The sequence below is a fragment of the Anabaena sp. UHCC 0399 genome (assembly GCF_034931465.1).
Classification (GTDB): domain Bacteria; phylum Cyanobacteriota; class Cyanobacteriia; order Cyanobacteriales; family Nostocaceae; genus Trichormus; species Trichormus minutissimus.
In genome coordinates, this window is the sequence record NZ_JAYGGZ010000003.1 from 24,431 (window position 1) to 82,101 (window position 57,671).

The 57,671-nt window shown below is 42.1% G+C and carries 52 protein-coding genes; 30 read left to right on the plus strand and 22 right to left on the minus strand.

From position 1 onward, the window contains the following. A partial coding sequence (locus tag VB693_RS01990) for a WD40 repeat domain-containing protein (protein WP_416233364.1) occupies positions 1-477 on the plus strand: 477 nt, incomplete at its 5' end. Between the two features lie 334 nt (positions 478-811). Here VB693_RS01990 and VB693_RS01995 read toward each other — a convergent pair. Further along, positions 812-1,189 (minus strand): type II toxin-antitoxin system RelE/ParE family toxin, encoded by a 378-nt coding sequence (locus tag VB693_RS01995; protein ID WP_323264836.1) that lies wholly within the window; start codon positions 1,187-1,189, stop codon positions 812-814. Beyond that, positions 1,179-1,406 carry a hypothetical protein gene (locus VB693_RS02000; protein WP_323264837.1) on the minus strand — a complete coding sequence of 76 codons (228 nt, stop codon included), beginning with the start codon at positions 1,404-1,406 and terminating at the stop codon, positions 1,179-1,181. Before VB693_RS02000 ends, VB693_RS01995 begins: the two co-directional genes overlap by 11 nt. A gap of 292 nt (positions 1,407-1,698) precedes the next feature. Between VB693_RS02000 and VB693_RS02005 the strand changes: the two genes are divergently transcribed. Beyond that, a complete protein-coding gene (locus VB693_RS02005) occupies positions 1,699-2,301 on the plus strand; it encodes an MBL fold metallo-hydrolase (RefSeq protein ID WP_237988324.1) in 603 nt (200 codons plus the stop codon). 69 nt (positions 2,302-2,370) lie between these two features. After that, the gene (locus VB693_RS02010) at positions 2,371-2,685 is read left to right on the plus strand and encodes a DUF433 domain-containing protein (RefSeq protein ID WP_323264838.1); all 315 of its coding nucleotides are present in this window, start codon (positions 2,371-2,373) and stop codon (positions 2,683-2,685) included. 94 nt (positions 2,686-2,779) lie between these two features. Here the strand turns inward: VB693_RS02010 and VB693_RS02015 are convergent, their stop codons facing one another. From VB693_RS02015 to VB693_RS02035, 5 genes are all read right to left on the minus strand, one after another. Further along, positions 2,780-3,514 carry a chromophore lyase CpcT/CpeT gene (locus tag VB693_RS02015; RefSeq protein WP_323264839.1) on the minus strand — a complete coding sequence of 245 codons (735 nt, stop codon included), beginning with the start codon at positions 3,512-3,514 and terminating at the stop codon, positions 2,780-2,782. Between the two features lie 106 nt (positions 3,515-3,620). Continuing rightward, positions 3,621-5,681 (minus strand): ribonuclease R family protein, encoded by a 2,061-nt coding sequence (locus tag VB693_RS02020; RefSeq protein ID WP_323264840.1) that lies wholly within the window; start codon positions 5,679-5,681, stop codon positions 3,621-3,623. Positions 5,682-5,901: 220 nt separating this feature from the next. Beyond that, positions 5,902-6,117, minus strand: coding sequence for a 30S ribosomal protein S18 (gene rpsR, locus VB693_RS02025; RefSeq protein ID WP_190700641.1), 216 nt, complete (start codon positions 6,115-6,117; stop codon positions 5,902-5,904). A 2-nt stretch (positions 6,118-6,119) separates the two neighbouring features. Continuing rightward, on the minus strand, positions 6,120-6,314 hold the full coding sequence (gene rpmG / locus VB693_RS02030) for a 50S ribosomal protein L33 (protein ID WP_190700638.1): 195 nt from the start codon (positions 6,312-6,314) through the stop codon (positions 6,120-6,122). Between the two features lie 43 nt (positions 6,315-6,357). Next, positions 6,358-6,915 (minus strand): RDD family protein, encoded by a 558-nt coding sequence (locus VB693_RS02035; protein WP_190700636.1) that lies wholly within the window; start codon positions 6,913-6,915, stop codon positions 6,358-6,360. Between the two features lie 344 nt (positions 6,916-7,259). Here VB693_RS02035 and glp point away from each other — a divergent pair, with 344 nt between their 5' ends. Further along, positions 7,260-8,492, plus strand: coding sequence for a gephyrin-like molybdotransferase Glp (glp, locus tag VB693_RS02040; protein WP_323264841.1), 1,233 nt, complete (start codon positions 7,260-7,262; stop codon positions 8,490-8,492). Between the two features lie 73 nt (positions 8,493-8,565). Here the strand turns inward: glp and VB693_RS02045 are convergent, their stop codons facing one another. Continuing rightward, positions 8,566-10,083 (minus strand): phenylacetate--CoA ligase family protein, encoded by a 1,518-nt coding sequence (locus tag VB693_RS02045; RefSeq protein WP_323264842.1) that lies wholly within the window; start codon positions 10,081-10,083, stop codon positions 8,566-8,568. A 116-nt stretch (positions 10,084-10,199) separates the two neighbouring features. Here VB693_RS02045 and VB693_RS02050 point away from each other — a divergent pair, with 116 nt between their 5' ends. Together VB693_RS02050 and VB693_RS02055 are read left to right on the plus strand one after the other, a co-directional pair. Further along, entirely contained in the window at positions 10,200-11,900 is a 1,701-nt protein-coding gene (locus tag VB693_RS02050; protein WP_323264843.1) for a serine/threonine-protein kinase, read from the plus strand. A gap of 51 nt (positions 11,901-11,951) precedes the next feature. Continuing rightward, entirely contained in the window at positions 11,952-13,952 is a 2,001-nt protein-coding gene (locus VB693_RS02055; RefSeq protein WP_323264844.1) for a protein kinase domain-containing protein, read from the plus strand. Positions 13,953-13,976: 24 nt separating this feature from the next. Here the strand turns inward: VB693_RS02055 and rppB are convergent, their stop codons facing one another. Further along, on the minus strand, positions 13,977-15,317 hold the full coding sequence (rppB, locus tag VB693_RS02060; protein WP_323264845.1) for a two-component system sensor histidine kinase RppB: 1,341 nt from the start codon (positions 15,315-15,317) through the stop codon (positions 13,977-13,979). Then, a complete protein-coding gene (gene rppA / locus VB693_RS02065; RefSeq protein WP_323264846.1) occupies positions 15,304-16,008 on the minus strand; it encodes a two-component system response regulator RppA in 705 nt (234 codons plus the stop codon). The genes rppB and rppA overlap by 14 nt, the downstream gene beginning before the upstream one ends. Positions 16,009-16,182: 174 nt before the next feature. Between rppA and VB693_RS02070 the strand changes: the two genes are divergently transcribed. The 3 genes from VB693_RS02070 to VB693_RS02080 are packed head-to-tail and all read left to right on the plus strand — an operon-like array spanning position 16,183 to position 21,524. Next, the gene (locus VB693_RS02070) at positions 16,183-17,817 is read left to right on the plus strand and encodes an efflux RND transporter periplasmic adaptor subunit (protein WP_323264847.1); all 1,635 of its coding nucleotides are present in this window, start codon (positions 16,183-16,185) and stop codon (positions 17,815-17,817) included. A gap of 26 nt (positions 17,818-17,843) precedes the next feature. Further along, positions 17,844-20,966, plus strand: a complete 3,123-nt coding sequence (locus tag VB693_RS02075) for an efflux RND transporter permease subunit (protein WP_323264848.1) — start codon at positions 17,844-17,846, stop codon at positions 20,964-20,966. A gap of 27 nt (positions 20,967-20,993) precedes the next feature. Then, on the plus strand, positions 20,994-21,524 hold the full coding sequence (locus VB693_RS02080; protein WP_323264849.1) for a DUF411 domain-containing protein: 531 nt from the start codon (positions 20,994-20,996) through the stop codon (positions 21,522-21,524). Between the two features lie 112 nt (positions 21,525-21,636). On the opposite strand, the gene VB693_RS02085 is transcribed toward VB693_RS02080, so the two are convergent. Next, entirely contained in the window at positions 21,637-22,422 is a 786-nt protein-coding gene (locus VB693_RS02085) for a hypothetical protein (protein WP_323264850.1), read from the minus strand. 176 nt (positions 22,423-22,598) lie between these two features. Next, positions 22,599-23,867, minus strand: a complete 1,269-nt coding sequence (locus tag VB693_RS02090; protein ID WP_323264851.1) for a hypothetical protein — start codon at positions 23,865-23,867, stop codon at positions 22,599-22,601. A 326-nt stretch (positions 23,868-24,193) separates the two neighbouring features. On the opposite strand from VB693_RS02090, the gene VB693_RS02095 reads away from it, so the two are divergent. The 3 genes from VB693_RS02095 to VB693_RS02105 all read left to right on the plus strand — a co-directional run bounded on the left by VB693_RS02095 (position 24,194) and on the right by VB693_RS02105 (position 27,356). Further along, a complete protein-coding gene (locus VB693_RS02095) occupies positions 24,194-25,624 on the plus strand; it encodes a HAMP domain-containing sensor histidine kinase (RefSeq protein ID WP_323264852.1) in 1,431 nt (476 codons plus the stop codon). 150 nt (positions 25,625-25,774) lie between these two features. Continuing rightward, positions 25,775-26,254, plus strand: coding sequence for a DUF2267 domain-containing protein (locus tag VB693_RS02100; protein WP_323264853.1), 480 nt, complete (start codon positions 25,775-25,777; stop codon positions 26,252-26,254). 298 nt (positions 26,255-26,552) lie between these two features. Beyond that, entirely contained in the window at positions 26,553-27,356 is an 804-nt protein-coding gene (locus VB693_RS02105; protein WP_323264854.1) for a hypothetical protein, read from the plus strand. Here VB693_RS02105 and VB693_RS02110 read toward each other — a convergent pair whose 3' ends face one another. Both VB693_RS02110 and VB693_RS02115 read right to left on the minus strand, forming a co-directional pair. Then, positions 27,357-28,460 (minus strand): tetratricopeptide repeat protein, encoded by a 1,104-nt coding sequence (locus tag VB693_RS02110; RefSeq protein ID WP_323264855.1) that lies wholly within the window; start codon positions 28,458-28,460, stop codon positions 27,357-27,359. A 94-nt stretch (positions 28,461-28,554) separates the two neighbouring features. Continuing rightward, a complete protein-coding gene (locus VB693_RS02115; RefSeq protein WP_190700595.1) occupies positions 28,555-29,184 on the minus strand; it encodes a sigma-70 family RNA polymerase sigma factor in 630 nt (209 codons plus the stop codon). A gap of 195 nt (positions 29,185-29,379) precedes the next feature. On the opposite strand from VB693_RS02115, the gene VB693_RS02120 reads away from it, so the two are divergent. From VB693_RS02120 to bioU, 3 genes are all read left to right on the plus strand, one after another. Next, positions 29,380-29,976, plus strand: a complete 597-nt coding sequence (locus tag VB693_RS02120; RefSeq protein ID WP_190700593.1) for a glyoxalase-like domain protein — start codon at positions 29,380-29,382, stop codon at positions 29,974-29,976. 537 nt (positions 29,977-30,513) lie between these two features. Next, positions 30,514-31,089, plus strand: a complete 576-nt coding sequence (locus tag VB693_RS02125) for a Uma2 family endonuclease (protein ID WP_323264856.1) — start codon at positions 30,514-30,516, stop codon at positions 31,087-31,089. A gap of 250 nt (positions 31,090-31,339) precedes the next feature. Then, the gene (bioU, locus tag VB693_RS02130) at positions 31,340-32,344 is read left to right on the plus strand and encodes a (S)-8-amino-7-oxononanoate synthase BioU (RefSeq protein ID WP_237992318.1); all 1,005 of its coding nucleotides are present in this window, start codon (positions 31,340-31,342) and stop codon (positions 32,342-32,344) included. A gap of 57 nt (positions 32,345-32,401) precedes the next feature. On the opposite strand, the gene VB693_RS02135 is transcribed toward bioU, so the two are convergent. From VB693_RS02135 to VB693_RS02145, 3 genes are read right to left on the minus strand one after another with little or no spacing between them, the layout of a single operon-like run. Beyond that, positions 32,402-32,938: a GNAT family N-acetyltransferase gene (locus VB693_RS02135; protein ID WP_323264980.1), complete on the minus strand. Its 537-nt coding sequence runs from the start codon at positions 32,936-32,938 to the stop codon at positions 32,402-32,404. A 13-nt stretch (positions 32,939-32,951) separates the two neighbouring features. After that, a complete protein-coding gene (locus VB693_RS02140) occupies positions 32,952-33,254 on the minus strand; it encodes a TMEM165/GDT1 family protein (RefSeq protein WP_190700584.1) in 303 nt (100 codons plus the stop codon). Positions 33,255-33,295: 41 nt separating this feature from the next. Further along, positions 33,296-33,727 (minus strand): TMEM165/GDT1 family protein, encoded by a 432-nt coding sequence (locus tag VB693_RS02145; protein WP_323264857.1) that lies wholly within the window; start codon positions 33,725-33,727, stop codon positions 33,296-33,298. 152 nt (positions 33,728-33,879) lie between these two features. Here VB693_RS02145 and VB693_RS02150 point away from each other — a divergent pair, with 152 nt between their 5' ends. The 4 genes from VB693_RS02150 to VB693_RS02165 all read left to right on the plus strand — a co-directional run bounded on the left by VB693_RS02150 (position 33,880) and on the right by VB693_RS02165 (position 36,468). Next, entirely contained in the window at positions 33,880-34,134 is a 255-nt protein-coding gene (locus VB693_RS02150; protein ID WP_323264858.1) for a YlcI/YnfO family protein, read from the plus strand. After that, positions 34,127-34,558: a type II toxin-antitoxin system VapC family toxin gene (locus VB693_RS02155; protein WP_323264859.1), complete on the plus strand. Its 432-nt coding sequence runs from the start codon at positions 34,127-34,129 to the stop codon at positions 34,556-34,558. Before VB693_RS02150 ends, VB693_RS02155 begins: the two co-directional genes overlap by 8 nt. A 140-nt stretch (positions 34,559-34,698) precedes the next feature. Then, on the plus strand, positions 34,699-35,907 hold the full coding sequence (locus VB693_RS02160; protein WP_323264860.1) for an ImmA/IrrE family metallo-endopeptidase: 1,209 nt from the start codon (positions 34,699-34,701) through the stop codon (positions 35,905-35,907). A 9-nt stretch (positions 35,908-35,916) separates the two neighbouring features. Beyond that, positions 35,917-36,468: a hypothetical protein gene (locus VB693_RS02165; RefSeq protein WP_323264861.1), complete on the plus strand. Its 552-nt coding sequence runs from the start codon at positions 35,917-35,919 to the stop codon at positions 36,466-36,468. 31 nt (positions 36,469-36,499) lie between these two features. Here VB693_RS02165 and VB693_RS02170 read toward each other — a convergent pair whose 3' ends face one another. Next, positions 36,500-36,850: a YkgJ family cysteine cluster protein gene (locus VB693_RS02170; protein WP_190700577.1), complete on the minus strand. Its 351-nt coding sequence runs from the start codon at positions 36,848-36,850 to the stop codon at positions 36,500-36,502. A 126-nt stretch (positions 36,851-36,976) separates the two neighbouring features. On the opposite strand from VB693_RS02170, the gene psb30 reads away from it, so the two are divergent. Then, on the plus strand, positions 36,977-37,099 hold the full coding sequence (gene psb30, locus VB693_RS02175) for a photosystem II reaction center protein Ycf12/Psb30 (protein WP_190700574.1): 123 nt from the start codon (positions 36,977-36,979) through the stop codon (positions 37,097-37,099). A gap of 64 nt (positions 37,100-37,163) precedes the next feature. On the opposite strand, the gene recJ is transcribed toward psb30, so the two are convergent. Next, positions 37,164-39,284, minus strand: a complete 2,121-nt coding sequence (gene recJ, locus VB693_RS02180) for a single-stranded-DNA-specific exonuclease RecJ (RefSeq protein WP_323264862.1) — start codon at positions 39,282-39,284, stop codon at positions 37,164-37,166. Positions 39,285-39,387: 103 nt separating this feature from the next. Next, the gene (locus VB693_RS02185) at positions 39,388-39,687 is read right to left on the minus strand and encodes an antibiotic biosynthesis monooxygenase (RefSeq protein ID WP_323264863.1); all 300 of its coding nucleotides are present in this window, start codon (positions 39,685-39,687) and stop codon (positions 39,388-39,390) included. A gap of 518 nt (positions 39,688-40,205) precedes the next feature. Here VB693_RS02185 and gshA point away from each other — a divergent pair. From gshA to VB693_RS02200, 3 genes are all read left to right on the plus strand, one after another. Continuing rightward, entirely contained in the window at positions 40,206-41,345 is a 1,140-nt protein-coding gene (gene gshA, locus VB693_RS02190) for a glutamate--cysteine ligase (RefSeq protein ID WP_323264864.1), read from the plus strand. 300 nt (positions 41,346-41,645) lie between these two features. Then, on the plus strand, positions 41,646-42,107 hold the full coding sequence (trmL, locus tag VB693_RS02195; RefSeq protein WP_190700562.1) for a tRNA (uridine(34)/cytosine(34)/5-carboxymethylaminomethyluridine(34)-2'-O)-methyltransferase TrmL: 462 nt from the start codon (positions 41,646-41,648) through the stop codon (positions 42,105-42,107). 866 nt (positions 42,108-42,973) lie between these two features. Further along, complete coding sequence (locus VB693_RS02200) at positions 42,974-45,190, plus strand: peptidoglycan DD-metalloendopeptidase family protein (protein ID WP_323264865.1); 2,217 nt, start codon at positions 42,974-42,976, stop codon at positions 45,188-45,190. Positions 45,191-45,309: 119 nt separating this feature from the next. On the opposite strand, the gene rsmH is transcribed toward VB693_RS02200, so the two are convergent. Then, on the minus strand, positions 45,310-46,215 hold the full coding sequence (gene rsmH, locus VB693_RS02205; RefSeq protein WP_323264866.1) for a 16S rRNA (cytosine(1402)-N(4))-methyltransferase RsmH: 906 nt from the start codon (positions 46,213-46,215) through the stop codon (positions 45,310-45,312). A 710-nt stretch (positions 46,216-46,925) separates the two neighbouring features. On the opposite strand from rsmH, the gene VB693_RS02210 reads away from it, so the two are divergent. The 4 genes from VB693_RS02210 (at position 46,926) to VB693_RS02225 (ending at position 51,616) form a co-directional block, all read left to right on the plus strand. Beyond that, positions 46,926-48,110, plus strand: a complete 1,185-nt coding sequence (locus tag VB693_RS02210; RefSeq protein WP_323264867.1) for an NAD(P)H-quinone oxidoreductase subunit H — start codon at positions 46,926-46,928, stop codon at positions 48,108-48,110. Positions 48,111-48,525: 415 nt separating this feature from the next. Next, positions 48,526-49,065 (plus strand): GAF domain-containing protein, encoded by a 540-nt coding sequence (locus VB693_RS02215; RefSeq protein WP_323264868.1) that lies wholly within the window; start codon positions 48,526-48,528, stop codon positions 49,063-49,065. A gap of 86 nt (positions 49,066-49,151) precedes the next feature. After that, positions 49,152-50,336 carry a class I SAM-dependent methyltransferase gene (locus VB693_RS02220; protein ID WP_323264869.1) on the plus strand — a complete coding sequence of 395 codons (1,185 nt, stop codon included), beginning with the start codon at positions 49,152-49,154 and terminating at the stop codon, positions 50,334-50,336. Positions 50,337-50,737: 401 nt separating this feature from the next. Next, complete coding sequence (locus VB693_RS02225) at positions 50,738-51,616, plus strand: NAD(P)-dependent oxidoreductase (RefSeq protein ID WP_323264870.1); 879 nt, start codon at positions 50,738-50,740, stop codon at positions 51,614-51,616. Between the two features lie 83 nt (positions 51,617-51,699). On the opposite strand, the gene VB693_RS02230 is transcribed toward VB693_RS02225, so the two are convergent. Beyond that, positions 51,700-53,058 (minus strand): sensor histidine kinase, encoded by a 1,359-nt coding sequence (locus VB693_RS02230; protein ID WP_323264871.1) that lies wholly within the window; start codon positions 53,056-53,058, stop codon positions 51,700-51,702. Positions 53,059-53,868: 810 nt separating this feature from the next. On the opposite strand from VB693_RS02230, the gene VB693_RS02235 reads away from it, so the two are divergent. The 3 genes from VB693_RS02235 to VB693_RS02245 all read left to right on the plus strand — a co-directional run bounded on the left by VB693_RS02235 (position 53,869) and on the right by VB693_RS02245 (position 57,396). Beyond that, complete coding sequence (locus VB693_RS02235) at positions 53,869-54,924, plus strand: permease (protein ID WP_323264872.1); 1,056 nt, start codon at positions 53,869-53,871, stop codon at positions 54,922-54,924. Positions 54,925-54,989: 65 nt separating this feature from the next. Next, complete coding sequence (locus VB693_RS02240; protein WP_323264873.1) at positions 54,990-55,754, plus strand: TIGR03943 family putative permease subunit; 765 nt, start codon at positions 54,990-54,992, stop codon at positions 55,752-55,754. A gap of 151 nt (positions 55,755-55,905) precedes the next feature. Then, positions 55,906-57,396, plus strand: coding sequence for a hypothetical protein (locus VB693_RS02245; RefSeq protein WP_323264874.1), 1,491 nt, complete (start codon positions 55,906-55,908; stop codon positions 57,394-57,396). Positions 57,397-57,671: the final 275 nt, after the last annotated feature.

Consider the following 57,671-nt stretch of genomic DNA (forward strand, 5'->3'; position numbering starts at 1 on the left):
AATTGGGTCTATTCCGTCGCTATGAGCAGGGATGGGCAGACGATTGTCAGTGGAGGTGTTGACGGCACTGTGCGCTTGTGGAATCTCCAAGGTCTGCCCTTGGCTGAACCCTTCCGTGGTCATCAGGGTTCGGTCAAATCCGTCGCCATGAGCAGGGATGGGCAGACAATTGTCAGTGGAGGTAATGACGGCACTGTGCGCTTGTGGAATCTCCAAGGTCTGCCCTTGGCTGAACTCTTCCGTAGTCATCAGGGTTGGGTCAATTCCGTCGCCATCAGCAGCGATGGACAGACGATTGTCAGTGGAGGTGATGACGGCACTGTGCGGTTGTGGCCTGGTGGCGTGCGTGCGTGGTTGCAAGTCTGTTGTGATAAGTTGCGTGATCATCCCATCTTCACAAATCCGCAAACTGAGGAGGCAAAAGCCGCTTGCGAAGTCTGCCGTAAATATGTTTGGAGTAAAGAAGGTGATAGATGAGAGTGCGTAGCTGTGCTAATCAGAAGCTTTGTAGATAAAAACAGGAAGTTTCTTGTTTAAAACTAGAACTGTCTAGCTTTAAACAACAACTGTCGAGGTTAAAACTAAAACTTTTCAGTTTGAAACTCAAAATGTCGAGTTCAGAACACGAAACTTCAAGCTAAAAACAGAAAACTCCGAGTTCAGAACTAGAACGTTCCTGTTTGAAACGAAAAACGTCGAGTTCAGAACATGAAGCTTCATACTTAGGACGCAAAACTTCAACCTCAGAACTCCAACATCCGAGATTTGAACTGCAATGATGGTGTGTGAAAAGCGATCGCCCAGTGTAGCGTTAGTCCGGGTTATCTTCTATTTGAATTTCTTGTTCATATTTTGCGATCGCTTCTTCAATGATGTCATTACTAACATCAGAAATATCAGATTTAGAATAAATTGTAGTGAGGATGATTCCTTGAGCAGTTTTCAGATAATAAATTACTCGATAGCCACCACTTTTTCCTTTTTGAACATCGCTATTTTTGAGACGAACTTTGAAAACTTGATATTTAACTCCAGCAATTCTATCTCCAGGAATTTCACCTGCTTGAAGTTCCTCAATTAATGGTTGTATATCACTACGAATTGAACGATAACGTTTAGCAAGTTCTCGTAAATCTTTTTTAAAACGAGGAGTAAGAGCGATTTGAATTGCTGGTGGTTCACTCTGCATCAATACCTTCCCACATTTCCGAGAGGGGTATAGTTTGTCCACTCAATGCCTCTCGTATGCCTTGGTGAATGCCTTCAATTACTATTTCAGTGGGTGTTTCCTCAGCAGATAACTCTTCCTTTAAGCCTAGACAAAAATAGTGAATTACGTCGTAAATTTCAGCTAATTTATCTTCGGGGATGTCTTGCAGTTCTTGGACAATTTTCTGGATCAGCATAAGTCAAACCTTTGATATTGGGTGGTTAATTGGGTTTACGCTTCGTTTATTATGGCTCATCTTGAGAATACGGCAGAAAAGCACTTTGCTATAAAAACAGGAAGTTTTGAGCTTAAAACGACTGGATCAACAATAATGGTGATTAAAGAGCGATCGCTGCCATAATGACTAACCTAGCTAAGATGCGATCGCCTGTATATCCCTGATTCGATATACCAAAACAGCTTTGAATGGTAGATTATTGATGCTGACCTATGAATAAATCTATCAAAGCTATAGAGCCAGAACTATTATGAAATTTCTACACCGTCCTGATCTATATGGCTGGTCTCATTTCAACCCGGCGAGAAATATTGATTTCAATGGGATTGCCTGGATTCGTCCCGGTGGTAACATCTTGATTGATCCTGTGGCTCTATCTAATCACGATTGGAATCACTTAGAATCCTTGGGTGGTGTGGATTGGATTATCATCACCAACTCAGACCATATTCGGTCAGCCAAGGAAATCGCTGATCAAACCTATGCGAAGATAGCTGCGCCTATGGGAGAAAAAGAGTCTTTTCCCTTAATGTGCGATCGCTGGTTAGCTGATGGTGATGAGTTTGTTCCCGGACTAAAGGTGCTGGAAATGCAAGGTTCTAAAACTCCGGGAGAGTTGGTACTCTTACTAGAAGAAACTACCTTGATTACCGGGGATTTGGTGCGAGCCTACAAAGCTGGTAGCTTAGGTATATTACCCTATGACAAGCTGCTGAATAAAGCCGAGGCTGTGGCTTCAGTTCGCAGATTAGCAGCCTTAGAGAAGGTGGAAACTGTATTAGTCGGTGATGGTTGGTCAGTTTTTCGAGATGGGCGCGATCGCTTAAAGGAACTAGTGGCGACTTTGGGATAAATTGGAGGCTAGCCTGATTCTGATCAGCTCTGTGATAGATTGAGATTTTAGATAGCTGAAAAGACTGCAATGACCTCTAAAATAACTTACCCTCACATAGAAAAGCCAGAGAGTCAGCCTGCTTACTTACAAAGACTTCCTCGTATCCGAGTCGCTCAAATTGTCATGGATTATTTAGCGTATGGCTGGTCAGTTGAGGAGATATGCCGTCAACATCCTTATTTACACCCGGCTGAAGCCTACGCAGCAATGGGGTATTATTTTGACCATCAAGAGGAAATTGACAGCGAAATTAGTGCTGAATGGGAACAAGCACAGCAATCTAAAGTTCAGGCTACAGCCTCTCCTTTTGTTGTGCGAATGAAAGCTAAGGGACTTTTATAGTGACAATTCAGCTATACATGGATGTTCACGTTGTCAGCTTGATATAATATCGCCCACATCCTAAATCTGATTTTGATCTGTGGACGAAGTAAAATTACATAGAATTCTTCTTGGATTTGTGTTTAAATTTACTAGAATTAGCTTGTTTTGCTCCCCAAAGACCAACCGCCAGTATTCCTAACATCAATGAGGGTTCAGGAATGGGATAAACTCGACGAAACTCAATAGGTGTATTAACTACTAAATCACCTTGAGCGTTGAAAATCTGATCTAAAGAATCGATCCGATCCGCCCAGACAGTAACATTAGAAACCACTCTCAACCCAAAACCTGCTGGACAGCCATTAGGTTCGTTACTACCTTTGTAATAGTCAGTCTCTTGCCAAATAAGGTTCAAGTCACAACTGGTTATTGGCAAATTACTAGTTGGTATTTTTCGCGTAGACTGAGGTGCGTTACATAAACCTCGCACAAAAGTATTGTCTAAAAAGCTACGAATACTCAAGTTTACTCCAGTATTGCCTTGACTGAAGGAGTAAAGGCGTAAACGTTCAAAAGAGGAACTTTCTTGTTCAAAATAAATATTCTTGACATCAGCTAGAGAATTTGAACTGTCTAATTGGACACTACAGCTAGTAATGCTAATAAGTGGTACAGTAGCCTGTCCCATCACCTGTTGAGAATTATCAAACATACCAGTAAACCAATTTGCTACTTGGTTTAACTGTTGAGCAAGTGGTGGCGCAGTAGCAACAGCACGAGTTGCATGAGTGACTGTCAGCACTGATAGTAAAAATGACAGTGTATATACTTTGAGTTGATTCATCATTTACTACAATATCTTCAACTCAAAGTATGCTAGAAAATGATTACTTCTAACCGCTATTGCTTGATTTAGATTCATAAATCTCAAAAAGCAATTATTCAGGTAAAACTCAATTTGTTGCTATCTGAGCTTCTTGATAAATTATCTCTTGGAATTGAATCACATCTTTTTGCGGGTCAGAGATGCTAACTTTTACACATACCTGTTCTCCCAGGTTGACTGAACGTTTGAAGACCATTGGTAACTGTAAACCCAAGTCTTCTATCAGGATGAGTGCTAAGTTACTGTCTTCCCGTAGCCACATTAAGACTGTGACTGGCCAAATCTGCTCTGGATGACGGCGTAAATACTCTAATGCCCAGTATCTATTTGTTTGCCGTTCTACCATTGTCACCTCTTGGGTGGTGCTGGTGACGGTCATCATCACTTCTTTGAGTTGTTCGGCACTAAAGGGCAGAACTTCCCCCCGCAGGTGGGCTTTAAGTTGAAAGTGGGTGAGCAAATCACTATAACGACGAATGGGAGAAGTTGCTTGAGTATAAGTATTCAAGCCTAAGCCAGCATGACGCACAGGAGTAATACTCATTTCACTCTTGGGCATACAACGCCGCATTGCACAGGAGCGGACAAATCCTGCCGGTAGCAAGAGTAATTCTTCGTCTGGGGGTAACTCTGGCTGTGGCTGACCGCGAAAGGGTAAGGGAATGTTGTGTTCTTGACCGTAACGGGCTGCAACTTCTCCAGCCAGAATCATCATTTCTGCTACTAAATGCCGCGATAGGGAATCATCTAAGATGTCGATACTAATATCGTCATCTTTAACTTTAATCATCGCCTCTGGCATATTAATGCTGATTGCACCTTGATTGTAACGCCAAACTTTCCGCTTCTTTGCCCAAGTGGCGATCGCCGCAATTTCTGGTTCTGCTTGTACTCCTAATTGCAACATCTCATCTACATCTTCGTAGGTGAGGCGGTAGGTAGGTTTAATCAAACTGGGATGAATGGTGTAATCTTCTACTCCACCATTGGCATCTAAAATAATCCCAAAGCTCAAAGCACAACAGACTTTTCCCTGTACCAAACTCATTGGCCCAGTTGCCAATACCTCTGGAAACATTGGAACCATGCCAGTAGGTAAATATACGGTACTACCCCGCTTTCTCGCTTCTAGGTCTAAGTCATCTTCTGGTGCTAACCAACGGGTGGGGTCGGCAATATGCACCCACAGTCTTTCTCTGCCATCTGATACTTGTTCCCAACTCAGCCCATCGTCAATCTCAGTGGTGCTTTCGTCATCTATTGTGTAGACTTTCAGATGGGTCAAATCAAGGCGATTTGTATCTGAGTCTGTTGGCAGATCATCCAAACGCTGTTGCGCCACTTCTAATACCTTGCTAGGAAACTGGACGGGAATCGCAGAACGACGCAGGAATAAATTCTCAGTCGCACTCCACCACCCCAAATCTACCAATAATTGAAATGCTCCTTGGGGGGTTGCAGGTCGCCCCAGCATATTCATTGTTTCTAAAACTGGGGCTGGTGGGGGATAGGCACGCGCTAGAGAGTCATAGTTGACTCCCACCCTGACAATATCCGCCAACAGTGCTGCGTACTTTTCTAAAGCTTCTAGACGTTGGCGGTCATGTCGTTGCCACTCGACGGCTTCACCTTGCAGTGCCTGTTCTACTCGGACTAAAAATTCCTGCTGTCCCCTAGCTTTGAGAGCTTCTACTTCTATTTGGTGTTTACGTTCTGCTACTTGTGCCGTCGTTCTCGGCTCGTAAGCATCACCTTTTTGCTTGAAATAGAGTTTGTCATCTGACAATAGGCAATGGGCAGCGTAACAAGGGGCTGATTCTGATTCGGAAAACAGCAGATTAGCCATTTGGGATGGTGTGACTGTTTCCCCATCTTCTACCAACAATTCCCAAGCCACTTCCAAGCTAGAGGGGTCTAAATAAGGCTTGACCTCTTCTAAAAAGGCTGGAATTTCCGATGACTTGTAAGTTTTACCGTTAACTGTATATGTAATTTGTCTAGGCGCGAGGCTGTGGGATTGACCGCGTTCATCTACCACAAACCAACGGGTCTTTCCGTCTGGACGGTCTATCACGCCCAAACGGCGATCGCCTTGAACCCTAAATTCAACTAGCGTCCCCTTCTCCACAACTCTCGCTATTATTATTGGTTAACAAATAAGTTTTAGATTTTGGAGTTGAATAATTGCTACTTAACCCAAAATCTCATGATTTTAACTGTAGAACAAGATTTTATCACTGACTGAGATTTTAGATTGTGGACTCAGACAATCTAAAGCTACATATCACCATTTATGTAGCTTTTCCCGCTCATCCAAAATCTAAAATTCTCGCCACTGACTCAAAAAATTAGGCTTCCGCATTAATAAATGGCAATAATGCCACAATCCGCGCCCTTTTAATCGCTAATGTCAATTCTCGCTGCTGTTGACAAGTCAATCCCGTGATCCGACGTGGCAATATCTTACCGCGCTCAGTTACAAACTTCCGCAATAAGTCAACATCTTTGTAATCAATTGGTTCTCCAGGCTTAATTGGAGACAAACGCCGACGATAATAACTCATCTTTACTTGATTTCCTTGTGAACGGTATGTTTATTGCAGTGGGTGCAGAACTTAGCAAGTTCTAAGCGGTTGGTAGTGTTACGACGGTTCTTAGTTGTTGTATACCGTGAAACACCAGGGGATCTTTTGTCTGGATTTGTCCGACACTCAGTGCATTCTAGTGTCACTATGATGCGGACACCTTTACTTTTAGCCATAATCTTACAAACAATAAAGCCTGAAGAGAATTAACACAAATAACTATCTTCTCACATTTCGGCGCAAAGTTCCAACTAATCGTTTAATTTTTAAGTCTAACGAGTAGCCCCGACGCGACGAAACAATGAAAGTTCCAGCATAACGGTCGTGCAAAGCTTGGCGCATCTGGGTATCAGATAACGCTGCACTACAGTCAATTGCTAGGGGAATCACTAGCAGTATAGCAGTGGGATTGGCACTAATATTGCCCAAGGCAACAGATACCAAAATTGCCCCAAAGCAAATTATAGCTTCTCTTTTAAATAGTGCTAGCAATTGGGGAATTCTGCCGACAACTTGTCCGTCTTCTACTTCTAGCACTTTTAAGTCAAACGCCCACCGCCCTAAACTTTGCCCTTTGTTGTTGAATACCACTAGTACCCGCAAAATCAGCCAACCGAAGATAAACACTAAAATTTGGATGAATTGAATACTACCTTGATTACTTCCCAATAGAGAACTGACTAGCCAGACAACGAGAAAATCCAATCCCAAGGCCATACCGCGCCGATTAATCTCAGCTTTGGGATAGTGTTTTTGAGGAACTCGTTCGATAGTCATAGAGATTGGGGATTGGGTATTAGAGGGTAATTTTAAAGTTTGTAGTAAGAACTTTAGTTCTTATTCTGCGCTGTTTTAAAGCACCCTAGGATTTAATGTTTACTTGATAAATCATAAGCAAAAAAATTGTAGGTTGGGTTAAGCGCAGCGCAACCCAACATTGATCTCGGATAACCAATATGGATCTTGGTGTTGGGTTTCCTTCCGTCAAACGCCACTCGCCCCAAGCCGGGAGACCCGTCCAAGGCGGTGGCTTCCCAACCTACATATAATGCACAAAATTAGGCGTGTTAATCCATTTACGATTGAATGTTGACTAAAATCAATAATTTGAGGCGATCGCTATGTTATCAGTCAGGGATGCAGCAGATATTATTTTTAATTTAGTTCAACCACTAGATAGCCAACAAGATACAGAGGTTGTAGATTTATTTGCCGCCAATGGACGAATTTTAGCAACGCCTGTCACCAGTCCCCTAGATTTTCCCCATTGGGATAATTCGGCGATGGATGGCTACGCGGTACGTTATGAAGATGTCCAAAATGCTAACGCCGAACAACCAGTAAAGTTAGAAATTATTGCAGAAATTCCCGCAGGCCATCAACCAAAGTCTACTCTACAACCGGGACAAGCCGCGCGAATTTTTACCGGGGCAGTGATGCCCAAGGGTGCGGATACTGTAGTTATGCAAGAGAAGACGCGCCGGGAAGATAACTGTGTTTTGGTTCTCACTGCATCCCAACCAGGGGAATTTGTTAGACGCAAAGCTGCTTATTACGAATCAGGTACACAATTATTACCAGCCGGGATTAGGTTAAATGCGGCGGAAATTGCCGTGTTAGCAGCAGCCCAGTGTCCGCAAGTCAGGATTTACCGTCGTCCTCGTGTGGCAATTTTTTCTACAGGGGATGAATTGGTGACAGTTAATCAACCTTTACAACCAGGACAAATTGTTGATTCTAATCAGTATGCTTTAGCTGCTTTAGTGCGACAAATGGGGGCAGAACCGATATTATTAGGCATTGTTAAGGATAACCCAGCAGCTTTAGAAGCAACAATTCGGCAAGCTATCGCTAACGCCGATATAGTGATTTCTTCTGGTGGTGTTTCTGTGGGAGATTATGACTACATTGACAAAATTCTGGATTCATTGGGTGCGATAATTCATATCCGTTCTGTAGCCATGCGCCCAGGAAAACCCCTCACAGTCGCCACTTTCTCCCAGTCCTCTATATATTTTGGTTTACCAGGAAATCCGGCGGCGGTGTTGGTGACTTTCTGGCGATTTGTGCAACCAGTCATCAAGAAACTGGGGGGACTGACTGGGCGTTGGGAAGCAGAATTAGTTAAAGTGCGATCGCATGATGAATTGCGATCGGACGGGAAGCGGGAAACTTATATTTGGGGACGGTTGCGTTTAATTAATGGAGTTTATGAATTTCACAAAGCTGGTGGTAGTCATAGTTCTGGGAATTTAATTAATTTAGCTCAAACTAATGCTTTGGCTATGCTGCCGGTAGGTCAAACATTAATTCCACCGGGGGAAGAAGTGCGAGTTTTACAAATATTCGGATGATTCACGCAGTAGACGCTTTGCGGCTTCCCGCAGGGTGGCGCAGAGGCGCAGAGAGAGAAAAGAGAGTTTTGGATTATTGGCGTGTGTAACGATGTTTGACTCCGATGGGGAAGTATTCGCGATCGCCCATTGGTGCTAATGTGATTTGGGGTGTTTGGTATTCTTTGGGGACGTAGTTGGCAAATTCGCCGTTAAGTCGCAACAATTGGGTGAGAATTGAGGTTGCTATGGTTTGGCGTTTGTCTTCAGAACTTTCAACATCTGTTGCTAATTCTACAACTACAGATAAAAAGCGGTTTTTGTCGGTGTCTTCTTTTACCTGCAAGACGAATTTACCTGTCACCCACTCTTTAATGACTGGTTGTTCTAATCCTACTGTCACATTTTCGGGGTAGATATTTGCACCAAAATAGGAGACTGTAAAGTTAGATCGTCCAAAAACGTAGACGAATGGTAGTTGATGAATACCTCTAGGTGGTTGCTGGGTGTGGGGAGTAAGATTTTCCAGTGGATTGAATCCCCAATCTGCTAAGAACTGGAGCATGGCATCATAACTAATGATTCCGCCAGTGTCTAAGATGTTGTACCGTATTAGGGGAATACCGTTATTTCCAGAAAACAATAATTGCCCGTTCTGGACTTCAAAAAAGCGGCTAACCGGGTCATACTGCACTAGTGTAGGTAAACGTGATTCCCCAAATAAAGCTTTTGCAGCTTCGGGATTTTGTGCTAAAAAGCGGCGAATGCAAATACTTAATGGTGTCTCATTGCCCAACACCCCTGCATCAGCTGTACCGTAAAGTGATGCTGAATCGTAGCAGGGATTTTGAGAACCCACCCTTTCACCTACTAAACTTCGCCATTCTTCGCTGAATACTTCACCCGCCATCACAAATTTAATCTGGTAGCGTTGCCACTCTACACCACGGGCAATGCCTGTATCAATTACATCTTTTAGAAATGGTGGATATCCTAATAAAACTACCTGTGCAAAATTACCACCGAGTTCCTCTACTACGCGCAAGATTTCTTCTTTATTGTTACCGGGGGTAATAACGGTGATGGGGTAGCCTTTGCTAGCAAGATAACGACAGCAATTTGTAGTGAACATCCCACCAACCCAAGTACCAAGGGTAAAGCAAATGACTGCGAGGGTGGTTTTAGTATCGGCGGCGAAACTGTCGTGAAAAATTTGCTCAAAGCGTGTAACGATTTGTAATTCATCGGTGAAGAACCTCGGCCAGAATGTGGGTTTCCCGGTAGAACCAGAGGAAGCGGCTATCATATCGCAACCCTCTAGTTGTCCATCGCGGCATAAATCAGCGAGAGGATAACGTGAGATATAATTTTCTTTAGCGATCGCTGGAATTTTCTGAAAATCACCCCAACTTTCAATCGTATCTGGCTGAATTTCCCTTTCTGCTAAAAAAGCCTGATACGCCGGGACATTAGCAGCCACATCATGAAACAAATCCAAGACAGCCGATTCCCCAGAAGAGTTGATATGCTGCTGTAACAAATCCTCTAGAGGGGTAGACACAAAATCTTCCCATACCTTGATTACTTGCTGTCCTCTTGATTTGTGTTTCATAATTAGTCACCTATCACCTGTCACCTGTCACCTATCACCTTCTTAAAAGAATATTCGTAAATTGAAGCATATTAGTTGTAGTAATTTAAAAAACCCCTCATCTATCCTTCAGCACCATGCAAGTCTATTGCAGTAAAAAACACGCTAATAATAGCAGTAATCATTTTTGCATTCATTGCGGTGAACCTTTGTCTATTGCTGTTGGACAAGTTATAGACAATCGTTATCGGCTGGTTCGTCAAATAGGACAGGGTGGTTTTGGACGTACTTATCTAGCTGAGGATAAAAAGAAATCTAATCAAACCTGTGTTTTGAAGGAATTTGCACCCCAAGTCACAGAAAAACAGGATTTACAAAAGGCTAAGGAGTTGTTTGAGCGAGAAGCAAACGTCCTCAAAAAACTTCATCATCCCCAGATTCCCATGTTTCACGCTTCACTACAAGTAAAAATGGGGAGTCAGGATTTTTTCTTTTTGGTGCAAGACTATGTAGAAGGCGATAATTTTGACCAAATATTAGAACAACGCCAAAGTCAAGGTAAAACTTTTACAGAAGCAGAAGTTATCACTTTATTACAACAACTTTTACCTGTTTTATCCTATATTCACTCTTTAGATGTAGTTCACCGCGATATTTCTCCTGATAATTTAATTTGGCGGCGTTCTGATAATTTACCTGTACTGATTGACTTTGGTGGTGTGAAGCAATTACCAGCTTCTCAGGGTTTTTGGTTTACTAAGTTGGCTGTCAATCATACTCTGTTGGGTAAAAAAGGCTACGCGCCAGAAGAACAATTACGACAAGGGAAGGTATATTTCAACAGTGATTTATATTCTTTGGCGGTGACAGCGTTAGTTTTATTGACAGGGAAAGAACCGCAAAAACTATACGACAGCTATCAAGGAATTTGGCGTTGGGGTAGGGAAATTAATGTCAGCTTTAAGCTAGAAGCTGTGTTAAAAAAGATGTTGGCGTATAAACCAAGCGATCGCTATCAAAATGCTGATCTAATTCTCAAAGATTTACCATCACCAGATGTGACTAAACCACCTGTGACTCATCTTACCAAGATTAAGACAATGATAGTTGCCCCTGGACGTAAAGCAGGGGTAATCGTTAGTAAATTCCATAACAAAACTCAAGCCGTAGCCCAAAAGTTACCTCTCCCTGGTTGGCTACGTCCTTTTGCAGTCAGTTTTGGGGGAACAGCTTTAGTTATATTGACTGGCGCAGGGACTTTTGCGGTAGTAAACTCACTGATTCGAGGTGTCTCTTCAATCACTCCACCACAAATTTCTTTACCCCAAATACCATCGTTATCTAGTCCTACTAGTCAACCAGTTAGTGACAAAAATAAAATTACCCTGAGTCAAGTTTTAAGTCGTCGCCAACAGCTAGAAGTTCCTGAACCCTTTTTTATTAAGACAGTAGACGGCTTATTCTATGCCCAAAAACCGGAGTTAAACGGACGTAGCCTCACTTCTAACCCAGAAGACGCAGGTTTGCGAGATGAATGGTCTGCTGTCGCTAGCGATTTATTGAATAAAATAGAACAGGCTAAACTCAGTACAGCAACTCGCCGTCAACTGGGAAGCTATACAGAGAGAGATTATCAAACTTGGAGACGACAAGCCCGTTCTGGACAACTGGGAAATTACACAGTCAATGATCTGAATAAGGATACTAATCAAAAATTTGATCAGTTGTTTCCAGGTCAAGACCGTGGGAAACTGAATCAACGGACTTTAGGTCAAGTTTGGTATGCGATCGCAGATGAACAAGTGAAAAATAGGGGACAGATGAGAGGTGACAGGTGACAGTGAAGAAGATAAGGGAGAATTGAATTTTGCCTCAATGACTAATGAGTAATGAATAATATTCAACCAGGGCTAACTTTAGGCGATCGCTATGTGATTGTACGTCAAATCGGTCAGGGAGGATTTGGACGGACTTATTTAGCTGAAGATATTAACCGTTTTCGCGAACTTTGTGTTTTAAAAGAATTTTGTCCTCAAGTTCAAACAGACTACGTTTTACAAAAAGCAGAAGAACTGTTTCAGCGTGAAGCTAGTGTTCTCTATAAGTTACAACATCCCCAAATTCCTCGCTTTCGGGAACAGTTTCACATTAATTTAGAAGGTAAAGAATATTTATTTTTAGTCCAAGATTATATAGAAGGACAAAATTATAGTTATTTATTAAATAGCCGTAAACAACAGGGTTTACGATTTACAGAATTAGAAATTAAGCAACTTTTACAGCAAATTTTACCAGTGTTGGATTATATCCATTCCTTGGGTGTGATTCATCGTGATATTTCGCCAGATAATTTAATTCTTCGCACTTTTGACCAGCTACCAATATTAATTGACTTTGGTGGTGTCAAACAAGTAGTCGCCGCCGTTGCTTCCCAATATTATCAACCGGGGATAGCTGCACCGCCTCCCGCCGCTACCCTACTAGGTAAGGTAGGATTCGCACCACCAGAACAAATGCAAACCGGTGCAGTGTCTCCCCATAGTGATTTATATGCTTTGGCGGTGACTGCAATAGTTTTGTTGACAGGTAAACAACCCCAAGAATTAGTCGATAATTATAATCTCTCTTGGCAATGGCGACGGGAAATTACCCTCAGTCCGCTATTAGGACAAGTATTAGATCAAATGTTAGCTCCTCGACCGGGCGATCGCTATCAGTCAGCCCAACAAGTTCTCGAAGCACTAAATCCCACACCTGTCTATTATCCCCCCACTCAAGCACCTATCCCCCCAGTCGCACCGACATCAGCCACACTAGCTGTCTCTCCTACTCCCCCTATTGTTCCTAGTTCCCCTGCTTCCCTTCCTCCCGAACCTAAAAGTCAGTGGACAGCAACTAAAACTTTCCTTGCGGTGTTGGCGTTAGTTACTACTGGGGGATTAATTTGGTGGGGAGTCAGTGGAAGAACTGGGAATCAAGTCATAGTCGATTCTACACCTACACCAACTATTACCCAGCCTACCAATCCCCTAGATAAATACTCGCCCACAGAACGACGACGCAAACAAAGATTAAGCGATCGCCGTCAACAATTGGGTATAGACTTTAATTTCTACGTTAATTTAGTCAATCAAATCTTTTGGGAACAAAATCCTACTTTAAAGGGACGCACTCTCAGCGATGAACCAATAGATGAAAGTTTGCGGGCAGAATGGGATAAAATTGCTGGTGGATTACTCGAAAAACTTGCACCATTAAGTACCAAATCACGACGGCAATTAAATACTTATACTGCCGCAGAACGCGATCGTTGGAAGGTAGATATCAATCAAGTTAATGTTAGTAGTCGCGCTTTGTATGATTTGGGTGATGCAGCTTTCTTTAACGCCTTCCCAGAACGAAAAGGCCAAGACTTCATTAATCAGCCTATAGGACAAGTTTGGCACGCTTTTGTTAGTGACAAACTTAATGCCATCATTGCAGGTAGTGCTTTCCAAAAAATCGTTTTTGATCAAGATGCTATTAATAAAACTATCAGTGGTAATTTAAAACCTGGTGCGGGTAAAGTTTTTATTGCTGATTTAGCTCAAAATCAAACTTTAGATTTCCAGCTACAAGCAAACCCCAACGTTTTGTTATCAATTTATTCGCCTTCCGGGAAAATTATATTTTTAGAAGATTCTACGCAACGGACTTTAACAACAGAACTACCAGAATCGGGATTTTATGAATTTGTTGTGGTGTCCACTGCATCCACATCAGCAGATTATCAACTCAGCCTTACAGTCAAAAATCCCACCCCACCAGAACCAACACCAACTCCCACAGAAACACCCACACCCACACCCACAGAAACCCCGACAGAAACACCAACACCAACCCCTAATTAAATACTAAAGCTTGAAATTCATCAATTAGTTTTTACGGGGTAGCTTAAGGGTAAAAATACTGCCTTGACCTAATTCACTCTGCACATCTATACTACCGTGGTGAGCTAGGACAATTGCTTGAGCGATCGCCAACCCTAATCCAGAACCGCCAGTGCTACGAGAGCGATCGCTATGCACTCGATAAAAGCGATCAAAAATGTGTGATAATTTTGACTGAGGAATACCAATACCTGTATCCTGAATTTGAATCACAGCATAATTATCACTACGGTTTAAAGCAACTATTACTTTACCACCTGATGGTGTATACTGAATAGCATTGATAGTTAAGTTAGAAATCAAACGATAAAGCTGGTCTTGATTAGCGATAATATTTACAGGTATCGATACCAGAATCCGAGATGTGAGGGTGATATTTGTGGCGATCGCTAATGCAGCAAACTCCTCTATTAAGTCATTAATAATATCATCTAAACAACAAATCTCACGCCGCATTGGCACAGGTTGACTATCTAAACGAGATAGTAATAATAAATCAGTTACAAGATTAGTCAACCGTTGATTTTGACGGTGTAGAGTTTGTAAAGTTTCCCGCGCCTCTAATTCATCCAATTGTGACATCAAAAGTGCTGATTCTACAGTTGCTTGAGTAGCGGCTAGAGGTGTGCGTAATTCGTGGGCTGCATCGGCTGTAAATTGCTGAGTTTGTCTGTAAGATTTATAAATTGGTTGCATTGCTAATCTAGCCAACCACCAACTAGCAAGACCAACTAAAGTAATCACAATTGGCGAACCCAATACTAATACAAGCTTAACCGCATCTAAATAACTATTAAAATCTTCAATACTTCGCCCGACTTGAATGTAACCCCAATCATGATTATTTTGGGTATGTAAAGTTAAAGAAATTTGATGATAGACCTTACCTTTATTATCTTTGAGTGTTTGCCATAATTCTCGATTAAATTCTGGTGATAGCCCTTCTGGATAAGCCCCAGCTATAGCAAATAAGCGTCCATAATTATCAAAGAAACGCACATAATAATGGTCTTGATGAATAGCACTCAGGGTATGACGCTGAGAATTTACTGGCTCGGAAATACACCCTTTCCCTATTATGCAGATATTGGGTAAAAGAGTTTGGATGACTGGTTCTAATTGACCAGGTTGTTGCAATTTCAATTCAATACTATCATGTAATGTTCCCGCTACTGATTCTATTTCTTGGTCTAATGTCATCCAATGAGCGTGAGACACAGCTTTGTAAACACCAATTCCACACAAACTTAAAATCACAGCCATCACCAGCGCGTACCACAACGCCAAACGTAAGCGGGTTTGCTGAAATAATTTATTTTGATTCATCGGTGAAATTAAATCTATATCCCATACCGTGTAATGTTTCAATCATATTTTCACAGCCACTATTAGCCAACTTGCGACGTAGTAACCTAACTTGTGCTGCAACTACATTACTCACAGGTTCTGCATTTACCTCCCAAAGTTGATAGCGAATTTGTTCAGAATTTAATATTTGATTGGGGTGCTTAATAAAATATTCTAGAAGTTGAAATTCTTTATTAGTTAAGATGATTTCCTGTTTATTTCCCGCAATATCTCGACTAATTACTTTACTATTACCATAATCTAAAGTGAGATTTTCCACAGTTAATTCTTGGGGTTGAAATTGAGGTGATCGCCTCTGCAAAGCCCGCAATCTTGCTAACAATTCCGCCATACCAAATGGTTTAACTAAATAGTCATCAGCCCCTGCATCTAACCCCATGACTTTATCTTCCATTCTATCTTTAGCTGTCAACATTAATACAGGTAGAGGATTATGCCGATAACGTAATTTTTTGCATAATTCCAAACCAGAAATACCTGGGATCATCCAATCAAAAATAGCTAAAGTGTATTGTGTCCAACTACTTTCTAGATATGCCCACGCCTCATTACCATCCATCACCCAATCAACCAAATATTTCTGTTGGGTAAGAGTTCGCTTAATAGCCGTACCCAAATCCGGTTCATCCTCAACAAGTAGCACTCTCATAAATTAAATTTCTTCATAACTCTGTGTCTCCGTGTCTCTGTGGTAAAAAAGCCTTTAACCACAAAGACACAGAGAATCTCTACTAAATTTCATCCTAATTTCATTTTGAGATGAAAGACTAGGGTGGGGTGCAGAATAACCCTTTTACCCCGTAACTCAGGATTTCTGATAGCGATGTTAAACTCTCTGTTTTTAATCATGCGTAGTGCCTCTGGTATACTAGCCAGCTTACTATTATTAGCGAGTCCCGCAGTAGTTCTAGCCCATGCTGGACACGGAAATGAATTTCAGGGAAGAAATGAAGCATCGGCTAACACTTCAGTACAGGTAGATGCTAAAACGGCTCAAAGGTTAGGAATAAAAGTTGCACCAGTCAAATCACAGCAACTAGCTATCAGCATTAAAACTACAGGTAAAATAGAAACCCTACCTAGTAAACAAGCGGAAGTTACTACACCCATTCCAGGGGCAAAAGTAGTTGAGTTATTGGTAGAACCGGGTACTGTAGTTAAGCAAGGTCAACCCGTTGCTGTCGTCACCAGTCCAGATTTAGCTTCACTGCGCGTAGAGTCACAAGAGAAACTGGCTCAAGGTGAAGCAGATTTACAACAAGCTTTAGCAGATTTAAAATTAGCGCAACAAAATTATTATCGCTATCAACAAATTGCGGCTGCTGAAATTACTGAAGCTGAAAGTCAAGTAGCATTTGCTCAAGAAAAATATAACAAAGACAAAGATTTAGCTGAGGCTGGTGCTTTACCCCAACGTAATGCTTTAGAATCTCAAACTCAGCTAGCCCAGGCGAAAGCGCAACTAACTAAAGCTAATAGTCGCCGGGAAGTCATCGCCGCAGAAAATCAACTCAAACGCGCCCAGGCTAATGTTACAGTTGCCAAATCCCGAATTAGTCTCAGCAGTGCAAACTATGGAACTCGCTTGCAACAACTAGGCATCCGTAGTAATAACAAAGGACTTGTGACAATAACAGCACCAATTTCTGGGAAGGTTGCGGATAGAGAAGTTACTATCGGTCAAACCTTCAATGATGCAGGTGGCAAATTAATGACGATTGTTAATGATAGTCGGGTGTTTGCTACAGCTAATATTTACGAAAAAGATTTAGATAAAGTTCGTCAAGGTCAACGGGTTAATGCCAAAGTGGCTGCTTTACCTGACCGCACATTTACAGGACGCATTACTATTATTGATTCGGCGGTGACAGGGGAGACGCGGGTTGTTCCAGTGAAAGCGGAAATTAATAATCCTGGTGGTGTACTTAAACCAGGAATGTTTGCTGAATTGGAAGTTCTCACAAATCAAACATCATCAGCAGTGTTAGTTATTCCCTCTACATCTGTTGTTGATGTCAATGGTAAGGAACAGGTTTACATCCAAAATGGTAACGCCTACCAAGTAGTTGATGTTACTTTGGGTCGAACCTCTGGGGATATGGTTGAGGTGAAGACGGGTTTATTTGCAGGGGATTTAGTCGTAACTCAGCGTGCGCCGCAACTGTACGCGCAGTCTTTGCTGGGGGGAAATAAATCTAATGCAGCCGAACATGAACATGGGGAAACAAACACACCTGTAACATCGAATCTGCCTGTACCACTGTGGTTATTGGGGGTTGGCGGAGGAAGTTTATTAACTACAGGAGCTTTTTTTGGGGGTGCTGTTTGGTCTCGGCGGCGGATATCGGCGGTGAATTTGAGTTTGGATTTGTCTCATGCAGAGGAGGACACTTGTGTGGGCGGGTCTCCCGACTTAAGCAAAGTGTCCGTCACGCAGAGGCGCGGAGAGTTGGAGTGAGTTTTTTGGTGTTGGGAAGTTGGGAAATGTTAAATAGCATCCTTAAGTGGTCGATTGTTCAACGGTGGTTGGTGGTTTTGGGGGCGGTTGTAGTTACGTTTTTGGGTGTGTACAATCTGACTCAGATGCCGTTGGATGTGTTTCCTGATTTTGCACCGCCACAAGTTGAGATTCAAACTGAAGCCCCAGGACTCGCTCCAGAAGAGGTAGAATCTTTGGTGACTTTGCCGATTGAAAGTTCTGTGAATGGTACGCCGGGGGTGGAAACGGTACGTTCTTCGTCGGCGGTGGGAATTTCTGTGGTGAAGGTGATTTTCAAGTGGGGTACGAATGTTTATCAGGCGCGTCAGTTGGTGACGGAAAGATTGCAACAGGTGCAGGAGAAGTTACCATCAGGTGTAGAAAATCCCCAAATTTCGCCGATTACTTCGCCAATTGGGACGGTGTTACAGTATGCTTTCACGGCTGACACTACGCCATTAATGGAAGTGCGGCGTTTGGTTGACAGGGATGTGACGAATCGACTTTTGGCTGTCCCTGGGGTTTCTCAAGTAATTGCTTATGGTGGTGATGTTCGTCAGTATCAGGTTTTAGTTGACCCGGCGAAGCTGAAAGCATTTAATGTCACTTTGGATGAGGTGACAGCAGCTACAAAAGCCGCTAATGTGAATGTGGCTGGTGGTTTTTTAATTAACCCCGACCAAGAAGTGATTATTCGGGGACTGGGACGGGTTGAATCTATTGAACAGTTGGCTAATTCTGCTGTGACAGCCCGTAATGGTACGCCTGTGTTACTCCAAGATGTCGCATCTGTGCAGATTGGCGCGGCTTTAAAACGTGGTGATGGTAGTCTTAATGGTGAGTATGCGATTGTGGTGATGGTGAATAAACAGCCGCAGTATGATACACCGACTGTAACTAAAGCAATTGAAAAGGCGATCGCAGAGGTAAAATTAGCATTACCCCCAGATGTGAAAGTTACAGAAACTTTTCGCCAAGAAAGTTTTATTGCCGCAGCTATTGAAAATGTTACCAGTTCTCTCCGTGATGGTACTATTATTGTCGCTGTTATCTTGCTGCTGTTTTTGATGAACTGGCGCACGGCTGTAATTACTCTGAGTGCCATTCCTCTATCAGTTTTAATTGGGATGCTGATTCTCAATTTATTTGGTCAAGCAATTAACACCATGACCTTGGGTGGTTTGGCTGTGGCTATTGGTTCGGTAGTGGATGACTCAATTGTTGATATGGAAAACTGCTACCGGGGTTTACGCAAGAATCAAGCCTTAAGCAATCCTGAGCATCCTTTTAAGGTGGTTTATGATACCTCAGTTGCAGTCAGAGTCAGCGTCATTTTTTCTACAGTCATTATTGCCGTAGTCTTTGCCCCTATTTTCATGCTTACTGGTGTAGAAGGGCGCATATTTGCCCCGATGGGTGTGGCTTATTTGGTATCAATTTTTGCCTCTACTTTTGTAGCTATGACGCTGTCGCCTGCATTGTGCGCGATTTTATTAGCTCATCGTCAGTTATCCTCAGATGATACCTGGGTTAATGCCTTATCACAGCGACTTTATCGACCGTTACTCAATTTTTCCCTACGCTTCCCGACGATTATCTTGGCAATTGCGGGGGCTAGTTTAGTTGCTTCCCTAGTAATTTTACCAAGCTTGGGTAGGGTATTTCTGCCGGAGTTCCAAGAACCATCTTTAGTTAATGCTGTACTGCTGTATCCAGGGAGTTCTCTGTCAGCCACGAATCAAGTCGGGTTCGTTATGCAAGAGGCTTTGAAAGGTGACAAGCGATTTAGTACCGTCCAGTTACGAGCCGGACGCGCTCCTGGCGATGCAGATGCGGGGGGTGTGAATTTGGGACATTTAGATGTGGAATTAACTAAGGAAGGCTTACAAGATAGAAAAGGAAGTATTGAGAAGCTAAGGGCAGAATTTGCCAAAATACCGGGAGTTGCCCCTAGTATCGGCGGCTTTATTTCTCACCGCATGGATGAGGTATTATCAGGAGTGAGAAGTGCGATCGCTATCAAAATTTTTGGCTCAGATTTAGCCGAACTGCGTCACATTGGTTCTGAGGTGCAGGCGGCTGTCAAAGATATACCTGGACTGGTAGATTTACAACTTGAACCCCAAGTCCCCATTAAGCAGGTACAAATTAAATTTTCCAGAGCCGCCGCAGCTCGCTATGGTTTAACAGTAGGTCAACTAGCAGAAATGACCGAAACAGCTTTGAATGGGCGCGTTGTCTCTCAAGTTTTGGAAGGACAGCAATTATTTGATTTAGTTGTGTGGTTACAACCAGAAGCACGCAATAATTTAGAAATTATCCGCAACTTATTAGTAGATACCCCCACAGGGCAAAAAATCCCCCTAGCTCAAGTCGCCAGCGTTGACTATGGAACAGGCCCCAACACGATTAACCGGGAAAATGTCTCACGTTTAATTGTAGTTTCTGCTAATGTTTCCGGTCGAGATTTAGGTTCTGTCGTTGATGAAATTCAAGCTAAAGTACAGCAATCAATTCAGTTACCTACAGGTTATTTCATTCAATACGGTGGTCAATTTGAATCAGAACAACGCGCTACCCAAAACTTACTAGTATTTGGCAGTTTAGCAATTGTAATTATTGCTGTCTTAATGTACTTTGCAGTTAAATCTGTTGCTGCGATGCTGATGATTATGATTAACCTACCTCTAGCATTGGTAGGGGGTATATTTTCCATTGCTTTAGGTGGCGGAATTATCTCTGTGGCTTCCTTAGTCGGGTTTATTACTCTATTTGGTGTAGCCACACGCAACGGACTTTTATTAGTAGATAATTACAATCAGAAATTAGCCCAGGGTTTGCCTTTAAAGACAGTAATTTTTACAGGTTCAATGGAACGCTTAGTTGCTATTTTAATGACAGCTTTGACTTCCGCTTTGGGCATGATACCTTTGATAATTGGCATAGGTGCAGGTAAAGAAATTCTCCAGCCTCTAGCTATAGTGGTACTGGGAGGTTTGTTTACTTCTACAGCGTTAACATTATTAGTTTTACCTGCTTTATATGCTCAGTTCGGTAAATTTTTGCTACCTAAAAAACCGCTTTCAGATGTTGAATCAGGAAAGGAAATTGCAGCTATTTTTGAGTAATAATATGAAAATAATGAGGATTTATCAATGTACAAAATTATCGCTATTTTAATTAGTCCATTGCTGCGTAATTTGCTAGTTTTTATACTCGCTACTGTAATTGTTTTTGATGGTAATTCTACATCTGCGCTGGCTGCTAGTATCTGGGACAATAAAACCACATCAGATTTACAAACGCGGGAGGTTAAAGTTTATCGCAGTCCGGCTTGTACCTGCTGCGGAAATTGGATAAAACACATCCAAAAGCACGGGTTTAAAATCCAAGCTGATATCAAAACTGATGACATGGAAGCTATCAAACAAAAGTACAATTTACCTCCAGATTTAGCATCTTGTCATACAGCAATTATTGACGGTTACGTGATGGAAGGACATATTCCCGCCGATGATATCAAGCTTTTTCTGCAACAACAGCCCCAACTTGCAGGTTTAGCTGTACCAGGAATGACTATAGGAACGCCAGGAATGGAATCGGGAAATACAAAGCAGCCCTTTGCAGTCATGGAGTTTAATCATCAGGGGGAAGTTCAAATATTTAAAAAATATCAATCTTATTAATTGCAAAATTGAATTATCGGACTCCTGTTGGATTCTCGAAGCGACTCAGTTTGAGTCAGTTGTAGCTATCCAGCGACTGAATGTATGAGCTTTGTCAGTCGCTGTGCAAATTTTAACGCTTATTCAAAGCAGCCCGTAACTGCTTCAGAACTTTACCAATTTCTAAAAATTGTGGGTCTTTTGCCAATTTCTGAACAACTTCAGGACTGCTTTCCATCACAATATTATTGTAAGCAGTAATAGCAGCATTTAACTTATTCAGATCCACACTTGGTTTAGCTACATTTTGAGCAACTTCTGTTCTTAACTCCTTAACACCAGCTACTAAATGCGCTGGTTTTAAAGACCCCATATCAACACCAGATGTAGATGCTGATGACTGACTAATCATCCCCCGGAGAGCGTTAACCAGACGTTGTATTGCAGATGGTGAAACACCTAAATTACCTAAAGAACTTTGTAACTGATTGACAGAATTTTCTGCATCAGCACCACCTTGTAAAATAACTACAATAATGGCAAATACACTATTAGAACTACCCGCATTACTCAAGACAGTACCATCAACACCAACACTACTGACTGCTACTGAGCTATTAGCATCTTCAGCTTGTTGCAATATCTCATTAGCCGCTTCATTGACATTGTTCTGAATTTCTGGTGAGGTACTAATATTCACCTCAGAATCACCACTATTTATTTCTACATTAGTACCAGGTACAGCTTCAAGCGGTGGTTCTGTTGCAGGGCTAAGATTATCACCAGATGAGCTAGCAGAATCATCACTAACACCGACTACATTAGCACTACCTGCATTTACTCTCAGGGGCGCACTGACTAAACAAGTCAATAAAATTAATACTAAACCTAAATTCAGAGGTAAGCTTTGTTTTTTCATGACTATTGCTGCTAAAGATTGTGTCCGGTTGATTACTTATTAAACTCGAAAAAACCCACCTCATCAAAGCTATGTTTTATTTTCCCTCCCTGCAAGCGGGGTAGGTTTTAATGACAGAGGAAAACATAACTACTTATCTGCACCTGATATCCTTTATTTCCAAAATAACGCAACATCTAAAACCGAAAAGTATACCCTGCACTTAAAGTAAACCCAAGACCAGTTTCAAAATTGCTAGTTACATCTGTGAAAATAGTATTGATAACTATGGGAATATCTTTCAATGGTGCAAAAGATGCTCCCATATTCAGGCGATTTCCTGTCCAGCTAGTAACTAAAGATATTTCTGGAATAATTCTTAAACCCAGACTTCCAAAAAGATTCATAGCATTATCACCTGCTTCTATCGCACCTTTAGAACGAAAACTACCACTACCAAGACCCGCAGAAAGCGTGAGAGGTAATTTATGATTTGGGTTATTTGGTTGTAGTGGAAATGACTTAGTAACTACCCCATAGATAGTATCTTGAGCATCGGTAACATCTCCCCATTTCACAGCATTTGACCAACCAACAGCTACAGCCGTACCATCGGTAAAATATTTGTGTAGCTTAAAACCGACACCGCCACTATCGCCAAAATCAAAATTATCACCACCACCACCGACACTAGTAATATTGACGTTAACTTCCAACCCGACAGATTTAACTGCATCACCTAAACCAAAACCCACCGACAACGAACCGTCTACATTATCCTTATCTTTATCAAGCGGGAGACTTAACCCACCCCCAATATAGGCTTGACCGTAACTTGCACCATACGCAGAGGGAGTACCCGCAGATGAACCAGGAGCAGCTTTAGGGGTCTTACGAACTCTGACTATTGGTTCAATTAACAGTTCTTGGCGCAATTGATTAGTATCGCCTAGGGTGTCACCTACTACCCCAGAAGAGTCAGTTTGTGCAATGATTTGAGTTTGATTTTGGGGCTTTAATTGCTCATCAGATTCTAATACATTTTCTGCTAAAATTTCCCCCATCCCTGCATTTGAGTGAGTGGAAAACATTTCAGCAGTATCAACACCAATAAATTCTGGGGTCTGAATATTTTGACTTTTTACAGCCTCTATGGTTCTAGATGAGAGGTACAGTTGCTTTGCGTCTGATAAAGAGGGGTTTTCTATATCCTGGGAAAGGTCAGTTTGAATGCTAGTCTGAGAACTATTAGTTTCAGATAAAGTTTGAGTAAAACTTAATTGTATTTGTGAATCAGTAACTACATGATCTGAAGCTTCTGCTGATGGGACGGAAACAACCGTTAAACCTAGCAGAGAAGTTGCTAAGGTTGTGCCTAAGTTTAGATGACTACACCTTGTATGATTAGCTTTAAAAATAGCAGGGTGGCTAACAATGTTATATTTTTGTTTATGTTTGGGAGTCACTGCAATATTCCTTCATATTTTTTGTAAAAAAAAGCCACAAGCGCAAGATGCATTTATACTCACAACATAGTCAGAACAAACAGTATTTTTACTGTTTTAATTCATAATCAACATTTAGTCCTCAGAGGATATGGGGAACTGTTGGGCAAAGATGGCAATTCTAGTGAGGTTGCAATATATCTAACATTAAATAATATAAGTATCTAAGTGATATCGGGGTTATGCGACCCTAAACTATGTTTCATCAGTAACGGAACATTCTCAGGATTATTATTGATGTACATTCTGCATATAGCTCAAAGTTCATACTTTTCCAGGTCAGTCAAATGTTCCAAGCTACTCGTCGCCGTTTGGCTATTTGGTACACTGCTGTAACTGCGGTATTACTCTTACTATTCGCCAGCGGTGTATATTTATATGTCCGTAATACCTTGGTTGAACGCGTTGATGATACGTTGAATCATGTAGTAGAGATAGTGGAGCGATCGCTAGTCATTGAACCAATTAACGATGAGCCTGAGCAATTCCGTATTAATGTAGAAGCCAGTTTTCGCACCAATGCGGAGACAGTAGAAGATGACCACATTGATTTAGAGTGGTTTAGTTCTACTGGTGAGTTAATTTGGTCTACTTTTTCTGAACCTCTCAATATTCCCATTCATAGCGATCGCACTGGTGAAACTGTACGTATAGTTAAACAAGAGAGATGGGAAAATGCAAAACCTCCCAACTCCCCACCCCCCACTCAGGACTCAGCACTACTCTTGCGCCAAGTCACCCAACGTATAGAAGTAGGACGACAGGTTTTAGGATATCTGCGGGTGAGTCATCCTTGGTTTGAAGTGACTAAACCGAGTCGCCAGTTAATTTTTGACTTGGCGTTGGGTACGGGGTTAATGGTGCTGTCTGTAGCTGCTAGCGGCTGGTTTCTTTCAGGTAAGGCTATGCAACCTGTCGGCGAGTCTTACCAACGTCTGAAACAATTTACGGCTGATGCTTCCCATGAATTAAGAAGTCCCATCACGCTAATTCAAACTAATGTGCAAGTAGCCTTGACTGACTTGGAATTAACTCAAATCGAGACGACTGTTACTAAAAATTATCGCCAACAGTTAAAGGCGGTGGAACGGCTAACACAGCGTTTGGGTAGGTTAGTTAATGACCTACTATTCTTAGCACGTCAAGATAGTGGCATGAGTAAAGATGGCTTTGCAGCTTGTCCTGTGGATGCTTTGCTAATGGAGGTAGCGGAAGAACAACAACTGCTAGCGACAGAAAAAGCCATTAGCTTAAACTTGCACCTAGTTGACTCTCCCTCTTTTGAAACTAGTCCGGAATTATTGGAAAATTGGTTCACACTGTGGGGTAACTGGGATCAATTGGTGCGTTTATTTACGAATTTGATTGGTAATGCTTTGCAATACACCCCAGCAGGTGGTGAGGTAAATGTAGAACTAGCACGGATAGATAGAATTCGCTACAACAGTGCTGCTTATTTGCAAATTAAGGTGAGTGATAGCGGTGTGGGGATTCCGGCTGAGGCTCTGCCAAAGTTATTTGACCGTTTTTATCGAGTCGATCCAGCACGCACCCATAAGACGGGTAATCTAGCTACAGACAATGCTACAGGTTCAGGATTAGGACTGGCGATCGCTCAAGCTATTGTCGAACATCACCACGGTCAAATTCAAGTAGAAAGCACTTTAGGTAAGGGTACTACTTTTAGTATTACTTTACCAGTCACTCTTGAGTCTTAATTTCTTAACTAATATTTGTTTCCTGTGGTAGATGAATTGTCTTCACTTTATTTATTAACTTATTTACTAATGGTTGCATTATCACTGGTGAGATAACTAATTTTTTGTTGTCAAAAAAATGTAACAATGAAGTAATTTTTGGAGTATTAAATGTCAACTGCTATCCAAGAAAGAGATATTCCATTTTTAGAAAAAGTTAAAGTAGAAAGTGGTTTACCAGATGTCTATGATGCCAGAGATATCACAGAAGTAGTTTTTCGAGTCATGCGTGATTTAATGACTACAGAAGCGGCTGATCGCGTTGAAGAAGAATTACATGAACCAGCAGAAATCACTGATGATAAATCTCTGCAATTAGAAATTGCTGATTTGTGGCATGATACAAATCCGCTTGTGGGATTTCTGAGCCGGGTACGTCCACCCTGGCAAGGCCCTGGTATTTTTAAAATTGATAGCGATCGCTTTTTATTTCGAGTAGCTAATGAAGGCGGAATGCCTCCAAATGTAGATCGTGAACAAGCTGTTAAGGCTGTTTTTTCTGCCACTAAAGACGAATTGTCGTCAGAAAGAATAGAGGAAATTGCCAGTTGGCTACCCGACAAAGTTCGCCAACTTTGGGAAGAAGCTTAGTAAGAATGTTAACAAATAGTTAATTACTCAAGTAGGGGCGCAAGGAATTGCACTCCTACAGATTATTCATGTGTTGCCAATATTTCTGATTCACATTATACCACAGATATAAATACCAAATGTTTTAGTCTTGAGTTTCAAGTCTAAAGTTAGAGATATATAAAACAACTAGTTGCTAAATTTAAATGGCTGAAAACCTATATTGATATGCCAGATTTTGTCTTAATTTTTAGCAATGTAATTAACTACATCATAAATCTATATATTGAGCAAAATTAAACCTAATCAGGAGTAACTTATGAAGACATATTCTCAAAAACTATTTGGTGCTATCTGCGGAGGATTACTAATCGGTATACCTGTAATTCCTCAAGTAGCATCAGCACAGCAATCCATTCCCAAGGTAAATCCTTGTCCTAGCGTTTTTTACGAAGAACCTCATAACAATCGCGTTCTAGTACCTCAAGGTTGTCCTCCCAATGCGTTAACTCGCAGATTGGAGGCTCAAGGACTTCTACCACCGATGACTCCCCCTGTTACCCAGACACCATACTCACAAGGTATGGGTGGGGAAGCACCACCATCACGTACTTCTGGAATCAATCCCTGTCCTCGCATTTATTATGAAGAACCTTTCAACTCTAGAAATGTAGTCCCCCAAGGATGTCCCCCCAACGCTCTCACCCAGCAAATGCAAGCACGGGGGATAAATCCAGAACAAATCATTCCCCCTCGCCCACCGGTTTCTGTAATTCAACCTCCCCTTCCCAGAGAACGCCAAGAACCCAGTGCTAGACTCGCTCTAGTCAATAATCAGGTTAACGTCCGGTTAGTAAATGATACTGGTGCTGAAGTAACTTATGAAGTCATTGGCGATACAGCACCGCGATCGCTACAGGGTAAATCAAATGTGATGCTGCGAGGTTTAAATGCACCTGTAACACTCACACTCTACCGTAAGGATGGAGGACTGGTTCAAGTGATTCCACAGCCGACATCAACCCAAGGAATGTTGGAAGTAAGATTGGACGAAACTACTAACTTTGGTCAAGATAAAGGTACAGTCAGAATCCAAGAGGATGGTACAGTATTTTTGAACTAGTCACCTGTCACCTGTTTCCCGCCGCTTTAACATTTGGGTTAAGCGATCGCGCAACAGCACTTCCTGTTGACGATCTTCTAGGGTTTGTGAAAGGATGATGGCTCTTTCATAAAAATTACGAGCAGTTGGGTAATTACCTAGCTGCTCGTAAAGTTGAGCGTAGGATTGAAAAGATTTTAATTGTTCTGGCAAATTTTGTAATTCTTGCGCCATAATTAAACGTTGTTGGAGTAACTCAAAAGCACGCTCGTAGCGTCCTACAGCAGTGTGAGCGGTGACTAAACCATCTATCGCTCGGATTTGGTTAGCGCGATCGCGGTTCAGTCTAGCCATCCCCATCGCCGCGCCATAGGTAGCAATAGTATCTTGATAGTTGCCAGCCGCTAGATAAGTATCACCTAAATTATTTAAAGTATTGAGTTCAGCACGCAGATTGCCAGTGCGGCGGCGGTATATTAAAGCAGTTTCATACAGCTTGATCGCTTTGTTGTAATCGCCCTGTCTAGCTGATACCAAACCCAAATTACTTAAAGTTAATCCTTCCCCTTCTATATTTTTAACATTGCGAGCAATTATTAGTGCTTCCTCTAAGGTTTTACCGGCGGGAATGGGTTCACCTACTTGTAAGAACAAAGTCCCAATATTATTTAAGGCAAAAATCTGAGATTGAAAGTCTTGAGTATCTCGTGCGATCGCTAAATGTCGGCGTAATGCGTCTTCACCTTCTTTATAACGTCCTAGTTGAATATAAGCCTTTGCTAGTAAATCATAGGTTAAACCTTTAGCTCTGAGGTCACCAATCAAATGATAAATCTCCAGTGCTTGCAAACTAGAGCCAATAGACTTTTCCGGGTAGCCACTAGCGTATTGCTGTTGACTAACACGTAATAACGCGTCTGCATCATCTCTCGATTGTCGTCCAAAAGAACTATTCAATGGACGATGCAACTGCTGAGTAATATCAACTGCGTTCGCTACCAGAGGATTTAGTAGCAAAGCCACAAGTAAAAAGTAAGAACTAAAAAATTTATACTTGTTCACCAACCCATAACGTGAAGTTTTAGGGGTGGAGAATAAATTAAAAACAGTATGCCTTTGTCTCATAAAACTTACCCCTAGGATTTCGGGTTTAAGTAGAAGCTCGCAGAAATTAATTTTGTTAGTATGAAGACTCATTAATTACGCGTATATACTTAGCTTACGATTCAACTAAATCTTCTCCCAAGTAGATGTCGCGGATATCTGCGGGTAATTTGTCCTCTAGCATACGATAGCCTTCCTGGAGAAAATTGGCTACATCAGGAGGCGTAATTTTTTCCCCTTCAGCTTGCAGATAAGCCGCAATGCGAGTTTCACTCCAATGGAAAGTTTGAGCCATCAAGACCATTAATCTTAAAATTGGGGGTAGTTGGTCTAATGCCTGTTCGATATAGCACCATAACGGCGGTGAAGTGGCTTGCAGGGAATAATGTATGGATTCTGTTGGTGGTAGTTGAATTTCGTTAATGCAGACAGCCGTGATATTAATCAGCCAATTTTGCAAAGTTAAACCTTCCTGGCCAGGTGAGGGGTTGTTTAAATCCAGTCCGCCGAGTTCATAATAAATGTGCCGCCAAGTCAGAGCAAATAGGTAGTCAGCTTGTACAGGCGATCGCGCCGAATGTTGAATCAAAGTGTAAACTATCGGGCTATAGCGGCAAAAAATAACTGTAAAGTATTTGCCAACGTCGGGATTTTGCTGAAACAATTCCAGCAGTTCTTGATCACTATGGTGAAAAAGGGACTTAACGAGCGGGTGGTTGGTTTCAGAAAAATGAGGAATTTGCATAAATCTTCCGGTGGATAGTAGTTAAGATAGTATTGGCAATAAAATTTTTAGAGTCAGCCGTATAATATCTTGATGTTGGTCTATTTGGATTAAGACTCAGACAAGTTTAGTCTTGGTACACTAGAATAAAGACCTCTTGTAAGTCTTGATCGACAATAATAAAAGCGACTCCTTTATATAATTTCTAATTTGTTCATGGTTATAGCAGCTAGTGTGATATCGTTCCTGCTCCCGCCTTTGACTTTAGGCTCATTTTTGCCCTCTCTACCCCTAGATAGCCTGTTTTCCACCCAAGGCATTATGGTGATGCTACTAGCAGCCTATGCAGGTGCTATGTGGCTATTCCTCACCAGTGCGCCCAAAGTGCATACTGTGATGGTGTCTGATTTAGAAGTTGCCCGACAATTATATGAAGGGTTGCTAGATTTGCCAGCCGCAGAAGTACCATTGCACTACTACTACAACTACGAACAAACCATAGGCGCGACGGGGATCGATCCGTTATATATGTCCACCAGTCCCAGTTGGTCAGGTAAAACAATGAACAACGGCAATGATGGACTATGGTATCAATTAAAGAAAAACACCCAACTCCACGTTATTACTGGTGCAAGTTTAGGTGTTAAGAACCAGCAACGTCACGTTTGTTTTGACCGTGATTGCTTAGAGTTGATTTTATTGCGGGTAGAAACACGCGGGTTAAAGTTTAAGATTCGTAATCAAAAACCCCTAAATTTTCTAGTCAAGGACTATGAAGGGCGGGTAATTGAAATAGCCGAAGTAGCGAATTAGTTATTAGTATTTGGTAGGGTGCGTCAGTATAAAGAATATCTTGGTATAGCAAGGTTCTTATGCGCTGACGCACCTTACTTGTTTGAATGTTGTTTAGGAAGGAAGTCCCATTGTTGAAGGTTGACTGTAGACAGCACAAGGAAAAATGAATAGATGGTAACATTCAAAACAAGAATGTTTAAAATCGCCCAAAACCATCAATTTTGGACTCAGAAGTGTCATTTATCCGATTGTTGAGAACGCTTCTTGAAATTTCTAGCAGACGAAAATTTAGATAGTCAAACATCATAAGATACTGATGATGTATATGCCCAAATACTCGAAAAATGACATCATTTTGGTTCAGTATCCCTACTTGGACTCCTTGCGGTATCTAAGCCAGAGATGCTTCTCTCCCCTTCGCCGTAGCGTCTCGTTGGCGCAGCCTCTGTCTACGACACGCTCCGCGAACGTAGAGAAGAGAAATGATAAAGGGGATAGAATAGTTTCTAGGCTAGGGATTTTGACTGACTTAATTTTTCAAGCTGCCATATCACCATGAATGCTTTAACCGTCAATCTGCAATCAGTTTTGGATCTGACAGATGAGCAGTTTTTCAAGCTATGTCAAGCAAACCGCGACTTGAGGTTTGAACGCACCGCCACGGGAGAACTAATTATTATGCCACCTACGGGGGGAGAAACGGGGAATCGTAATGGTAGACTAAATCAACAATTATTTAACTGGACTGATGCTGATGGTACTGGCATCGCTTTTGATTCCTCGACTTGTTTTAAATTGCCTAATGGTGCAGATCGTTCCCCTGATGCGGCTTGGATAAAGTTGGAAAGATGGAATGCTTTAACTGAAGAAGAAAAAGAAAAGTTTCCCCCCATTTGTCCTGATTTTGTAATTGAGTTACTTTCTCCAAGTGATAGTTTGAAAGTTGCTCAAGAAAAGATGAAAGAATATATAGATAACGGTGTAAGTTTAGGTTTTTTAATTAATCGTAAATCTCGACAACTGGAGATTTATAGACAAGGACAAGAGGTTGAGGTATTAGATTCTCCTGCTACGGTTCTAGGGGAAGATGTTTTAAATGGTTTTGTGTTGAATTTGGGGATGATTTGGTAATAACTCAAGTTGGTGGATCTTGAATAGCCTGATCATTGCCTTTAGTGATCGCCTTTGATGTCATATCGCGTGAAAATTTGCTCAAGCCTCAGCTACTCAGTAATAATTTCCGATAAAAAAACTGATCTGCTTGGGGAAGAAACTAGGATAATGAAGCATAATTAACCTTTATAGCTTTGAGCGATCGCCATCAGCCATCAGCTGAGATGGTAAAGTCTTAAGGCTTGTGATTCAACTTAAGTAATTGACTATGAATACAGCAAATATTGCGCCAGCTATACGTATCGGAGTATTGGGTTTCGGTGGACTCGGACAAGCAGCCGCCAAGGTACTGGCTGGTAAACGGGAAATGACATTGGTAGCAGTGGCAGATCAAAAAGGTTATGCTTACGCTGGTGAAGGTTTGAATTTTCAAGATTGCATTGCAACCTACCAGTCTCAAGGTTCAGTGGGTTATTTAGAACCCATCGGGAATTTAAGCAACAACAGTATTCAAGATTTAATCGACAGCGCACAACCTGTAGATGGGTATTTTTTGGCTTTGCCTAACCTACCCAATGATTTTATTCCTTCTGTAGCACGCCAGTTTATTAAATCTGGTTGGCGCGGTGTGTTGGTAGATGCCATTAAGCGCACCAGTGCTGTAGAACAGCTAATTGCCATGAAAGACGAACTGCAAGCAGCTGGTATCACCTACATGACAGGCTGCGGTGCAACACCCGGACTGTTAACCGCCGCCGCCGCCTTAGCCGCCCAAAGCTACGCCGAAGTTCATCAAGTAGAGATTACTTTTGGTGTAGGTATTGCCAACTGGGAAGCTTACCGCGCCACTGTTCGGGAAGATATTGGACATATGCCTGGTTATACTGTGGAAGTTGCCAGGGCGATGACTGATGCAGAGGTAGAAGCACTACTAGACAAAACTAATGGTGTGCTTACCTTGACCAATATGGAACACGCCGATGATGTGATGCTAGAGTTAGCAGGGATAGTAGATCGCGATCGCGTGACTGTTGGTGGTGTAGTCGATACCCGCAACCCCAAAAAGCCCCTCAGCACTAACGTTAAGGTGACAGGACGCACCTTTGAGGGTAAGATTTCTACTCATACCTTTACTTTGGGTGATGAAACCAGTATGGCAGCTAATGTCTGCGGTCCTGCTTTTGGTTATCTGAAAGCTGGTAGACAATTACATCAACGCGGGATGCACGGCATATTTACAGCAGCTGAAATTATGCCTATGTTTGTGAAATAAAGGATGAGAGTTTAGTTGACACTCCTCAATTTCAAGACAGGGGGAGTGTCAATTTGGCTATTCTGTTGACCCTTCATTGTTAAAATCTTCCCTGTTGATACTGTAAAGTAAAGCCTCAGCACCAAAGATGGCAATCGCACTCTGCATTTTTTCCCCTAACTTGTCAGCCACACGCCTAGAAGCCTGATTTTCTGGGCGGATTAAGCTGATTAAACGAGATTGTCCTAAATTTTCAAAGCCATATACCATCGATGCCTTTGCACCTTCGGTAGCATAACCATATCCCCAGTATTGTCGCCGTAAAGCCCAGCCGATTTCTAGTCCAGGCCATCCTTCTGGTTGCCAGCACCCAATCCTGCCAATCATTTCACCACTGGATTTTTCTTCAACTGCCCACAGCCCATAGCCACGTAAATGCCAATGTCCCAGCATCATCGCCATACTGCGCCATGATTCCTCACGGGATAAAGGTTTTCCATTACCGATGTAACGCATCACTTCTGGATCGCTGCACATATTAGCATAGGCATCAAGGTCTTGCTCACCAAAAGCGCGTAAAATTAGGCGAGATGTGGAAATTTGGGGAATTGACATCGCCGTTGGAAATTTAAGGAGTCTGTTCATAATCTAACGATTCTTCATTTTTGAAGAACAGCAGACGTACAGCAAGAATGGCAAAACCCGCAGCAGCGATCGCTTTTAATAAACGGGTGGGTAATACCTCTGCGACTGCACCCCCAGCTAATGCACCGAGAAAACTGGCTAAGAGTAACGCCGCCGCACTACCAAAGAAGACTGCACGTACAGACTGACCACGACCAGAAAGTGCGATCGCGGCTAGCTGACTTTTGTCGCCTAATTCGGAGATGAAAACCGTAATAAAACTCAGTCCTAAAAGATGCCAATCCATAATTTTGGGAAGTAGGAGTAAGGAGTAGGAAAGGGGGAAGATTAACCGTGTAATACATCCCAGAACAGCATGACGGAGATGAAGAGTAACATGACTCCGGCGGATTTGTCTAAAGCTTTGGGACTGAGTTGTTTAGAAATCCAACTACCTAACAGTACCCCTAATAAGCTGGTGGTAATTAGTGCAGCCCCAGAACCCAAGAATACTACCCACGGGGAATGAGATTCTGCACTCATTAATAAAGTTGATAGCTGTGTCTTATCGCCAATTTCTGCAAGAAAAATAGTAATAAAAGTAGTACCGAAAATAACAAATGGTGATTCCTGCTTTTTATGACCATCAGCACTAGCTACAGGCTGAACTGGCTCAATGATGGCGGTAGCAAGATGAGATTTGTTGCTTGCTATTAGTTCTGGCTGGTTTTCAGACTGAGATAAGCCAGAAAGGGTCACAGGTGCAGAGTCAAGTTTCACAGGCAGTAGTTTTTTAACTAGTTTGTTTTCATATTCTTCTCATTTTCTCAGATTTTTGTAATAAATTGCAACTCTACTGCAAAAAATGCAACTTTCCTGTGAGATAAACTAGTTACAGTAAGTGATACCATGAACTGGTTGCAATGAATTTTATGGAACGTGAAGCTTTAACAATTCGCTTTCCCTCGGAACTACTTGCCAAAGCCAAGAAACTTAAGGGAAGCAACGAATCCTTTAATGATTTAGTGGTGGAGGCTTTGGAATCTGAAGTCAGACGTAGGAGAGGATGGGCTGCACATCAACGAATTACTGCCCGTAGCGAAACCATCAAAGCTAAAACTGGCATACAACAAAGTTCTATAGAGATGATTCGCAGTCTCAGAGAAGGTGAAGGAAGACGTGACTAGAGTTTTGTGTCTAGATACTAGCGTTTGGATTCCTTACCTTGTCCCAGAAGTTTATCAATCTCAAGCTGTAACCCTACTAGCAGAAGCATTAAGCTTAAATATACGTTTAGTAGCACCTGCTTTTGCTTGGGCTGAGGTTGGGTCTGTACTACGGAAGAAAACGCGGTTGGGAGTCATCACCACAGAGGAAGCACTAGGTTTTTTTGAGGACTTCTGCGAACTGCCGATTGATTACGTTGAAGAAGAAGCAATCCGGATCAGAAGTTGGGAAATTGCCGAAAAATACGGTTTATCAACTCTTTATGATGCAGCATTCCTCGCTTGTGCTGAGATGACATCTGCTGAGTTTTGGACTGCTGACGCTGCACTGGTTAGGCAAGTTATACCCAGACCTGCTTACCTGCGGGAAATAGGGGAAATATAGGAGTTTTTCAACAGAGTTTTGGCTGAAGCAATCTGACATTTTAGCTTTTAAAGCCAGTTAATCTCTGACATTGTTAGAATAATTGTATAACAGTCTCATCCAATCAACCTCTCCTGCTCAACAAGGTTGAGGAAAATATTATGGCTACTAACATCCTCGACAATATTGACCTGCGGACATTGGGGGAACTCCTTCAACAAGCACGTAAGAAGTGTGGCATCACTCAGGCTGATGCAGCTAAGGTCATCGATGCTGCACGTACTACGATGATTGCTATCGAAAAAGGAGAACGCCGGCTCAAGCCTAATGAACTGATTAAACTTGCTCGTGCTTACGGATGTTCCGTTAGTGACTTTGTTCGGCCACGTCCAGTGGTGCAATCTTTTGAGGTACAGTTTCGAGCAGTTTATCAGCGCAGTGAGGAAGAAGAATCAGGAATTAAACCTTTTATTCTGCAATTAGATGAACTTTGTCAGAATTATCTGGAACTTGAGAAGATGATGGATGCGCCACTGCCGCAAAACTATCCTCTGGAGTATCAGGTCAAAAATATGCCGATTAAATCGGCTGCGGAGAGTATCGCAATTGCAGAGCGTCAACGGCTTGGCTTGGGGGATGCTCCTATTCCCAAACTTAGAGACATCCTGGAACAAGATGTGGGTTTACGTATCTTCTATTTGCAGATGCCACAAAAATACTCAGAAGTTTACAGCTATAACAAACAAGTTGGTGGCTGTATGGCTATCAATGCTAATCACTTAGAGGAGCGGCGACGTTGGTCAATGGCGCATGGATACCTGCATTTTTTAGCACATCGGCAAAAACCTGAGTTTCACTTTGATGCTCAGTATCAAAGAATGCCAGAAAGTGAGCAATTAGCGGAAACTTTCCCCAAATATTTTCTGATGCCTACCAGTGGATTGCTTAAGCGGTTCAATGATATGTATTGCACACATGGCAAATTCACTCCGACTAATCTATTTACACTCGCCCATTATTACGGTGTTTCTGTAGAAGCACTTGTTTATCGGCTTGAGGAAATAGAACTTCTGCCTACAGGAGCTTGGGAGAAATTACGAGATAGAGGTTTGAAAGTCAGAAAAGTACAACAGGAACTTGGCTTAGAGAAAATCCCCCAAAGGATTGATATGATGCCACTCCACTATCAACATTTAGCAATTGAGGCATTAGACCAAGGTTTGATTACTGAAGGGCGTTTTGCTGATTTCCTCTGTGTTGACCGCTTAGAAGCTCGCCGCATCGCACAAGCATTACGGGAATATTCAAGCGGAATGATGGAAGAAGCGACTGATTTTGATTTGCGTCAAATGCAGACTGATAGGGAGTGAGGGTAATGTATGCAGGTTAATCATTCCCACATTCTTCTTGATGCTTGTTGTGTTCTCAATTTTTGTGCGTCGGGTAATTTTTTGGGAATTTTGAAATCTATTTCGGCTGAGGTTGTAGTTACTACAGTGGTTCAAGAGTATGAGTTAAAAACACTCCAACGCCTCAAGCAAGAAGAGAACGAGGGTGCAATCCAGTTTGAAGAAGCGATTGAGCAAGGTTTACTCATAGTTGTAGATTTTGAGTCAGAACAAGAGGAAGAATCTTATGTAAACTATGCTGCTATTCTTGGTGATGATGGTGAATCTGCTACTTGTGCTATAGCTGTTCATCGTCAATGGGCGATCGCCACTGATGATAAACGAGCGATCGCATTTATACAAAAAGAAGCTCCCTATCTTCAGATTCTATCGACACCAGAAATAATCAAGCATTGGTCAGAAGCAGCAGGTCTTGATTTGTCTGAAATAAGTAATGTACTCAACACAATTCGGCTTAAAGGTCGCTATTTACCAGCTAAAACTCATCCTCTGCGAAGTTGGTGGGAAGCAGCTTTAAAATGATGTTTTAGATTAAAACCAGCTTCACATAACTTTAAATCCCTACAGCTTTATCGAAACGCAGCATTTCTAGACTTCTGTCGCCATAAACCCCCTCAATTTGCTGCTGACAGCATTCTATGGCAAAATCATTGATTTCTTCTGGCTCAATCCCATACATATCCTGAAATACCTCAGTTTCTACACGACAGAACCGGGGACGCTGGGAGTAGATACGACATTCTCGTGTGATATGGTCAAAATTAATGCACCAGCCACCTTCACCTACCATACTCAAGTAAAGTTCTAATTCTTCAGGTGTCAGATAATCTTCTATTTCGGGACGCTCGGCTGGGTCAAGATTACAGCACGCTCCACATTGTTTTACACATTGCCATGTTGCCATTTTATGTTTTTTCCTATACTTTTATTAAGTAAATTAAATATCACTGGCGATCGCCAGATATGATTAATTGCGGGTATTGCAACTGAGTAATTAAATTTTTCAGCCAATTGGGAGGAATAGAGAAAAATGTTTGACGCTATAGCTAACATTAATTGGGAAGTAATTTTCCAGCTAGTCTCTGTTGCATTAATCATCATTGCTGGGCCAGCTGTAATTTTTGTGTTGGCATTCCGCAACGGCAACCTTTAAGAGTGCAGGGTGCTGAGTGCTGAGTGCTGGGTTTTGGCAAATAGTGAAAATCAAAACTCGGAACTCATAGCTCGGTACTCATAACTGATAAAGCTTGGAGAGCTGCTTGAATAATATGGTCATATGGGGGTAAGGAGAGGTCAATTTCTAGGGCATCTTCACGACTAGTACCTAGTAAACCGATTTTACTCCCTGGCTGCATCATTAACACTTTACCCTCAGAGTTTTTGATTCTTAACTCTGGAGGAGAAATATTTTGATAAATAGCACAAGTATATTGACGTTGCTGGTAATTGAAGCTGGTTCTTAAAGGTTTAGGGGTAGGCGTATAGAATAACCGAAATTGGGGAACTGGTGATTGCTTTGATTCCTCTTGTAATTCTCCTTTGGGGAGTCTGACACCTATCAATTCCATTTCCAGAGTAGTTTTGCCATTAAAATTATTTTCTCGCAATTTGTAAGCAATATCTAATTGCCGTGGTAGAGGGTAATAATCACGCCACCGCCAGGCGATCGCCTTAATTACGTATTCCTGCTGACTAATATTTTGGCTAAAGGTAATTTTTATGTGACCCTTACCGACAATTTTTTGCTCGATAACTTTCACATTAGATGTCCAAAATACTGGGTCGGGGTTATCAATACCGCAGGGATGGAGAGCATCTAACTGTTGGTAAAGTTCTTGGTTAATTTGATGAAAATTAGCCTCAGCATCGATTTGCAGTAACGGTTTGAGGTGCTGCGGTTCTAGACATTGGTTAGCGAACTCACATAAGCGCGATCGCAATTCTTGTAAGTTGTCTGCTGGGAAAGAAAATCCACCGGCTGCTTTGTGACCGCCGAATTTACCCAGCAAATCGTGACAATATTCCAAGGCTTCAAACACATGAAACTCAGGAATACCTCTAGCTGAACCGCGAATTTGTGCGTCGTTTTCGTAAGTACCGATGAACACGGGTACGCCGTAACGTTCTACCAAACGGGAGGCGACAATACCAATTACACCATGATGCCAATCAGGTTGAACAACGACTAAAACCCGGTCTTGTTGTAGAGACGTGATAAATTGCGCCTCTACAAAAGCGATCGCTTCTTGTTCAATTTGTTCGCACAATTGTTGACGGGTGGTATTTACCTGTTCACACTGGATGGCTCGCGCCAGTGCTATCCCCAGATCATCCGTAGTCAGTAATTCAATCACCGTCTGCGGATCACCAATGCGACCAATGGCGTTAATCCGGGGGCCGAGACGGAAGCCAATATCTTCTGGTTTGAGGGTTTTAGGATTGGGGATTGGGGAAGACAATTTCTCCCCTGCTCCTTGAGCTTGCACCCCCGCAATCTGAATCAAAGCCTGTACTCCTGGTAATTGAGATTTAGGTAATAGCTTTAAGCCGCGTTTTACCCAACGACGATTGACACCAGTTAAGGGTGCTAAATCTGCGATCGTTCCCAGGGTGAACAGTGCTAGCATCGGCTGAATTAAGCCTTTAGTGTTCCCTAGCTGCTGTGCTAAAGATACCGCCAAAATATAAGCCACACCCACACCAGCCACACCTCGGTATGGTGAAGATTCCGCGATAAGTTTAGGGTTGAGGATGGCGTTAGCTGGGGGTAATTTTTGGGGAATGTCGTGGTGGTCGGTGATAATTACCTTTAGACCCAGTTCTCTAGCTCTAGCAATAGGTTCAAAAGCAGAAATCCCATTATCTACAGTCAGAATTAACTCGACACCTTCATTCTTGAACTCTTCGACAATTCTTTGATTAATCCCATAGCCTTCGTGCATCCGGCTGGGAATGGCGTAATCTACCTGTGCGCCTAAACTGCGGAGACTGCGCCACAGTAAAGCCGTGCTAGTCATCCCATCAGCATCATAATCACCACAGATAGCAATTTTAGTTTGGTTGGCGATCGCATCTTGCAATAATTCCACACTCAACGCCAAATCTGGAAATTCTACTAGCGGTGACGGTAAGTTGAGCGATTCGGGGTTTAAAAAGGCTTGTGCTTGTTCTAGGGTTTCAATCCCGCGATTAATCAGCAGCTGGCTGATAATAGGTGATAAATTCGTCGCCAATGCCAACTTTTCCGCTAATTCTGGTTTTTGTAGGTAAATGTGCCAACGTTGATCGGGTAAACGTCTGAGAGGTGGGGATAATTCTGGTGAAGGTCGATTTAGCATTTAGCTATTGGCTGTCAGCTATGAGGTGTCAGCACACAATGAAAGGGATGAAGCCTATAGTAGCTTTACCCCTCTGGTTACTCAAAAAAATCTTACCAAACCTTTACCGAAAAATTAAGATGGGTTCAAAGTGTTCTACCGTAGGAAATGGATCATAAAAATGGTGTAGGAGTTGTTTCCATTCCTGATATTCAGGAGAATTTCTAAATCCGATGGTATGTGCTTCTAAATGTTCCCATTTCACTAGTAATAAATACTTACCTTCTATTTCCAAACATTTATGCAGTTCATGGGAGATATAACCATTCATCGATGAAATGATGTTTGAGGCTTGTGGGAAAGCACCTTCAAAATCTTGCTCCATGCCATGTTTAACATTAAGCATTACTGCTTCTAAAATCATAATGCAGGTTCAAAACACATTTACGCGGCCATCATTCAGTATATAGAGAGAGCGATCGCCTGGATAACGCCAAGTGGGACGAATTTTTACTCGTAATCTGCCAAGATTTAAGTAAAGAAAGCAGCATTTTATGAGATGATAAAGACTGGCAAATTTTCAACCATACCAAGGCAACAACAAGAGAAAATTCGCATTAAATCCCGGTATTTTCCTTAGAGACTGCTTTTATCGGTAATTCATAATCAAACATGGGTGATTACCCATCACCCGTTACCGACCTCAACAGATAATCTAAGTATTAAGATGCACACGCAAAATAAATATTTCTAATCAATTTGTTGAGATTAGAGGTTGTGAGGAATTGTGAATTGAGAGTTAATTACACTCTCAAAATTTACCTTGCCTGTAGATAAGGTCAAATTCCATAATTCTTAACTTTAAATTAGGTCTCATAGTCGATACAAAAACTGGTTTAACGTCGATAAAATCTATAGGCAGGAAGAGCCGAGGAGAACGCAGTGGTCTTATTAAAAGGCTTTGAAATTGAAATGTACACTGGTACACCGCAAGGGGAAATAGTCGGTCTCTCGGATAAAATTGTTGCAGACTTGGACGGGTTTATGCGAGAACCAGATAGTCGCAATGTAGAATACGTAACCAGTCCCTTGCACAATTATGAAAGCCTGTTGTGTGCCTTGCTGCGTCCTCGGCACGAATTGCGAAAATACCTGCAAACATTGGGAGACTATACCCTAATTCCGGGAAGTACCTTATCTTTGGGTGGAAGCGATCGCTTCATGCGTTCCGATCCGGCTAACCCCTATCACGACTACATCGAAAATACCTACAATACCAAGGTAGTCACCGCTAGCGTGCATATCAATATAGGTATAGATGATCCAGAAGTGTTAATGCGAGCTTGTCGGCTGGTTCGCCTGGAAGCACCGCTATATTTAGCCTTAAGTGCTTCATCTCCCTTCATAGATGGTAAAGCCACCGGTTATCACTCCTCCCGTTGGGCTGTTTTTCCCCAAACACCAACCCATGTACCACTGTTTACAAGTCACGCCCATCATATTGAATGGGTAGAACAGCAACTACTTGCAGGGAAAATGCAAAATGTCCGTCACTTGTGGGTATCAGTCAGGCCAAATGGCGATCGCCGTCCTTATGATCTCAATCGCCTGGAATTAAGAATCTGCGACTTAGTGACAGATCCCATCGCCTTACTCTCAATCACCGCCCTTTTAGAAGCACGGTTGTTGCAACTAATAGAAAATCCTGATTTAGATCCCCTAACCCAAAGTATTTTTTCTCCTGAAGAACTCATCACTATCACTACTAATAACGAAATAGCAGCCGCTAGTGGTAGCCTGGATGCTCAACTAACACATTGGCAAGATGGTCGCACGATTATAGCCAGAGATTGGATAACTGAACTTTATACAGAAGTTTGGGCGATCGCCAAAGAACAAGGTTTTAGCTGTTTCCTTTCCCCCTTACAGAAAATCCTCCGCGCCGGGAATGAAGCCCAACACTGGCTGCAACTACATAAAGTTGGTTTAGACAGCCAGCAAGTGATCACCCAAGCTATTACCGCAACTTACGAACGCGAAATCGAACTGCAAGACAAATTGTGTTCGTCTCTCGCCGCTTAATCATATATTGATATAGCAATCGTAGATTATTGGTGAGAGCCAATAACCCTGGGTTTTTCCAGAACCCAGGGTGTTCACCAGCTAAAACCATTTTGACACTCAAAGAGACTGGATCATTCGCCGTCTTTAGCAAAAATCTCATGAGTATTTACGCCTCAAAGGTATCAATTTTTGCTTTTAAAAATTTAATCTATATTACTCGCTTGACATTTATTAACAAAACCTATGATTAGCCTCTGTCTATTGGTAGATTTTTCATGGTAAATATATCTTTTTATACAAATAGAAGTTTTACGGACAATGCCCCAGGTAGTTTTAGTGAATCCGCAAATTCCCCCCAATACAGGTAATATCGCCCGTACTTGTGCGGCTACAGGTACAGAGTTACATCTAGTCGGTCCGTTGGGATTTGAAATTAGCGATCGCTACCTCAAACGAGCCGGTTTAGATTACTGGCCTTACGTTAAGCTGCACTATCACAAATCTCTAGAGGCGTTTACAAAAGCGCATCAAGAGCGTGGAGGACGATTGTTGGGTTTTTCTGTTCACGGTAGTTCTAATTATATTTACCACCAATTTCAAGATGATGATTGGTTATTGTTCGGTAGTGAAACTACTGGCTTACCAGCAGAAGTTTTGTCGATTTGTGATGCCATCTTACACATTCCAATGGCTCAACCAGGTGTTCGCAGCTTGAATCTATCCGTCAGTGTAGCTGTAGGTTTATTTGAAGCTCGTCGCCAGTTAGGTTATTTACTATAATTTTGAACTAGATTTTGCGTAAGTAATTTTACTTACGCAAAATATTCATGTTCATTGCGAAATGAGACTTATAGACTCATGAATCTTTCGTATATATATTTAAAAACGTATTATTTGTTACGTTAATTTTTACTGTCAACTGTAATTATATTGAAAAGCCAGAAAAAATAGATGTTTTTATGATAAGAAATTTGTATATCAAATCTCATCACTTCTGAAGTTTGAATGATAGATTTTGATGAATTAAAACGGTTGAGCTATGGGGAACAAAAAATTGCAACCTCTTTCTTATAAAGAGTTTGAACCATTTTTGCTAAATAAATATTTTTGAGGAAGAAAAAAGCGGTTATAAGTTTGTACGGTTGTTTTTTAGGGAATAATCAACGTAAAGTCTCGTGTTGGGTAGACGGATCTGCTAAAAAACCCTTGAAGATATTTACATCAAGGGGCATCGCTATTCCAGAAGTCTTAGTGAGAATTGCTCACAGCGACTGTTTCCTTGGAAGGTATCATGTATTTTCTAGTCAGACCGCCAAAAGCAAGAGTAAGCTAAGACAACTCTGAGAACAGCAAACTGCGTGAGGGGGTGAGGAGTCGAACGGACAAGTCAGCATAGCAACTTTTTAAGTTTTGCTAACAGGTGTGAACTTGTCTAAATCAGAGAACCAGGTTAATCTTGCCTATGTATCTCTGGTAAAAGTGATCTTGATCTATCGTGTGATGTGATCTAGATCGTTGACTAGTTCCAACTGAAAAATCTAGGTCAGTTAAGCACTATTGATCATAGGAGGTCGTCTTTGAAACGAGCATTGAAAAAAAGAGTAAAGGCTGTGTTGAAAAATACCCCAAGCAACGATGATGCCCCAATGGATCAACTAAACGTGGCGAACAATAAGGCGAATCGTCGAGCGCGGACACAAGTAGCCATGATTGGTTTAGCAATCTCGATGGGAGCAACCAGCCTTTTGGTGACTCGGCAAAGCGATCAAGCCCAAGCCGCAGCACCTGTAGGCAGCCAAAAAGCCGCCTCAACTGCTCCTGCTGCCTCTGATAATCAAGTGAAATTTGCTCCCACAAAGCTGGGGACTCCAGTAGTCTTATCAGCAAGCGTGCCAGAGAATCCTGTCATATTTGAACCGACAGCAGTTTCACAATTGCCTGGGCTTGAAGCTAAATGGCAAGTTTTGGCAAGTGGAATGTCTGTGCCAACTTCTACCTCAGAAACTCTTTCTCAAAATTTAGTAACTTACAAAACTTCCATAGACCAGCAAAACCAACAGTCACAGCAAGAGCAAGCTAAAGACTCTGTAGAGCAGCTTGCTAAAACTAACGATGTTAATGGTGAACAAACTGCATTTATAAAAACCCAGCCACAAACAGAGGCCGCAGATAGTGCAGCTGCTAGTGGTGAAATGAATCTTCAATTGAAGGCACAGCAAGAGTTTGCTCTTAATCGCCTCCAAGAAAAATCGAACCGTTTAAGAAAAAGTCTGGCGGAGTTGCGGTCTGAGGAGTCAAAAGATTTATCAAAAAATACCTCTGGCTTGAAGCAGCCAACGGCTATAGCCAATCAGCTGCCCCCTCTCAGCACTAACGGCACAGTTATCGAACAGTCGCCAACTCGTATCACGAGTAATCAAGATAATCTGGTAACAAGTGTAAAACAGCCACAAGCGATTACTATCCCGGTGCAGCCACCAGCAACAACTGCACCAATAGTTGCACCCAAAATTACTGCGCCATCCCAACAAGCAAGATACGAGGTCAAACCAGGAGATACCCTAGCTGCGATCGCTAGCAGATACAATACTTCTGTTTCAGAACTAGTTAAAGCCAATGGAATCAGTGATCCCAATCAGTTGCAAATTAGCCAACAATTGGTGATTCCTGTTGCTCAGAACCCAATAAATAGACAGTACGGGATTAATTCTGAAGTAGCTAGTATTCCTGTAAAAACCACTAGCATTAATTCCCAACCGATTACTTCACAAACACCTGTTTTAGCTGATAACACCAGTCTCGCTGTGCCAACAACAGCAACTGAAGAGAGCCAAAACCAAGCAACTACCCCAGTTGAGCTAGAAACAACTGCTAATAATCGCGTTACTCAAAGTATGGGTGGAGACACCCCAATTCCCAGAGCTTTTGTAGAAATCCAGAAGCCCAAAAAGACGAATGACAGAGTAGCCAGTGCAAAAAACGAGCGACTCCGTAGCTTACAAGCAGAAATTCAGAGATTGCAAGCAAAATACCGCGCTCAGAATTCTGCAAATAACGCATCTTCAGAAAGAGAAGATGCGGCTGTACCCATTCCCGTAGCCACCCCCAATGGCTTGGCAGTTTCTAGACCTGTTTCTAATCAAACAGAATTTTCCATCCCGATTGCTGTTCCTACTCCCATAACACCTGGCTACGCTAACCAACCAGTTAAGCCGGAATTCCGTGCTACTCGTCCTCTAAATAACGAGCCAGTTAATCCAGAGTTCTTGCCTAACAATGGAGCTAACCAGTTGTCACCATCCCGTAATTCATCGGGTATAAGAGTAGCAACACCTCCATCTGGTGTTAATGCTTCGGACTCTTTAGGAAGAATGAGAGGAACTACTGTTTCTCCAACCAAGCTACCTCCTTTAGCTGCGGTAGACCAATATTTACCCAGAACAATTGATGAAAGCACACCTCTTCCATCAGATTCTTCTGCAACCTACACTTGGCCAGCAAAAGGTGTACTCACCTCTGGCTATGGTTGGCGTTGGGGAAGAATGCACAGAGGTATTGATATTGCCAACGGTGTTGGTACACCGATTGTTACAGCATCTGATGGCATTGTTGAGAAAGCTGGTTGGAATAAGGGTGGCTATGGCAATCTTGTAGATATCCGTCATGCCGATGGTACGTTAACTCGTTATGCTCACAACAGCAAAATTTTTGTACGAGCAGGTCAAGAGGTACGCAAAGGACAGCATATTGCCAACATGGGTAGCACTGGTTTTAGCACTGGACCTCACCTGCATTTTGAAATTCACGCAGCAGGTAAGGGAGCAATTAATCCCATAGCAATGCTACCGAAAGAGCGCATATAACTAAGGTCTGTTTCCAATTTAATTATTATCTTGCCTTTGAAGAGGGAGCTTAATTACTCCCTCTTTTGCTTTTGGGTGTCGTAACTAATGACTAATGACTACTCAGCACTCAGCACTCACTACTCAGCACTCACCACTCTCTCTGCTATCCTGAGTTTGGCAGAACGCGATCGCGGATTATCACTAATTTCTGCGTCAATCGCAATAATTGGCTTTTTAGTCAACACTTTTAACAGAGGTGAATTACGTAACCCATGCTTCACTAAGCGGTCTTCTAGACTATGGAAACTGATAATAACGATTCTGCCACCTGTAACTAAAGCTTTGGGTGCAGTCTCCAAAAAAGTTTCTAGGGACTTTAACTCATCGTTAACCACTATTCGTAAAGCTTGAAACACACGGGTAGCCGGGTGAATTCTACCATAGCGGTACTTAGGTGGTACACAACTTGCGATCGCTTCAGCCAATTCTGTAGTTGTGTGCAATGGTCGTTTTTCGACAATGCGCTTGGCAATACGCCGTGATAGTCGTTCTTCTCCGTATTTAAAGAAAATATCTGCTAATTCTTTCTCATCCCACTCATTAATCACATCAGCCGCAGTCAAAGATTGCCTTTGATCCATTCGCATATCTAAACTAGCCGTGTGACGAAAGCTAAAACCTCGTTCTGGTGTATCTAAGTGATAAGAACTCACACCCAAATCCGCGAGAATGCCATCAAAACTGGCAACAGGAAATTTATAAGTCGCAAAATTGCTGCGAATAAACTTTACCCTATCACCAAACTCTGCTAACTCTTTTTTAGCTGCGGCTAAAGCATCCTCATCTTGGTCAATAGCCGTTAGCTGTATATCCGGTACAGCCCCTAAAATCAAACGACTATGACCACCGCCGCCTACCGTTGCATCCAGATAGTGTCCGCCTGGGCGTAGTGCTAAACCTGTGATTACTTCCTGCGGTAAAACTGGTAAATGGGAAAATGTCGGTTCTTCGATAGCTGGCAAGTTAGCAGAATGAGAATTCATGAGATTTAGCACAAAAAGATAGAGGATTATAGGATAATTTAAAAATCAGAATCAATTATTCTTAGTTAATAATTAGCCATTTAGTTTAGTTTTAATTGTGGTAATAATAAACATCTAAAATCATCTAAATTAACGGATGGGTGAATAAACTGAAAATCGAGCGATCGCATGAATAAGCAGCATCTAGCATTGAAATACTGAATGTAGAACATCTACAATACTCTATTTGCCAGTGCATATAAAGTTACAATTAAAAGCAAAAATATATAGCACTATTTTTTCTGGTAAATTCAAATTTAATAGCAAAATTACTGGTTTAACATCAACAGTCATTGGGTATTGGGCAGAAAAAAGTCAAAAAATCATTTCTTGTCTCCTCCGCACCTCTGCTTCTTTCCTGTCACCTGTCACCTGTCACCTGTCACCTGTCACCTCTCCTCCCATGAGAGATGAAAAAATCCAGTGCCTTAATTTATTGGTTATCGAGCTTCCATATAATAGTTGAAGAAGTGAAACAAAATGCAACATCAAGAAAAAGCCCTCAGCTGCCCCCATCTCTCCAACATACTCCCGTATGGGCAATAAATGCCGGGCTTGCCCCAAGATATTGCCTCTACGAACATGACAACATTGGCAGACACGAAAAATCCTGTCTGGATGGCATATACGCGGTTCAATTCACAATTTTCTAATGGGAGAACACGGAATTTATGGCAAGAATAGAAACCCGCACTGAACCTATGGTGCTGAACATGGGGCCACACCATCCCTCCATGCACGGGGTTTTGCGGTTAATTGTCACTTTGGATGGTGAAGACGTTGTTGACTGTGAACCGGTGATTGGCTACCTACACCGAGGCATGGAAAAAATTGCCGAGAACCGCACCACTGTAATGTACGTCCCCTACGTTAGTCGCTGGGACTATGCAGCAGGGATGTTCAATGAAGCTGTCACCGTCAACGCGCCAGAAAAATTGGCAGGTGTGACTGTACCCAAACGCGCCAGCTACATCCGCGTCATTATGCTGGAATTGAATCGCATCGCTAACCATCTGCTGTGGTTCGGTCCATTCCTAGCTGATGTAGGCGCACAAACTCCCTTCTTCTACCAATTCCGCGAACGGGAGATGATTTATGATTTATGGGAAGCTGCTACAGGCTACCGCATGGTCAACAATAACTACTTCCGCGTGGGTGGTGTAGCTGCTGATTTGCCCTATGGCTGGGTAGATAAGTGCATGGAATTCTGTGATTATTTCTTACCCGTCATCGATGAATACGAAAAGTTAGTTACCAATAACCCCATTTTCCGCCGTCGTATTGAAGGTATTGGCACTATTGGCCGTGAAGAAGCTATTAACTGGGGGCTGTCTGGCCCGATGTTACGCGCTTCTGGCGTGAAATGGGATTTGCGGAAAGTTGACCACTACGAATGCTACGACGATTTTGATTGGGACGTGCAGTGGGAAACTACCGGTGATTGCATGGCGCGTTACATGGTGCGGATGCGGGAAATGCGCGAATCTGTGAAGATTCTCAAGCAAGCCCTCAAAGGACTACCCGGAGGCCCCTACGAAAATCTAGAAGCCAAGCGTTTAATGGCTGGGAAAAAATCAGAATGGGATGCCTTTGATTATCAATACATTGGTAAGAAAGTTTCTCCCACCTTCAAAATGCCCAAAGGTGAAATTTACGCCCGTGTAGAAAGCGGCAAAGGCGAACTAGGTATTTATCTGATTGGTGATGATAACGTCTTTCCTTGGCGGTGGAAGATTCGTCCAGCAGATTTCAATAACCTCCAAATTCTGCCTCATTTGTTACGTGGCATGAAAGTTGCAGACGTTGTAGTGATTCTCGGTAGTATCGACGTAATCATGGGGTCTGTTGACAGATAGTGTTCATAGGGTAGGCAATGCCCAATCCTAAATCATTGGTCTTTTGGACACGTTACGCGTAGCTTGCTTTGCTAGGCAACGCTATCGCGAACCCAGTAGAGGTAAGTAAGCGTGGAGAACTCTGGTTTTGAAAGCCAGGGTTCTACTTTCTTCCAATACCACAAATTAGATAAGATTGCCTAGATCAGCATTAAAAATTTTCAAATATTAATTCTTAATTAATTATTATTAGTTTTCTGAAAAAGTTATATAAATTAAGATTGCCAATAATAACTTACCTAAAGTTTTATTTAGTATTTGTTCTATTTCTATGAAATTTTATTTGCTTGTTTGAGTAAATATAATTTATTAATAGAATCTGATAAATTTCTATATAAAACTGACCCTTCTATCTGTATTTATAAATTTTAAACCTGTGCAAATCCATTCTCACGCAGAATTTGATCCTAGCTCAAATACTCCTACGGAAGATGGCTTAAAAAGAATCCTGAATCGTCTTGTCCAAAAAATGCAAAGGGACGCATTAATCCGACAAACGACGAACGAACTGAGAGAATCACTTCAGGTCGATCGCTTAGTTTTATATTACTTTTACTGGCAATGGCATGGACAGGTAACTTTTGAGGCCTTAAGTTCTCCAGAGTTCTCTATATTAGGTTCAACTGGGGCTGATGAGTGTTTTAATGATGAGTATGCAGGATTGTATTTAGCAGGCAGAGTCAAAGCGATCGCTAATATTGAAACAGAACCAATCGCAACTTGTCACCGAGATTTTCTCCGCAGTTTACAAGTCCGGGCTAACCTAGTAGTACCCGTTTTGATCCCCAGAGGCTTGTGGGGATTACTCGTAGCCCATCAATGTCAAGGAACTCGTGATTGGTCACAATCAGATATAGAACTGATGCAAGTAGGGGCGAGAACTTTAGCCACATCCCCTGAAATTTTGGAAAGTTAAATATGAGTGATGGATGATAGGTGCGCCAGTGCGGTCGTCTCTTCGTTCCCTGTCACCTGTCATCTGTTCCCTATCCCCTGTTATCTATGGATTCTAATTTGGCACTGCATACAGCCATCGCCCATCGAATTAGTACCAGTCCTCAACAACGAATTACTTTTGCTGAATACATGGATATGCTGCTATATCACCCTGAATATGGCTACTATTCCAGCAATGCAGTCAAAATTGGGTTTAAGGGAGGTGATTTTTTCACCTCCGTCAATCTCGAATCTGACTTTGGGGAGTTATTAGCAGAACAATTTCTGCAAATGTGGGAAATTTTAGGGCAACCTGTACCCTTTTATTTGGTAGAAATGGGCGCAGGTCAAGGATTGTTAGCGTTACATATTCTTCAATACACTCAGCAGCAGCATCCAGATTTTTTCTCGGTGTTGGAGTATCTAATTATTGAAAAATCCCCAGGCTTACAACAAGAACAGCAGCAACGCTTACAAGAGTTTCCCGTGCGCTGGTGTAGCTGGGAAGATATATCATCTAACTCAATTGTTGGCTGTTTTTTCTCTAACGAGTTAGTAGATGCTTTACCGGTGCATCAGTTTATCTTAGATTCCGGTGAACTGCGAGAAATTTACGTCACCATTCGGGAAAAACAGGTAGATGAAAGCGTAACTCCATCCTTTACAGAAATCACAGATGCACCCTCTACCCCCCTCCTAGCAGCATATTTTGATTTAGTAGGGATTAATTTTCCGCAAGGTGGTTATGAGGATGGCTATCGCAGCGAAATTAATTTAGCTGCTTTAGACTGGTTGAGTATAGTAGCCGACCGCTTGCAACGGGGGTATGTGTTAACAATTGATTATGGCTACCCTGCCAGCCGTTATTATAATCCCAGGCGATCGCAAGGAACGCTCCAATGCTATTATCACCATCGTCATCACAACAACCCTTATATCAATATTGGGCGGCAAGATATCACAGCCCATGTTGACTTTACCGCTTTAGAACGATGGGGTGAGTCCTGTGGTTTAGAGAAAGTTGGTTTTACACAGCAGGGTTTATTTTTGATGTCCTTGGGCTTAGGAAATCGCATTGCAGCCCTTTCCTATCAAGAAATACCCCTTTCTCAACTGCTACAACGACGAGAATCACTACACCAACTAATTGACCCCACAGGACTAGGGAATTTTGGAGTTTTAATTCAAAGCAAGGGATTACCCAAACACAACACTTCTCAAACCCTAAAAGGCTTAACTGTGCCAGAGTAAAAGTAAGAGTGAAAAATTAAAACTCTCTTTAAGAATGCTGTATTAGCCAGATATGGACTAGCATAACAGTGATTGCTATGAAGCCGAGTCAACAATCGGAGTAATAATTATGTCTGCCCATGACCTGTTAATGTTAGTAACACTACTTAGTCCCGGTATCTTGTTATCAGTAATCATTATGGTGAGTTTTGCCGCAGGTGGCTAATTGCTTAGTCAGACTTTGGGGAGTAGAAAAACTGATACAAAATAAAAATTTACCCACAGACTCCGCTTACGCTATGTACTAGGTAAATTGAGGATGGTATCAAGAGTACCTACTTCCTAACTGCTCATCATCCAACAATAAAAACGCGATGTCTAAATTATGGCCTCGCCTATGGTCTACTAAAGGAAAGTGAAAAATGAAGGTGGCATTTCTGGGAACTGGACTAATGGGACTACCAATGGCCCAAAGATTGTTAGCAGCAAATGTAGAGGTAATTGCTTACAACCGTACCCCAGAAAAACTAGCACCCCTGCAAGCAGCCGGGGCAGAAGTCGTTACACATCCCCGCTATGCTATTCGGGAAGCTGAGTGCGTCATTCTCATGTTGACGAACGCCGCAGCAATTTACCATGTCCTGCTATCGGACACCTCTTGGCGGACTTTGGCAGGGCGTACTATCATCCAGATGGGAACAATTACCCCAACACAAAGCCAGGAAATCCGCGATTCTATAGTTGGGGGTGGGGGTGAATATATAGAAGCCCCCGTATTGGGTAGCATCCCCGAAGCAAAAGCAGGGACGCTAACGGTGATGGTAGGGGCGCAACCACAACAATATGAACGACACTTAAATTTACTCAAAAATTTTGGGACAGAACCTATACTCATAGGGCCGGTGGGAACTGCATCTGGGTTGAAATTAGCCTTAAATCAGCTAATTGGTTCTCTAACTACAAGCTTTGCTCTCAGTTTAGCCTTTGTGCAGCGTCAAGGAATTGACGTGGACAAATTTATGGAAGTATTGCGCGATAGTGCGTTGTATGCGCCTACCTTCGATAAAAAACTACCGCGTATGTTAGATGGAAATTATCGCAACCCGAATTTTCCTACTAAACACTTGCTCAAAGATACAGATTTATTTATTTCTGAAGCCCAATCTCTAGGTTTGGATCTCAGCAGTGTTGAAAATGTGCAGAAAATTCTCCAAACAGCCATGAAAATGTCGTTTGCTAATGATGATTATTCTGCCCTATTTTCTGTAATTAGAGATTGGGGAGAGGTGAGTGGTGGTTAGGGGTATTAGTGAGAGTCATTGTTAGGCAACATGAGTAAAACAACACCATAATAAATCTTTAAGTCTAGAAATGAAGATAATGACTACAATAAAGGCAATAAAATTTCAAATTCCGTACCTATATCTGGTTGGGAACGGAAATTTAGATTACCCCCGTGCCTAGCAGTGATAATGCGATAACTGACTGCTAAACTTGTTTCTTTATCGGCTCTTTTTTCGACAGAAAAACTTTCGAGGATTTGTTTCTGTAACTCATCAGATATTCCTACCCCATTGTCAGCAATGCAAATAGAAACCCAGCGAGAATCAGGGGAATCTGGGGCTTTTGCTGCTTGAGAAATAACTTCTGTAGTAATGATAATTTCTGCTTGTTTAATATTTTGGCTACAATCTGGTTGCAGTTGATGCCGTACTGCTTCATCTAGTAAGCTATCAACAGCTTGACTTAAAATATTCATTAACACTTGATTTAATTGGCCAATAAAGCAAGGAACTGGCGGTAGTTTACCGTAATTCTTAATAATTTTGATTTCTCCTTTTAAACGGCTTTTTATTAAAATTACAATGCTATCTATACAGGTATGCAAATCTACTGGTTTAGGATAAACTGCATCAATATGACAAAAATTTTGTAAACTAGTGACAAGTTTTTTTAATCTTTCTGCGCCACTGCGTGCGCTAGTTAAGGCTTTAGATAAATCTTGTGCTAAATAATCAAATTCTATTTCTTCTTTAAGAAAATTTATTACCTCGCAAGCTTGAGGTAAATTGTTTTCGTAAGCAGCTATCAGTTTCAGTAAATCTTGGCTGTAGTTGGAGATATGAGTTAAGTTACCCCAGATAAAACCTACAGGGTCTAAAATTTCGTGGGCTACCCCATCTACTAACCTTCCGAGGCTTGCCATTTTATCATTTTGAATCATTTGGGCTTGACTACGTTCGTAGCGCACCTGAGTTTCGATACCGCGAATTTGCCAAGCGGCAATATTGAGTTCATGGGAATCTAATAATTTGTAGGTACTTTCTGCTGTCTGCACTACTAATGGTTCTGCCAGAAATTCAGGCGATCGCTTCAGTGTATGGTGCATGGCTGTTAAAATTGGCGTTGTCTCAGGTAGTTGCAATATCGCTGTTCGAGCATAACTGTAGAGAACATCTAAGGATTCTTTAGCAAATAAATCTTGTCCGTGGGGACGAATCAAAAACTCCACCAGTCGCCGCCGAGAAATCATTCCCCGAAATTTGCCCTGTTCTACTAAAATTACCCCTGGGAGTGAGGGATATTTATCAAAATACTTCGCTACTTCTGCACCGGTAAAACTAACTTCCACGTCAAAGGTGTACATTGGTAGTTCTTGCAGGCTTGACTCTAAACCTAGATCGCGATCGCTACCAACAGATAAAACTGGTGGTGATATTTGGGAACAAAACTTTTTTGACACTTTATTAAACTCTCATTTTGACCAAAATTGGCCAATAATCAGCTAATATTTTATGCCTTACATTGGCTATTGACACTAATACCAGAAAGCAAAAGAAAACACCCTGATCTATCGGCTTTTTAGTTATTTTAGCTAGTCCCTGGATGTACGCCGATCCGTAAGAGTCTCTAAACTCTATCCTTGAGACTGGATGATTATCGTGAAAATACTTACATATAATTAACGATTTTCCAAATTGGTCTTGCCGATTGAGAGTTTTTATAGTAGAAATTCAACCAACACTAAAATTTTATTTTCACAGGAATCACAAAAATCATGACTATTAATAACTTAGAGCGATCCCCAAATGTTAAAAGACGATGAATTCTTTATGAACCAGTCCAGAAGATAACCCAATCAAGCGTTATTGTACGGTAAGTATAAATATTAGGTAGTTAAATGACAGCCTAGTACCGCAAGGCGGAAGTCAAAAGTCAAAAGTCAAAAGTTTAATATACAAAGGCTTTTGCTGTTTTGAAATGGTCTGCTTATTCACGCCGTGCTGTACTAGTTAAGCACCTCATACACAAAACTAGGAACTATTGTGGAGGTGAAACAATCATCAAGATGGTCATTACTAGTACATCCACCCAAATCAACACCCCTGTCTATTACAAGTCAATGACATTAGTATTGACATAAAACTCCCAAGCAAATCTCTACTTAGTGTTTTCAATATGTTGTATTGTACCTAAATGTGTTTGATCCCCATTCAGATAGAATGACTAGGCATAACCTCAAAAATTCAAACCGCTTTTGACTGCGACACCCATGAATCAACTGAACAATGGTTTCACTATATTTCTGAGTCTGCTAGTCGAGGCGATGCCTTTTTTGCTTCTAGGGGTTTTATTCTCTAGCGTGCTGCTGTTTTTTGTTGATGAGCGCAAACTAGTAGAAAGAATGCCCAAAAACCCCCTATTTGGTGCTTTAGTCGGCAGTCTGGTAGGCTTTTTGTTTCCGGTGTGTGAATGTGGCAATGTGCCGGTAGCAAGGCGGTTGCTGATGCAAGGAGTACCCACACCTGTAGCAGTTGGTTTTTTACTAGCAGCACCAACAATCAACCCGATTGTAATTTGGGCAACGTGGACAGCATTTCGCGATCAGCCAGAAATCGTAGTCCTCAGAGTGGTATTTTCTTTATTAATTGCCACCATTATCGGCTATGTGTTTAGTTTTCAAACAGACTTGCAACCCATAGTGCAACCGGCGATCGCCCGTTATTTGAAATTTAATCCCCCCCATAAACCAGAACCAAAACGCCGGGGCAAATCTCAACTAGGACAACAAGGAGCTAATACTCCTGCTATATTACGTTCTGGGACTTACATATTAGGGGGAAGAGCAGGTATGACTACGCGTCTGGATGCCAACCTAGTCCCAGCTGGTGAACCTACCCTCACGACTAGTAAACCCCCAGTAGATAAACTCCATCTAGTCCTAGACAACAGCATCCAAGAGTTGCGAGAATTGGGAGGCGTAATGGTTTTAGGTAGTGCGATCGCGGCAGCAATTCAAGTGCTAGCCCCCCGTGAGTTAATTCTCAGCCTCGGTGCTGGCCCCATCACCTCAATTTTGGTCATGCTAGTGTTAGCCGCCGTCGTATCCATTTGTTCTACAGTTGATTCCTTTTTTGCCCTATCCTTCGCCTCCACCTTTAGCACTGGGTCTTTATTAGCATTTTTGGTATTCGGCCCCATGATTGACATCAAAAGCGTCGGCTTGATGTTATCCATGTTCAAACCCAAAACCATCTTTTACCTATTTGCCTTAGCAGGACAACTTACATTTTTGTTCACCCTGTTTATTAACTTGCACGTTATTTAAGTAGGAGTGAGTAATGAGTATGGAAATAATTTTGAATTTTGAATTTTTAATTGGAGCGAAGCGACTTGACTAAATCTCCAAATCCAAATAAATTACTTCCCTGGCTGGATGTCTTAGCAATTACAGCCTGGGGCGTGTTGATGTTGAGATATTGGCTAAATGGCAAGCTGAACCTGCTAATTCACCCCAACTTCTTTAGTTTAGTGGTATTAGGTGGTGTTGCGTTGATCGCCCTTGGTTTATTGAAAGCACAAGAACTATGGCGATCGCGCCGACGACAGCGTGATGTGACACCAAACCCTCAGCACATTAATTTTTTTGCCCCTGGTTGGGGTAGTAGCTTGCTGTTAATCACAGCGATATTAGGTTTAATCATCACACCCCAAGTCTTTGCTAGTGATAAAGCACTCCAGAGAGGAGTGACAGATTTATTGTCAACCTCTCGCGTTCAGCCCCAATCCTTTCGTGCTTCCATTCGTCCAGAAGAGCGATCGCTTGTAGACTGGGTACGCACACTCAGCGTTTACCCTGAACCAGACTCATATACAGGTCAAAAAGTCAAGGTTCAAGGATTTGTTATCCACCCACCAGAGATAGGTAAAGAATACATATTTGTAGCCAGATTTGTACTGACTTGCTGTGCTGCTGATGCTTATCCTATAGGCTTACCTGTCAAACTCTCAACAGGTCAAGAGAGATACTCCCCTGACACCTGGCTAGAGATAGAAGGCAAAATGATGACAGAAACTATAAGCGGTAAACGCCAACTCACCATAGCCGCGAGTTCCTTGAAAAAGATTCCCCAACCAGAAAATCCCTATAGCTATTAGTAGGTGACAGGGGAGCAGGAGGTAGAGGTTATTCACTGCGTGACGCTAACGCGAACAATTTTGAATTTTGTAGGCGCAAGACTTTCCTGCGGAGGCGTAAGCCTTGCCCCAGGCTATGAGTGAATTTTGAATTCCCCTAAGGGGTTGACTAATGACTAAAAAAGCTTTTCTCCAACCATTAGATCGGGTTGCAATTGCCTTGATGTTGCTGCTGAGTTTGCTGATTGGACTACTCATCTTGCAAGGAGATGTCGTAGCAGCACGCGTGCGAGATTTTACTTGGCAAAATCAGCAAATTGGGGCAGAAGATGTCTCTTTTACCCTCGCTTTTAGCCGTCCCATGAACTTAAAAAGTGTAGAGGATAACTTAAAGATTGAACCACCTCTAGCAGGTAAAATTAGTTGGGCGGGGCGACGGATGGTTTATACGCTGTTGACACCTGCACCCTACGGCACGAATTATAAGGTTCAGTTGCAAGGAGCTAAAGATAAATTTGCTGATCAAGAAGATACGGAGCGAGTCATACAGCCTTTTTTAGGGCAGTTTAGCACCCGCGATCGCGTCATCCTTTACATAGGAGCTGATCAAGAAGATAAAGGCCGCTTAATTCTCTACAATTTGACGGAAGAGAAAAAAACAGTTCTCACCCCCAAAGAATTGGTAGCGATGGACTTTAAAGCATTCCCAGATGGGGAAAAAATTCTGTTCTCGGCTCGCACCAGTAATAATCAAGACTTACTATCAGCCAAAATATATACTGTTACAACCGGAATTGCTGCCAAAACTGACACTAGAGCCGCCGCAGCCGGCCTGATTGAGCTAGTTTTAGACAATAAAGACTATCAAAATCTCAAATTCGACTTGTCGGCAGATGGGCAAACAATAGTTGTGCAACGGGGAAATAGAAATAACCCCAGCGACTTTGGACTGTGGTTTATGCCAGCTAACAGCAAACCTGGGGAAAAACCTCAACCCCAACGCCTACAAAGTCAACCAGGAGGGGACTTTATTATTACTCCTGATAGTAAAGCTGTAGCTGTTGCCCAAGGACAGGGAGCAGCTATTTTAGCTCTTCAAAAAGATGCTAGCAAACCCTTAGATTTTCTGCCGCAGTTTGGGCTAGTGCAGGCATTTTCTAAAGATGGTTCTCAGGCCGCAATGGTCAAGTTTAATACAGATTTCACAAGAGATTTGTTTTTAGTCACCAACCAAGGTACTCAGAAATCCTTATTAAAAACTACTGGTTCTATTCTCAGTTGTCAGTTTGACCCTGCTTCACCCACTCTTTACTGCTTGTTGACACAACTTGTCTCTCAAGATCAATACATAGAACAACCTTATTTAGTGGCGATTGATCTCAAGAATAAACAGCAGAAACCATTGTTAGTGTTGCCTGTAGAACAAAGAAACGTCCAAATGAGTTTATCTCCCGATGGTTTGGCGTTGCTGTTTGACCAAGTAGTTCCCGAAGCCAATGCTACTACAGCATCTGCCAACAACTTGAAAACCGATGATGGCGAGGCGATCGCTACTAGTAGTCTCTGGTTAATGCCCCTACTACCGATTTCTGATACAGCCATCAGTACCATCAAACCAGAAAAGCTGCCACTCATTGGATTTCACCCCCGTTGGCTACCTTAACAATTCAAAATTCACTCATACCCTACGGCTAGGCTTGCGCCTACAAAATTCAAAAATAATCCAGGGAAGCAAGTGATCAAAATGGGGCAGAGAAGTATTATTTTCCTTCACGCCCCACTTTAAATTTGATTTTCCCCATGTGTTAATCAATCCCAAATTTTAAATTTTTACCTTTTTTGTTGACTTGATAGAATATGTATTTGATAAATTATATACAGAGACAGTGTTTCTCCAGCGTGTGAATTCCTACCAGGGGGTTGCTACTACATCACTTC

Bases quoted from the DNA above. Each gene is read 5' to 3' on its own strand.
- VB693_RS02210 (WP_323264867.1), top strand. From the start codon at position 46,926: ATGGCAAGAATAGAAACCCGCACTGAACCTATGGTGCTGAACATGGGG.
- VB693_RS02235 (WP_323264872.1), top strand. From the start codon at position 53,869: ATGAATCAACTGAACAATGGTTTCACTATATTTCTGAGTCTGCTAGTC.
- VB693_RS02085 (WP_323264850.1), bottom strand. From the start codon at position 22,422: ATGAAAAAACAAAGCTTACCTCTGAATTTAGGTTTAGTATTAATTTTA.
- rpmG (WP_190700638.1), bottom strand. From the start codon at position 6,314: ATGGCTAAAAGTAAAGGTGTCCGCATCATAGTGACACTAGAATGCACT.
- bioU (WP_237992318.1), top strand. From the start codon at position 31,340: ATGAATACAGCAAATATTGCGCCAGCTATACGTATCGGAGTATTGGGT.
- VB693_RS02015 (WP_323264839.1), bottom strand. From the start codon at position 3,514: ATGATGAATCAACTCAAAGTATATACACTGTCATTTTTACTATCAGTG.
- VB693_RS02105 (WP_323264854.1), top strand. From the start codon at position 26,553: ATGAAGACATATTCTCAAAAACTATTTGGTGCTATCTGCGGAGGATTA.
- VB693_RS02165 (WP_323264861.1), top strand. From the start codon at position 35,917: ATGCAGGTTAATCATTCCCACATTCTTCTTGATGCTTGTTGTGTTCTC.
- VB693_RS02095 (WP_323264852.1), top strand. From the start codon at position 24,194: ATGTTCCAAGCTACTCGTCGCCGTTTGGCTATTTGGTACACTGCTGTA.
- VB693_RS02135 (WP_323264980.1), bottom strand. From the start codon at position 32,938: ATGTCAATTCCCCAAATTTCCACATCTCGCCTAATTTTACGCGCTTTT.
- VB693_RS02170 (WP_190700577.1), bottom strand. From the start codon at position 36,850: ATGGCAACATGGCAATGTGTAAAACAATGTGGAGCGTGCTGTAATCTT.
- VB693_RS02000 (WP_323264837.1), bottom strand. From the start codon at position 1,406: ATGCTGATCCAGAAAATTGTCCAAGAACTGCAAGACATCCCCGAAGAT.
- VB693_RS02005 (WP_237988324.1), top strand. From the start codon at position 1,699: ATGAAATTTCTACACCGTCCTGATCTATATGGCTGGTCTCATTTCAAC.
- VB693_RS02120 (WP_190700593.1), top strand. From the start codon at position 29,380: ATGGTTATAGCAGCTAGTGTGATATCGTTCCTGCTCCCGCCTTTGACT.
- VB693_RS02140 (WP_190700584.1), bottom strand. From the start codon at position 33,254: ATGGATTGGCATCTTTTAGGACTGAGTTTTATTACGGTTTTCATCTCC.
- VB693_RS01995 (WP_323264836.1), bottom strand. From the start codon at position 1,189: ATGCAGAGTGAACCACCAGCAATTCAAATCGCTCTTACTCCTCGTTTT.
- VB693_RS02220 (WP_323264869.1), top strand. From the start codon at position 49,152: ATGGATTCTAATTTGGCACTGCATACAGCCATCGCCCATCGAATTAGT.
- rsmH (WP_323264866.1), bottom strand. From the start codon at position 46,215: ATGAATTCTCATTCTGCTAACTTGCCAGCTATCGAAGAACCGACATTT.
- VB693_RS02225 (WP_323264870.1), top strand. From the start codon at position 50,738: ATGAAGGTGGCATTTCTGGGAACTGGACTAATGGGACTACCAATGGCC.
- VB693_RS02200 (WP_323264865.1), top strand. From the start codon at position 42,974: ATGGATCAACTAAACGTGGCGAACAATAAGGCGAATCGTCGAGCGCGG.
- VB693_RS02055 (WP_323264844.1), top strand. From the start codon at position 11,952: ATGAATAATATTCAACCAGGGCTAACTTTAGGCGATCGCTATGTGATT.
- VB693_RS02010 (WP_323264838.1), top strand. From the start codon at position 2,371: ATGACCTCTAAAATAACTTACCCTCACATAGAAAAGCCAGAGAGTCAG.
- rppB (WP_323264845.1), bottom strand. From the start codon at position 15,317: ATGAATCAAAATAAATTATTTCAGCAAACCCGCTTACGTTTGGCGTTG.
- VB693_RS02100 (WP_323264853.1), top strand. From the start codon at position 25,775: ATGTCAACTGCTATCCAAGAAAGAGATATTCCATTTTTAGAAAAAGTT.
- rppA (WP_323264846.1), bottom strand. From the start codon at position 16,008: ATGAGAGTGCTACTTGTTGAGGATGAACCGGATTTGGGTACGGCTATT.
- VB693_RS02075 (WP_323264848.1), top strand. From the start codon at position 17,844: ATGTTAAATAGCATCCTTAAGTGGTCGATTGTTCAACGGTGGTTGGTG.
- VB693_RS02115 (WP_190700595.1), bottom strand. From the start codon at position 29,184: ATGCAAATTCCTCATTTTTCTGAAACCAACCACCCGCTCGTTAAGTCC.
- VB693_RS02045 (WP_323264842.1), bottom strand. From the start codon at position 10,083: ATGAAACACAAATCAAGAGGACAGCAAGTAATCAAGGTATGGGAAGAT.
- VB693_RS02125 (WP_323264856.1), top strand. From the start codon at position 30,514: ATGAATGCTTTAACCGTCAATCTGCAATCAGTTTTGGATCTGACAGAT.
- VB693_RS02150 (WP_323264858.1), top strand. From the start codon at position 33,880: ATGGAACGTGAAGCTTTAACAATTCGCTTTCCCTCGGAACTACTTGCC.
- psb30 (WP_190700574.1), top strand. From the start codon at position 36,977: ATGTTTGACGCTATAGCTAACATTAATTGGGAAGTAATTTTCCAGCTA.
- trmL (WP_190700562.1), top strand. From the start codon at position 41,646: ATGCCCCAGGTAGTTTTAGTGAATCCGCAAATTCCCCCCAATACAGGT.
- VB693_RS02070 (WP_323264847.1), top strand. From the start codon at position 16,183: ATGTTAAACTCTCTGTTTTTAATCATGCGTAGTGCCTCTGGTATACTA.
- VB693_RS02245 (WP_323264874.1), top strand. From the start codon at position 55,906: ATGACTAAAAAAGCTTTTCTCCAACCATTAGATCGGGTTGCAATTGCC.
- VB693_RS02110 (WP_323264855.1), bottom strand. From the start codon at position 28,460: ATGAGACAAAGGCATACTGTTTTTAATTTATTCTCCACCCCTAAAACT.
- VB693_RS02050 (WP_323264843.1), top strand. From the start codon at position 10,200: ATGCAAGTCTATTGCAGTAAAAAACACGCTAATAATAGCAGTAATCAT.
- recJ (WP_323264862.1), bottom strand. From the start codon at position 39,284: ATGCTAAATCGACCTTCACCAGAATTATCCCCACCTCTCAGACGTTTA.
- VB693_RS02185 (WP_323264863.1), bottom strand. From the start codon at position 39,687: ATGATTTTAGAAGCAGTAATGCTTAATGTTAAACATGGCATGGAGCAA.
- VB693_RS02080 (WP_323264849.1), top strand. From the start codon at position 20,994: ATGTACAAAATTATCGCTATTTTAATTAGTCCATTGCTGCGTAATTTG.
- glp (WP_323264841.1), top strand. From the start codon at position 7,260: ATGTTATCAGTCAGGGATGCAGCAGATATTATTTTTAATTTAGTTCAA.
- VB693_RS02160 (WP_323264860.1), top strand. From the start codon at position 34,699: ATGGCTACTAACATCCTCGACAATATTGACCTGCGGACATTGGGGGAA.
- rpsR (WP_190700641.1), bottom strand. From the start codon at position 6,117: ATGAGTTATTATCGTCGGCGTTTGTCTCCAATTAAGCCTGGAGAACCA.
- VB693_RS02035 (WP_190700636.1), bottom strand. From the start codon at position 6,915: ATGACTATCGAACGAGTTCCTCAAAAACACTATCCCAAAGCTGAGATT.